The sequence below is a fragment of the Streptomyces flavofungini genome, from assembly GCF_014650815.1.
GTDB lineage: Bacteria > Actinomycetota > Actinomycetes > Streptomycetales > Streptomycetaceae > Streptomyces > Streptomyces flavofungini.
Window position 1 is genome coordinate 115,343 of sequence record NZ_BMVR01000014.1, and the last position, 56,737, is coordinate 172,079.

Consider the following 56,737-nt stretch of genomic DNA (forward strand, 5'->3'; position numbering starts at 1 on the left):
GAACGGCCTGCTGGTGATGAACTCGCGGAACTTCAGGGCTGCTTCGGACAGGTACGTGTCGCGGTTCCGCACCAGGGTGAGCACCCGGTGGCAGTCGGGCACAGCCAGGTGCACCCAGGCGACCGGGACGACCGTCTCCGTACCGGCCTGGCGGGAGATCGCCGGGATGAGGCCGATGCCGAGACCCGCGCTGATCATGTCCTGGCTGGCGCCCGGCTCGTCGCCCTCGCAGGACAGCACCGGCGTGAGCCCTTCGGACGCGAACAGCCGGTCGAGGAGGGCGCGTTGCCAGTGGCCGACGCGCGTGGTGACGAACGGCTCGTCGGCGATCTCGGGGATCGTCACGCTCTCCCGCCCGTCGAGCCAGTGCCCGCGCGGCACCGCGAGCAGCACCTCCTCGCGGGCCAGCTCGACCGACTCCAGGTCGGCGCCGGTCAGCGGCTGTGAGGCCACGCAGAAGTCGACCTCCCCGGCGCGCAGCTGGCGGTCCATCTCGTCCGCGGTCGACTGGAAGAGCCGCACGTCGGCGCGGGGGTGCGTGGCCCGGAAGCTGCCCAGGACATGCGTGATCGTCAGCAAGGTCTCGGAGGCGACGCTGACCCGGCCGAGCCCCGTGTCCCGGGCGTCCCGCAGGGCCCTGCGGCCGTCGTCGAGCTCGCTCAGGGCGCGGTCGACGTGGCGCAGGAATATCGCCCCGTACTGGTTGAGCCGGATGCGGCGGCCCTGCCGGTCGAAGAGCGGCGAGCCGAGGTCCGCCTCCAGGCGCGCGATGGTGCGGCTCAGCGAGGGCTGGGCGACGCGCAGTTCCTCGGCGGCGCGGCTGATGTGCTCGTAGCGCGCGACGACCTGGAAGTAGCGCAACTGCAGAAGATCCACGGTCCACCTTCCTTTATGCCTCTGCGGTCATCTTTACATGGCGAAACCGGTCTTGGAATGCATAAGAGATTCTCCCTACGGTCACTCGTGAGGTCACCGCACGGGTGACGGGCAACGGCGCCCGGCACCCGCACACGCGAAGCGGGGCCCCGGTCCCGTCCCCTCTCGCCCCCAGGAAGGTCGCATCATGAGCGCTGCGGAGCTGGCCCGACTCCAGTTCGCGGCCACCACCGGCATCCACTGGCTGTTCGTGATCCTCACCATGGGGCTCGTCCCCCTCGTGGCGATCATGCACACCCGGGCCGCGTTCACCCGTGATCCCGCCAAGAGAGCCGTCCGGGAGCGCATGACGCGCTTCTGGGGCCAGCTCTACGTCATCAACTACGCGGTCGGCATCGTCACCGGCCTCGTCATGGAGTTCCAGTTCGGCCTCAGCTGGAGCGGCCTCAGCAAGTTCGCGGGCAACGTCTTCGGCGCCCCGCTGGCCCTGGAGACCCTCATCGCCTTCTTCGCCGAGTCCACCTTCCTCGGCATGTGGATCTTCGGCTGGGGCCGCCTGCGCAAGGGCGTGCACGTCACGCTGATCTGGCTGGTCGCCCTCACCGCGTACGCCTCCGGGTACTGGATCCTCATCGCCAACGGCTTCATGCAGCACCCCGTCGGCTACGAAGTGCGGGACGGCGCCGCCTACTTGACCGACTTCAGCGCGCTGCTCACCAACTCGAGCGCCCTGGTCGCACTCGGCCACATCGCGCTCGCCGCGCTGACGACGGGCGGGGTCTTCGTCGCCGGGGTCAGCGCCTACCACTTCCTGCGCCGCACCCAGGAGACCGAGCTGTTCCGCGGCTCGCTGCGCCTGGGGCTCTGGGTGGCCATGGTCTCGTCCTTCTTCGTCGTCATCGTCGGCGAGCTGCAGCGGCCCGTGATCGAGCGGACGCAGCCCATGAAGGACGCGGTCCTGGAGAACAGCGGTGTAGCCGAGGTGCAGGCGCAGCTCGTCAGGGAGCACGGGCCCGGCGACTACGTGCCCTGGCAGGACACGATGCGGATCTCGATGGACGTGATGACGATCATCGGCAACACCGTGTCCACGATCACGTTCATCGCCGTCATCCTGCTCTGGAGGAACCGCCTGATGCGCTGGCGTCCCGTCCTGTGGGTGCTGGTCGCGACGGTCCCGTTCCCCTTCATCGCCTCCGCGGGCGGCTGGGTCGTCCGCGAGGTCGGCCGCCAACCCTGGCTCGTGTACGGCGAGTTGACGGTCGACGACGCGCTCTCCCACGTCAGCACGGCCTCACTGGCCGTGTCCTGCACCGTGTTCATCGCCGTCTTCCTCGCGTTGGCCGTGACGAACTGGACCCTCATCACGCAATTCGCCCGCCGGGGCCCGGACGCCACCCAGCTCGGCGTGACCGAGCCGCTCCCCGCCGAGGCCGAACCCGTGACCGTCGCCGTGATCTGACGCTCCCCCGCCCAGCACCTCCCTGCCCTTGTGCCCTTTTGCCTTTTGCCTTTTGCCTTTTGAAGAGAGTTGAGCGAGATGAGTCTGGAGACCGCCTGGCTGGCCCTCCTCGGCCTGCTTCTCGCCGGGTACTTCGTACTCGGCGGATACGACTACGGCGTACAGCTGCTGCACCCCTGGCTCGGCGAGAGAACAGGGCGAGAGGCCGACCGGAACGCCGCGCTCGACGCCATCGCCCCGTTCTTCCTCGGCAACGAGGTCTGGCTGGTCGCCTTCGCCGGGGTCCTGTTCGGCGCCTTCCCGCACCTGGAGGGCACCCTCCTGTCCGGCCTGTACCCGCTGATCGTGGCGATCCTGGTCGGCCTGGTCCTCGGCAACGCCGCGATCCAACTGCGCCGCCGCTCGCGCACCGCCCGTGGGCGCCGCCGCTGGGACGCCCTGATCGTGTTCGGCGGCGCGCTCCCCGCCGTGTGCTGGGGGCTCGTTGTGGGCCTGCTGCTGCACGGGGTGCCGCGCCGGGCCGACGGGAGTTTCCATGTCGGGTTCGGCGATGTGTTCTCGCCGTTCGTGCTGGCCTGCGGCGCGACGACGACACTGCTGTTCGCGGCACACGGGGCGGCCTTCGTCGCCCTGCGCTCTGCCCCGGAACTCGCTGCCCGAGCACGACACTCGGGGCTCGCGCTGCTGCGGGCAGTCGGCCTGGTGGGCGCCCTGCCCCTGCTGCTCACGCTCTTCGGCGCCGGTGCCTCCATGACGAACAAGGCGACCTCGGCGGTCATCACCGCCCTCTTCGCGGCGGCGCTCGGCGGCGCCTGGTGGTCCCTCTCCGGCGGGCATCACGTCCGGGCGTTCACGGCCACCTGCTGCGCGACCGCGCTGCCCGTGCTGCTCGTGGGGCTCGGCCACTACCCGTACCTCCTGATCAGCGAGGCCGGCCACGGACTGACGGTCGATCACGCCGTCACGGACGACGCCACCTTGAAGATCCTGAGTGCGTTCGGGGTCCTGGTGGTCCCGGTGATCCTCGCGTACCAGGCGTGGAGCTGGTGGGCGTTCCGGGGGCGGACGGGTCTCCGCCACCCCGGCTACTTCTGAGACCTGAGCCCTGACGCAGAACCACCACCAGCGGCCCGAGCTGGATGAGGAGAGGCACCCCAGGATGAAGCCCGTCGAACGCCGACTGATGCGGGAACTCCCGCTGCTGCGCCGTCACTTGACGTACTCCACGACACTGTCCGTCGTCGGCGCCGGGCTCGTCGTGGCCCAGGCGGTCCTCCTCGCGACGGTCCTCGCGGACGGCTTCGCCGGGCGCCCCCTCCGCGTCGGACCGCTGGCCGCGCTGGGAGCCGTGATGGCGCTCCGCGCGCTCCTGACCTGGGCCCGTGGGGTACTCGCGCAGCGCGCCGCCGCCGACGTCAAGCGCACACTGCGAGACCGGATCACCGACCGACTGCGGCACACCGGCGCCCTCCGGCTCGCGGCCAGCCGCCACGGTGAGACGGCCACGCTACTCACCCGTGGCCTCGACGCCCTGGACCCGTACGTCGTCGGCTATCTGCCCACGATGGCCGCCACCGCCGTCGTACCCCTCACGGTCGTCGGCTGGCTCGCGTGGACCGACTGGACGTCGGCACTGATCGTCGTCGTGACGCTGCCGCTGATCCCCGTGTTCGGCGCGTTGGTCGGGATGCACACCGCGCGGCGCACCGCACGGCAGTGGGGGTTGCTGGCGCGGCTCGGCGGCCACTTCCTGGACGTGGTGGCCGGGCTGCCGACGCTGCGCGCGTTCGGCCGGGAGCGGCACCAGGCCCGGGTGGTGGGCGAGATGGCGGACGCCCACCGGCGGGCCACGATGCGGACGCTGCGGGTGGCGTTCCTGTCGTCGTTCGTCCTGGAGACGGTGGCCACTCTCTCCGTGGCCCTGGTGGCTGTGCCAGTCGGACTGCGGCTGCTGCACGGGGAGGTGGATCTGCGTACGGCCTTGGTCGTCCTGTTCCTCGCCCCCGAGGCGTATCTGCCGCTGCGCGCCCTGGGCGCGGCCTTCCACGACAGCGCCGAGGGCATCGCGGTCGCCGAGCGAGTCTTCGCCGTCCTCGGCGACGAGGCCGACGCGCCTGCGGAGCGCACCGACCACGCTCCGGCCCCCGACGCCCGCACCGCCCACCTGCGCCTCGACGGCGTCACCGTCCACTACCCCGACCGCGCCACGCCCGCTCTCCGCCACGCCTCCCTCTCCGTCCACCCCGGCGAACACGTGGCCCTGGTCGGCCCGAGCGGCGCGGGCAAGTCCACGTTGCTCGCGCTGCTCCTCGGCTTCGTGGCGCCCGCGTCGGGCCGGGTCGAGGTCGGCGACACCGGCCTCGGGGACCTGGACATCGACGCGTGGCGCGCGCAGGTGGCATGGGTGCCGCAGCGACCGCACCTGTTCGCGGCGTCCGTCGCGGACAACATCCGGCTCGGACGCCCGGACGCGAGCGACGCCGAGGTGCGGGCCGCGGCCCGCGCCGCCTCGGCCGACGGGTTCATCGAGGAACTGGCCGAGGCGTACGACACCGTGCTCGGCGAGCACGGCACCGGGCTCTCCGCCGGTCAGCGCCAACGCGTCGCCCTGGCCCGCGCGTTCCTCAAGGACGCCCCCGTCCTGCTCCTCGACGAGCCGACCGCCCACCTCGACCCGGAGAGCGAGGCCGCCGTCACGCGCGCCACGGTCGACCTGATGCGCGGGCGCACCGCGATCGTGGTCGCCCACCGTACGAGCCTGCTGCCGCACGCCGACCGGATCGTCACGGTACGAGCGGGCAGCCTCGCCCCGACCCGGCCGGCGCCCGCGCCCGCCCTCACGGACGGCTTGGTGGGCTCATGAGGAGGCAGGGGGCGCGGGCTCAGGACGACGACTCCGCCCCGCTGGACGAGTACGACGCCGCCTCGACAGCGCGCCCACCCACCGACTCCGTCATGGCGGTACGGGTACGCGGGCGACGCCCTCGCACTCGCGCTGCTCCCGCAACCCCCGCCCGTGGAAAGACCGATGGCCCCATGACCACCCACACCCAGACCGCCACCCACGCCTCGCACACCACGAGCGCCTCCCGCGCAAACGCCGCCGCCCCCACTAAGGCCGCCGCGCCCAGCCACACCCACAGCGCCGCTCACACCACGAACTCCGCCCCCACCCGCCTGCACACACCCCACCCCACCCTCCGCCTCCTGCGTCACCTCCTCCCGTACTGGCGCAGACTCCTGCCCGCCGCGCTCGCCTCGGCCGGAAGCGACCTCGCCGCCGCCGCGCTGATGGCCACCGCGGCCTGGCTCATCACCCGGGCCGCCGAGCAACCGCCGCTGGCCTCGGTCAGCCTCGCGATCGTCGCCGTACGGGCGCTGGCCCTGGGACGCGGGGCGCTGCGCTACGCCGACCGGCTGCTCGGTCACGACGGCGTACTGCGGGCCGTCGCCGGCTTCCGCACCCGGGTGTACGAAGCGCTGGTGCCGCTCGCCCCCGCGGGCACCCCCGCCTTTCGCAGCGGCGACCTCCTGACCCGCCTGGTCGACGACGTAGACGCCGCCCAGAACCTGCTCCTGCGGGTGCTCATCCCGACCGCCGCCGCATGCGCGGTCGCGGCGACAGCTACCGGCCTCGCCACGGCACTGCTGCCTAAAACGAGCGTTCTACTCGGACTTCTCCTGGTCGTCGCGGGAGTCCTCGTACCGGCACTGGTGCTGACGCTGTCCCACCACGCGGGCCGCGCGGAGAAGCAGAGCCGCGCCGAACTCGCCGTGCTCACCGTGGACTTGACGCAGGGCGCGGCGGACCTCGCCGCGTACGGCGCCCGGGGCCGCGTGGACGAACGGGCCCGCAGCGTCTCCGCACGGATCGCCGCCCTGGAGCGCCGCAAAGCACTGACCACCGCACTCGCCTCGGCCGTCGTACTGCTGCTCCAGGGCGGGGCGACGGTCGGCGTGACCTGGCTCGCGGTGCGCGCGCACGCGGACGGCGCGCTGCCCGCCACGCACCTCACCGTCCTGGCGGTCCTCGCTCTGGTCTCCTTCGAGGCCCTGACGCCACTGCCCGCCGCCGCCCGCCAGCTGGCCGAAGTGCAGTCCTCCGCCCGCCGGTTGGCCGACGTGCTCGACGCCCCACCACCCGTAGCCGACCCGCCCGCCCCGACCCCGCTCCCCGCCACCGGGCCGCTCGGCGTGGACATCACCGACCTGCGCGTGCGCCACCGCCCCGACGGACCCCCGGCCCTGGACGGGGTGAGCCTGCGCGTACCGCCCGGCCGCCGGGTTGTACTCCTCGGCGCCAGCGGTTCCGGCAAGTCGACGCTGATCGCGGCACTGATGCGGTTCGTCCCGTACGAAGCGGGATCGATCCGCGTCGGCGGACGCGAGCTGAGCGACTGCGCGGGGGCCGACGCCCGCGCCGTGATCACCGGCATGGCCCAGGACGCGCACGTCTTCCACACGACGATCCGCGCCAACCTGGCCCTGGCCCGCCCCGACGCCACGGAAGCCGACCTCCTCGACGCGGCCCGCAGGGCCCGGCTCCTGGACTGGATCGCGTCCCTGCCCAACGGCTGGGACACCCTCGTCGGCGGCGACGGCGCCACCATGTCGGGCGGCCAGCGCACCCGCCTCCTCCTGGCCCGCGCCCTGCTGGCCGACCCACCCGTCCTGGTCCTGGACGAACCCACCGAGGGCCTCGACCCGCACACCGCAGCCGCCGTACTCACCGACATCCTCGACGCGACCCGGGGCCGCACCACACTCTTGGTGACCCACGCCCACTCGGGCCTCACAGCCGCAGACGAGACCGTGACACTCGACCGGGGCCGGGTCGTGCCCAACTGACGCCCGGCGGCCACCAGCGGGGCCGCACGGCGACGACAGGTCGGCTCAGCCACAAGGACCGCAACGGCTTCCCAGGGCCTACCCGGGCGAGGCCATCCCGAACTGGGGGATCCACAACGTCGCCACCGGCATCCTGCACGAGCGTTCGTGGCACTGACTGAAGATCCGCACCCTGGACCCGCCAAGTCCCGGCTCACCCAACCCTTCACGGGGCGGCCGTCACTGTCTGATCGTTCACGAGGCCGCATCGAACGCAGAGCAACCTCGCAGGGCGCCACCCCGCACGCGCGGGGACCACACCAATCCGTTCCTGGTGCTGGGCATGGTCGCGGGACCACCCCCGCACGCGCGGGGACCACGAACCGTCCGTCGTTCTCCCGACCGCCAGCCAGGGACCACCCCCGCACGCGCGGGGACCACCCGCCCGGGTCAGTGATGTCCTTCAGCCACCAGGGACCACCCCCGCACGCGCGGGGACCACGTGGTGTTGTCCCCGGTGGTGACCAGGCTGCCGGGACCACCCCCGCACGCGCGGGGACCACGTCTTTACTCCGTCCCGATGGTCTACTAGTTCGGGACCACCCCCGCACGCGCGGGGACCACTATCCGGTGTGCGAAAGTCGGCAGCGGATCGCGGGACCACCCCCGCACGCGCGGGGACCACTCGCGGGCGGTGCCCCAGACGGTGAAGGTGCCGGGACCACCCCCGCACGCGCGGGGACCACTCTCCGGCGATCTGGCTGAAGTTCTTGCCGAAGGGACCACCCCCGCACGCGCGGGGACCACGGCGCCGAACGTTCCGGCTACGGCGTTCCAGAGGGACCACCCCCGCACGCGCGGGGACCACAGGCCGCGACCTGGGACGTTACCCGGCCGCTAGCCAGTTTCCCCTCACTTCTTTAGATACCGGCATTCCGGACAGGTAACCACTAAGCGCGCGAACTCCCGCAAGGGCTTAGCCAGCGGCGCCTGCATGCAAGCGTGTGGCGCTGCGCCCTCACGCCCACCGTAGGCCCACAACAACCCTGGTGCCCCACGGAGTTGCTTACGGCGCCCTGGGGCTCATCGGCCATGCCCTCATAGACCCCCTCGCGCACGTCCAAGAGAAGGCCACGCATCACTACCGCAGCAAGTGCCCGTAGTTGGACAGCACGTGCTGGACCTCGGGCACCGCCGCGTGCTCCTGCAGCCGTGCCAGAACTACCCGGGCACGTTTGGTGGTTCGGTCCGAGGACAGATCGCAGGACAGGGCGATGACACGCTGCGCCTCGGCCGCTGCCTGCTCGGGTTCGTTGGCGTCAGCCAGGGCGACCGCGAGCCACGACCTGTAGAGCGCCAACTCTCGGCCGTGCGTGGTGTCGTAGCGGTCCAGGACATGGGTCAGCAGAGGTACCGCGCGCAGCGGCCGGTGCAGTTCGGTGAACACCCGGGCGTCCATGATTTCGAGTTCCTCGCGCGAAACCCAGTACGCCCACGCCGGAGTCTCCGCGTTCGTCTCCGCGCCGAAGGCCTCGTGCGCCTGACCGAGGGCCCGCATCGCTGCCTGTGCGTGCTGGGGCGTACCGATGCGGGTGTGCGCCCACGCCACGCGATCGCAGAACAAAGCACGTGCCGCTGGCGGCGCCGCATCCCCGGCCTCGTGCAGCGCAGCCTCAGCCAGGCCCAGACCGTCCTGCTCTCGCCCATTGTTCGACCATTGGTAGGCCAGCGAACCGGCGAGGTTGCCGACAAGGGGCATGTCGCCAGCCTGCCGTGCCGTGTCCAGGCCGATTCGATAGGCTCGCTCGGCGTCGCCCAGGCGACCGGCGTCAGCTGCGATCCACCCCGCGATCTGCCCTAGCTCACCGATCTGCACGAGGAGCCCGCGACCGGTGTCCTCGGTGAACGACGACTCCCGGTACAAGGCCAACGCGGATCCAAGTTCACGGAAGGCCGGGTTGATCAAGTCACCCCCGGCAAGAACGTCGTCGGCGAGCCGCAGCGCGTGCACCCGGCTGGCCAGTCCAGCGACTTCCTCGGCGCCGATCCTCCGTCCGGTCACATCGGTCGGCCGCAGCGGATCGCCCTCCGGCAGCAGAGCGGACAGAGACGCTGAGGGCCCGGGGAGGCTCGCCCACACATCACCACGCGCGTAAGCCGCAGCCCGTTCCATCTCTCGCACCGGCACGCCGAGCAACTGCGCGAGCCAGGGCAACCACACGTCGGGAACGCGCTTGCCCCGCTCCCACCGGGATACCTCGGTACGGGTGACGGACTGCGTGCCGGACACGTCGCACAGCAGCGCGGCCAGCTGACGCTGAGACTTCCCCGCGGCCCGTCGCAGCCCAGCCAGGTACACGCCCAGATGCCGTCTACGCTCGTCTGAATCCACCTGTGGCCCCCCTTCCGCCGACAGTGTGGCCCCCTCCTGGCCCCTCGTGTGGCTCCTTCCCTACCGCATCACCCGCGATTGCATGAAAGGCGAGAGGACCCCGGCGACCGCGCGAACGCCCCGGGGCGAGGCCGACTACGAGGAGTCGACATGGGTGAGGCTACGGCGCCCGAGCCAGGCCGGAAATGCAGCGCACTGGAGCACGCCCCGGACCGCGGAGCCATCGCCCGCTGGCTCGCGCAGGCTCACCCCGTCCCCCGCCAGGCCGAGGCCGAGTGGGCCAACCACGGCGTCGCGCTCCTCCCGCTGGGCGCCCGCTTCGACGCGATCCGCGTACCGGCGAGGCGCGTCCATGCCGCCGTCGGCAGCGACGAGCCCGACACAGTGGGCGCGGCACTGCGCGATTGGCTGCACGGCCCTGTCGTCCGCGACGTCCGGACCGGCAGCGGCCTCTACTACGTCCTCATCGCCCCCGACGCGACATGGGACGGACCGGAGAACCGCCTGGGCCAAGGCATCCACCTGGCGGTCCCCCGACCCGGCCGACAAGTCTCGCCAGTCACCTACTGGGCCGTCGAACCACAACGCCGCGGAAGCCTCTGCGACCCCGCCCACCTGACCGCACTGCTCTCCACCGCCGAAACACTGAAGGCCACCGAGTCATGACCACCACCGACCACGCCACCTCACGCGCGGACGAGCTGTACCGCATCCACCTCCGCCACCTCGACGCCTGCCCGGCGTGCGGCAGGGGCGACGGGTGCGGCCAGGGCGCCCGTCTGCGCCGTGCGGTGCGCGCGGCCCGCCTCGCCGCCGACCGGAGGACCCCGCCGTGGAGGTGACCGAGGCCGTGCGTGCCTTCCTCGTGCCCACCGCGAGCGCCCTCACCAGCGAGCAGCGCTCGGGGAACGTGTTCAGGGTCCAGGGCTGGCGGGTCCGGGGCTGGCGGGTCCAGCGGACGGGGCCGGGCGCCGGCCCAGCGCGTCGTAGATCGACACCGGACGCTACCCAGCCACCCCGCTACCCCGCACTGGGTGGCGGCAGCCTCCGCGTGACCCGGTCGAACAGCTCCGTCAGCGGCTCGCCGATCTCCCGGCCGAACTCGGTGAGGCCGTACGTGACCTGAGGTGGCGTCGTCGGTTCGACCTCCCGCCAGACCAGGTCGTCCTTGACCAGTGCGCGCAGGGTCTGGGCCAGCATCTTCTCGCTGATGCCCTGGATGCTCTCGCGCAGCTCGTAGAAGCGGAGGTTCTTGCTCCGCAAAGAGATCAGCACCCAGACGCCCCACCTGCTGGTCACGTGGTCGACCACGCTCCGGGCCGGGCAGTCGGTGTGAAACACCTCATACCGCCGGTCCGGCTCGGTCGGTGTGAGCTGTGCGCCTTCCGTCATGTGAGGAGCTTACGTCGAGGTACGTCCTTACCAATAGTTAGCCCAACTCCTAGCTTCAGGAGCGCAGAAGAGATCGAACGACGACGTTGAGCATGGAGCTAGGAGCTGTTCATGATTGTGGTTACTGGGGCTACCGGGAACATCGGCCGGCCGTTGACGCGGGCGCTCGCCGAGGCGGGCGAGCAGGTGACGGCGTTGTCGCGGCACGCGGCAGCCGTGCCGGACGGTGTCCGCCACGTGACGGCCGACCTGGCCGAACCGGCCAGCCTGGAGCCCGCGTTGGCCGGGGCCAAGGCCCTGTTCCTGCTGCTGTCGGGCGACTTGCACGCCGCCGGGGCCACCCCGGCCGACGTCATACGCCAGGCCGTGGACAGCGGGGTCCGCCGGATCGTCCTGCTCTCCTCGCTGGGCGTGGCGACCAGGCCCTTCGGCCCGACGCGGATCGCGCTGCGCGCGGTGGAGGACGTACTGCGGGAGTCCGGCGCGGACTGGGCCATCGTGCGGCCGGGCGGCTTCGCGTCCAACGCGCTGTGGTGGGCCGAGTCCGTCCGCACGCAGCGGGTCGTGGCCGCGCCGTTCGGCGACGTCGGAGTGCCGATCATCGACCCTGCGGACATCGCCGAGGTCTCGGCGGCCTGCCTGCTGGACGACCGGCACAACGGCGGTGTGTACGAACTGACAGGACCGGAGGTCATCACGCCGCGCGGGCAGACGGAGGCCATCGCTGCCGCGCTGGGCTCGCCGGTGCGGTTCCACGAGCTCACCCGCGACGAGGCCAAGGCGGGCATGGCCCGGAGCATGCCGGCGGAACTCGCCGAGGACACCCTGGCCATACTCGGCTCCCCGAACCCGGCCGAGCTGCGCGTCAGCCCGGACGTGCAGCAGGTCCTGGGCCGCGCCCCGCGCCCCTTCGCCGACTGGGCTGCCCGTAACGTCGCCGCGTTCCGCTAGGACGCGTGCACGGGCGGGGTCCCCGACGGCTGCCCCGCCCGTGCCGACGGCCCCCTCAGCTCCGGGCGTTCGTACGCATCGGCACTCACCCGGCAGCCGAGGCCCGAGGACGGGCCAGCGCGCTGTGGGCGGCGTCGAGGATGTTGCCGAAGGTGCGGGTGATGATCGGGCGTGCCACGCGGCGGGTGAGGAAGCCGCCGATCAGCGGGACGGGGATCTCCGCGCGGGTCGTCCAGCGGACCAGCGTCCCGCCCTCGACCTCCTCGAAGGTCATGCGGCCGAGTTCGTGCCGGGACGGCGGGAAGCTGCGGTCGACGACGTACTCGGTGGCGTAGGGCGGGTCGTACTGGGTGATGCGCTCGCTGAACCAGCCGATCAGCCACAGGTGGTTGCGCACCGCGCCGACGCCGTACGGCGCCGACTCGCCCGGCCGGGCCAGGCGGCAGCGCACCACCAGGGGTGAGCGCGTGTAGTTGGTGGTCGTCGTGAGCCAGTCGAAGACGGTCTCGATCGGTGCGGCGACGACGCGTTCGACGATCATGGTTTCCACGGCTGGTTGCCTCCTCTGTCGAGCGGGAGCACCGTCTCTGCGCGGTGCAGCTTGTCCGGATTGCGCATGCCGTAGAGGCCGGTGATCCGCCCCTCGCGGATCTCGAAGGCGACCAGCCAGTCGAGTTCACCGTCGGTGACGAAGCGCGCGGCGGGCATGCCGTTGTACGTGGCGTACTCGACCTGGGTCGCCGAGGTGATGCTGCGGATGACGCCGAGGACGAACCGGGCGACCTCGGTGCGGCCGACGATCGGGCGGCGGGCGGCGACGACCTTGCCGCCGCCGTCCGAGATCTGTACGACGTCGGGCGCCAACAGGTCCATCAGGGCCTGCACTTCACCGCTCGACGCCGCGAACAGGAACCGCTGGACGATCTCGCGGCCCGCGTCGGAGTCGGGCTCGAAGCGGCGGCGGCGCGCGTGCACGTGGCGGCGGGCCCGGTGGGCGATCTGCCGGACGGTGACCTCGGTCTTGCCGATCGAGGCGGCGACCTCGCCGTGCGTGTAGCCGAACACGTCGTGCAGCACGAACACCGCGCGCTCGGTCGGGTTCAGGGTCTCCAGGACGAGCATCATGGCCATCGACACCGACTCGGCGAGGATCACGTCGTCGCTCACCCCGGGCCCGGTCCGGATCGGCTCGGGCAGCCACGTGCCCACGTACTCCTCGCGCCGCGCCTTGGCCGCGCGCAGGTGGTTGAGCGACTGCCGGGTCACGACGCGGACGAGGTAGGCGCGCGGGTGCTCGACCGTGGCCGGATCGACCGCGCTCCACCGCAGATAGCTCTCCTGCAGCACGTCCTCGGCGTCGGTGGCGCTGCCCAGCATCTCGTAGGCGATGGTGAACAGCAGCGCCCGGTGCTCGGTGAAGGCGTCCTCAGCCATGGTCCACCCCCACCACGCCTACGCGTCGGCACTTGCGCATCACACCCTGCTCCTCTCGTCGGCCGCCCATCGAGACACCCCGCACCGGGAAACCGTGACAGTTCTCCGGTGTGATCCGCTTCACAGCCAGGTGGGCCTGGGTCGCCCCGTCCGCGTCGGCGGTTCCGTGCGGGCGGGACACCGCTGCTGCGCGCGGCACACAGCGCTCAGTACTCCCACCCGCAACACCCTTCACACCGGCCGTGAGGCAGGTGCGGCCAGTGGCGACAAATCGCCCAAGAGAGGGTGCGATTTCAACGAGTCGCTGCGTTGAGACGGCGGACGGGGGCATAAGGATGGCGGCGCGGTGTGGACGTTCTCCGGCCGCGGCAGCGGTGCCGGGCGTGCCCCGACCGGGCAGAGCGTCGTCCCGTGGTGACGCGGGGTGGCGTACAGCGGCCGCGGGCTGGTCGGCACCACCGCAGAACGGACCGTGCCCTGCCCGTCTCGCACCCCGCACTGGAGACGTTGATGACCGACCACCGCGCCTTGACTGCGGGTGCCGCGCTCTTCACCGTGAGCGCCGTGTACGCCGCCCAGTCCCACGCCTGGCTGCCCGCCATCGGCCTCGTCCACGGCGCCGGGCTGCTGGCCGCGCGCGCCCGGCGCGAGCGCGCCGCCCAGCGCTGCGCCCGGGCCTTGGCGCAGCGCGCCGAACTCGCCGCCCGCCCCAGCCCCGAGCCCCCCTTCGCGCCGTCCCTGCTCAAGGAGGTGGGCCGCGCCTGGACCGAGCTGAACGCGGCCTGCTGCCTGCACGCGTGGCTGTCGCGGGGCACCGAGCACGACCCCGCCCACTGCCACCGGGAAGCCCCGGCCACCTGAGTCGGCCGTTCGCCTCACCCCCAGGTCCAGGTCCAGGTCGGCGAGCCGCACGTCTCACCCCAGGAACGCCGACGCCGTTGCCACGAAGCGGTCCGCGTCGTCCAGCCAGGGGAAGTGCGACGCACCCGGCTGTACGACGTACGTGGCATCGGGGAACAGGCTGGCGAATACCGCCGTCGGCGCGGGCGGACTGTTCAGGTCGAATTCTCCGGCGAGGAGGAGGACGGGCGCCGGGAACGCGGCGAGCGCCTTGCGCGTGGTTTCCGGGGTGAAGACGCCCTCGGAGCCGAAGAGCGCGACGGCCTCGTCGTTGCGCGGGCGGCTGTCCGCGTGGTGCTTGGCGGCCGCCTCGTCCCATCGGCCGTAGAAGAAGGGGGTGAGGGCGTCGCTGTCGGCGTCCGCGCCCCGGGTGAGCGCCTCCAGGGCGGCGTACGCGGCCGGGAACCACGGCTCGTCCTTCCGGGCCTGCGCCAGCGCACGGCGCTCCTCCCCCGTGACCGCGATGCCGACGGCCCGGGAGCCGGGGGTGATCAGGACGAGCTTGCTGACGCGGGCGGGATGGCGGGCCGCGTACTGCGTCACGACGTTCGCACCGGCGGAGTGGCCCAGGAGGTCGATCGCAGGCAGGGCGAGGTGCGCTCGGAGCGCCTCGATGTCGTCGGTGAGCCGGTCGCAGCGGTACGTGGACGTGTCCTCGGGGGCGTCGGACCCGCCGGTGCCGCGCAGGTCCAGGAGGATCAGTCTGCGGTGCGCGGACAGGCCGCCGAGGTCACCGAGATAGCTGGCGTCCGCCGGGCCGCCGGGGACACAGACGAGCGGGGCGCCGGTTCCGGTCTCGCGGTAGGCGAGCCTGGTTCCGTCAGGTGCGGAGAAGGTGGGCATGGCCTGGATACTGCCAGCCATAACCAGGTTATACAACCTGGTTATGACGGCGCGGCCGATTCGGTGTATAACCGGGTTGTGGCTGCTGAAGAGAGTGCGCGGCGGAGCCCCGAGTCCCTGACCGAGGAGCAGGCCGAGCGGATGCTCGCCTCCATGAACGAGGTCATCCGCGCGGGCGAGGAGATGCGCGGGCTCCGCGCCGAGATGATCAAGGTCTTCGTCCGGTTCGGCTGGACCCAGGACAGGATCGCCCGGCTCACCGAGATGAGTCAGCCCGCGGTGTCCAAGCAGGTCGCGAAGTACAGGCAGGAGGACGACGCGCCGCCCCCGCTGGACCTCGCCCTGGACCAGCACGACATCCCGTGGCTCGAAGGGCGCCTGTGGGGTCTGGCCGAGGAGATCGTCGAGACGACCGGGGGTGTTGCCCGCTGCGCCGGTTACGTCCACGCCATCGCCCGGGGCAAGAAGCGCTTCACGCCGCAGAACGTCGACGCGTTGCGGCGCCTCGTCGAGGAGGACCTGCGCACGGCCGGGCTGCCCGGCGGCCACCGGGACGCGTACGACAGGATCAGCCGCGGCCTCGACGTTCCCGTGCGCGCCGCGCCCACCACCGCACCGGCCTCCGTGCGCCGCGCCCTCGCGTGCCAGATCCAGCGCGACCACCTGCGCCACGCCCCCTGACGATCCGCGAGCAGGGCACCGCGTGTACAACTTGTGATGACACGTCAAGTGATCAACACACGCAGGCCACCTGGGCGTAACCGGCGCTGCCTTGGATTACGGCGCCGGTGTCGCCCTCGCGGCCCGGTCCCCCACCCCCACAGGGAGAACCCTCATGCCCCACTCCACGCCGCGCACCCGCACGGTCGGCGCCATCACCGTGGCACTGGCCGCGACGGCGACGCTGGTGGCCACCGCCCCCACCGCGTCGGCGGCGAGCACCCCGCACCTGAAGGTGCTCACGTACAACGCTTTCCTGTTCAGCAAGACGCTGTACCCGAACTGGGGCCAGGACCACCGCGCCGAGGCGATACCGGCCGCCGGGTTCTTCCGGGGCAATGACGTCGTCGTCCTCCAGGAGGCCTTCGACAACTCCTCCTCCGCCGCGCTCCAGGCGAACGCCAAGGCCGCGTACCCGCACCAGACTCCCGTCATGGGCCGGTCGAAGAGCGGCTGGGACGCCACCGGCGGCGCCTACTCCGCGACCACCCCGGAGGACGGCGGGGTGACCGTCCTCAGCAAGTGGCCGATCGTGCGCAAGGAGCAGTACGTCTACAAGGACGCCTGCGGCGGGGACTCCTACTCCAACAAGGGCTTCGTCTACACCGTTCTGGACGTGAACGGCACCAAGGTCCACGTCGTGGGCACCCACACCCAGTCCACCGACCCCGGGTGCGCCGCGGGCCAGGCGGCCCGGACCCGCGCCGAGCAGTTCAAGGAAATGGACGCCTTCCTCGACGCCAAGAACATCCCGGCGGACGAACAGGTCATGGTGGCGGGCGACTTCAACGTCGACCGGCACAGCGGCGAGTACGCCTCGATGCTCACCGACGCCGGGCTCGCGCCTGCGGACGCCCGCACCGGCCACCCGTACTCCTTCGACACGCAGGACAACTCCATCGCCTCCGAGCGCTACCCGGACGACCCCCGCGAGGACCTCGACCACGTCCTGCACCGCACGGGCCACGCCCGCCCCGCCGACTGGCGCAACGACGTGGTGAAGGAGACCACCACGCCCTGGACCGTGTCGAGCTGGGGCAAGGAGTACACGTACGACAACCTGTCCGACCACTACCCGGTGATCGGCGGCTAGCAGGGCACAGCCAGGGACGACAGCGGGGCGGGGACGGAACGCACGGCGGGTGCCGTGCGTTCCGTCCCCGCCCCCGAGCCATCGGCCCGCGTACGCCGGATCAGCGCAGCGCGCTGCCGAACAGCGCCGCGACGGACGGCGCCGCCAGGTCCTTGGGACCGAAGGCCACGGAGTTCGTGGGGGTCAGGCCCGTGGCGGTGCCGCGCAGGGACCACAGGGCGCCCGCGTCCGCGTTCTCGTGGACGGAGGCGGCCGCGAGGTCGCTGCGGCCGTCGCCGGTGACGTCGAGCAGGGCGGTGGCCGCGCCGAACTGGTCGTTCTTCTCGGCGACCCCGGGGACGCCCGCGGTGTTCTGGTGGAAGGCCTGCGCGCCGGTGCCGGTCACGCCGCCCGCGGTGCCGCGGACGAGGACGACGGAGCCCGCGTCGGTGACGCTGCCCACGTCCTCGCCGGGGACGCCGAGGGCGATGTCGGCGTAGCCGTCGCCCGTGACGTCGCCGACGGCGAGGGCGTCGCCGAAGCGGTCGCCCTCCTCCTCGGCGCCGGGGACGCCGGGCGTGTCCTGGTCGAAGGTCTGGACGTTGTCCTTGAGGCCGTTCGCGGAGCCGAAGGCGACCGTGACCTTGCCCTCCTCGTCATAGCCGCCGCCGGCCACCACGTCGTCGTAGTGGTCACCGTTGATGTCGCCGACGGCCAGGGCGCCGCGCGATCCGAAGGCGTCGCCCCGCGTGAAGCCCTTGGCGCTGCCGTAGAGGACCTTGTTGCCCCACGAGCCGTCGCCGTAGTAGTCGTTGACAGCGATGTCGGCGCGGCCGTCGCCGTTGATGTCACCGACGGCCTGGGGGATGGTCGGGCCCTTCACGGAGCGGGGGCCGTCGACGCAGACGTCGGGGTTCTGGATGCAGGCCGGGCTGGGGATCTCGTCGTCGTCATAGCTCGACCACTGCGACTTCTCCATGAAGTCGAGGGTGGCGGCGGGGGTGCCGGTGCGGGTGAGCGGGCCCTTCCAGAGGTTCGCCTTCTGGCCGACCGGGTCGTCGCCGTGCGAGCCGACGCCCGCGAACAGGGCCAGGTCGGTCTTGCCGTCGCCGTCGAAGTCACCGGCCTGCGGGGCGAACCCGTAGGCGGCGATCTTCGTGCCGCCGGTGAGGCCGGACTTGGCGCCCCACAGGACCACCGCGCCGGCGCTCCCGGCCTGGCCGCCGGAGCCGATGACCAGGTCGGTGAAGCCGTCGTGGTCGAGGTCGCCCTTGGTGAAGGTCCTGCCGAACTCCTGCTTGGTGGCGGCGGCACCGGGGACGCCGCTGGTCGAGCGGCTGATGATCTTCTTCTGGGCGGGGTCGAGGCCGTTCTTCGAGCCGTACGTCACCGCGACGTACCCGGCCTGCTTCTTGCCGGAGACGGTGGCACCGGGGGCGCCGACCACCAGGTCGGCGAACCCGTCGCCGTTGAAGTCGTCACCGGCCTCGGCGGCGGCCTTCTTGGCGGCGGGGGTGGCGGCCTCGGCCTGGCCGTGCCCGAGGGACCAGGCGGTGAACCCGCCCGTCAGCAGGAACGTGGCGATCAGAGGTGCGGTGAGACGTACTCGACGGCTTGCTCGCGACATAGGGCTTCCTGTGGTTCCTTCGCTCGGAGGTCGACTGGGCGAATGTCCCGACGGACGGAGTCCGATGGCGGAACGTCCGGAGGAATTCACCCGCACTTCATGTCACTTGACCCTCATCGATGGCCAATGGTTGTGCTCCACGGCAGGACGCACAGCCTTCCCCCGCCGGTTTTGGGGCGCCGCGGCGGAGCGCGGCTCAGCCGAGCCGCCGGGCCTCCTCCTCGGAGACCGGCTCCCCGGCCGCCACCCCGTGCAGCACCTGGGCGAGCACCTCCGCGCCGCGCACGACGCGCGGGCCGGGGCGGTTGAAGTACGCCGGTCCGTCCAGGACCCAGACGCGCCCGTCGCGTACGGCGGGCAGGTCCGCCCAGCCCGGCAGCGCCTCCAGGAGCCCGCGTTCGCGCAGGGTGCGGTCCGGGCTGAAGCCGCAGGGCAGCACCAGGAGGACCTCCGGCCGGGCGGCCCGCACGGCCGCCCAGTCCATGGGTCCGGTGTGCTCGCCCGGAGCCGCGAGGAGCGGCTCGCCCCCGGCGCAGTCGATCTGCTCGGGCACCCAGTGCCCGGCGGGCCACAGCGGGTCCAGCCACTCGATCGCGACGGTACGCGGCCGGGGGCGCCCCCGCGTCAGCTCACGCACGGTCGCGAGCCGCCGCAGCAGCTCCTCCCGGCGTTCGCGCGCGACCGCGCCGACGCCCAGCAGGTCGCCGACGCGCACGAGACAGTCCAGCACGTCGTCAAGCAGCTTCGGCTCCAGGCTGAGCACCCGCGGGCCGTCGCCCTCAAGCACCCGGACGGCGTCCCGCACGCTCGCGTACGACACCGCGCACACGTCGCACAGGTCCTGGGTGAGCACCACATCGGGGGCGAGGCGGGACAGGGCTTCGACGTCGAGGGTGTAGAGCGAGGACCCGTGGTGCGGGCCGCCGCCGACGGCCGCGGAGATCTCCCGGCTGCCGAGCGCGTCCGAGGAGAACCCGGCCGAGGTGACCACGGGCACGGCGGACACGCGGGCGGGCGGCCAGTCGCACTCGTGCGTGCGGCCCACGAGGTCCTCGATCAGGCCGAGTTCGGCGACGATGTCGGTGGCCGCGGGGAGCAGGGAGACGATGCGCATGCCCCGACGGTACGTTCAGGGGCTGCCGGGCGCCTCGTCCACCCCGTCCGCCGCCGGGCGCGCCGCCGGTGCGAACCGCACCGGCGCCTGGAAGCGGGCCTTGCGCGCGGCGCGCCTGAAGACGGTGAGCACGGCCGGTCCCGCGAGCAGCACACAGACGAAGTTCGTGACCGCCCGGCCCGTGTCCCAGCCCAGGGACGTCGCGAGGTCGAAGGCGATGTAGCGCTGCCACTGCTCGGTGAAGGGCAGGCCGGGCAGATAGGCGATGGAGCTGTTCGGATCGAGGGAGAAGGGCCAGAAGGACAGGTTCAGGAGGAACCCGAAGAGGTAGCCGGACACGGACCCGTACACCGCGAGCAGCAGCACTTCGAGCCGCCCGGTGGCCCGGGGCAGCAGCCCCGCGAGCATCCCCACGAAGGCACAGCCGAACATCTGGTACGGCATCCACGGCCCGACCCCGCCCGTGATGAGCGCCGAGGCGAACAGCGAGGTGCAGCCGAGGGTGAAACCGAAGCCGGGTCCGTACACGCGTCCGGCGAGCACGAGGATGAAGAAGACGGTCTCGATCCCGGCCGTGCCCGCGCCGAGGGGCCGGATCGCGGCGTTCACGGCGGAGAGCACGCCGAGCATCGCGAGGGCCTTGGAGTTGATGCCGCCCTCGGCGATCTCCGAGATCACCACGCACAGGACGAGGACGAGCAGCACGCCGAAGATGAGCAGCGGCGCGTACGTCGAGCCGAAGGTTCCGGGGGCGACGACGAACGGCCAGAAGAAGGCGACGACGCCGAGGAACGCGGCCATCGCGATGACGACTCCGGCGCGGGGGGTGATGCGGATCGCGGTGGTACGGGGGTGCGCGCGCTCGCTCACCGGGCTCCCGCCTCCGCCGTCGTGAGCGCCGCCGACGCCTGTTCCACCGTCAGGTACGGCAGCGGGGCGAGGACCTTGGCCACCTGCGGCGCGAACACCGGTGAGGCCACGATCACATCGGCGGCCGGGCCGTCCGCGACGATCTCGCCCTCGGCCATCACGACCACCCGGTCGGCGGTGCGGGCGACGAACTCCACGTCGTGCGTGGACACCACGACCGCGCGCCCCTCGGCCGCCAACTCGTCCAGGATCGACGTCAGTTGGGCCTTGGCGCGGTAGTCGAGGCCGCGGGTCGGCTCGTCCAGGAGGACCACGCCGGGCGCGGCGGAGAGCTGGATCGCGAGGACCAGGGCGAGTTTCTGGCCCTCGGACAGGTCGCGGGGGTGGGTGGCGCCGTCGATGCCGGGGGCGAGGCGGTCCAGGATCGCGCGGGCCGGTGGCCCGTCCGCCACCGCCGACTCGGCCTCGGCCTGGTCGAGTTCCTGTCGCACGCTCTCCAGGTAGAGGAGGTCCGTGGGGGTCTGGGGGACGAGCCCGACGAGGCGCCGGGCCTCGGTGGCGGGTACGGCGCCCGGGTCGCGGGAGCCACCGGACTTGCCGGTCCCGGGGGCGCGGGAGTTCCCCGCCCTGCCGGTCCCCGGATCGCGGGCACCCCGGCCCGTACCGGCCGCCGCGCCCCGCGCGCCCGGCGTACCCGCCGCCCCCCACGGCACCACCCGCACCGACCCCTCCGTCCGCGTCCCCGACCCCTGCAGCGCCCACAGCAACGACGACTTCCCGGAGCCGTTGCGGCCCATCAGCGCGGTGGTCTCGCCGCCGCGCAGCTCCACGTCGGCCTCGCGGACGGCGGGCAGGGCCTGGCCCCGGTAGCGGACGCTCACGCCCCGGGCGTCGAGCAGGCGGGGCTGTCCGGCCGCCGGGGCCGGGGGCCGGGCGGCGGGGACGGGCGCCCCGGCGAGGCGGGCGCGCAACGGGGCGGCGGCGCGGCGCGCGTCGCGGACCGACAGGGGCAGCGGCGTCCAGTCGGCGCGGCGGCCCAGTTCCACCACCGGCGGGGCGATGGTGGTCGTACGGAAGACGTCGGCGGGCGGGCCGGAGACGACGCGGCCGTCGCCCGGCAGGTGCAGTACGCGGTCGGCATACTGGACGACCCGCTCCAGGCGGTGTTCGGCGAGCAGTACGGTGACGCCGAGGTCGTGGACGAGCCGGGTGATCGCGGCGAGGACCTCCTCGGCGGCGGTCGGGTCGAGGGCGGAGGTGGGTTCGTCCAGGACCAGGACGCGCGGGTGGGCGGTCAGGACGGACCCGATCGCGACGCGCTGCTGCTGGCCGCCGGACAGTTCGTGCAGCGCGCGGTGGCGCAGGTCGGCCAGGCCGAGCAGGTCCAGGGTCTCCTCGACGCGCTTGCGCATGGTGGCGGGCGGGACCGCCAACTGTTCCATGGCGTAGGCGAGTTCCTCCTCGACGGTGTCGGTGACGAAGCCGTCGAGGGGGTCCTGGCCGACGACGCCGACGACGTCGGCGAGTTCCCGGGGCGGATGCCCGGCGGTGTCGCGGCCGTCCACGGTCACGGTCCCGTACAGAGTGCCGCCGGTGAAGTGCGGGACGAGGCCGTTGACCGCACCGAGGAGGGTGGACTTGCCGACGCCGGTGTGGCCGACGACGAGGCAGAGTTCGCCCTCCTCGACGGTGAGGTCGACGTCGCTGAGGACGGGTTCGACGGTGTCGTCGTACTGGACGCTGACGTGGTCGAAGGTGATCACTTGGCGGTGGCTTTCTCGGTTCGCCGGGCGGGGACGCGCGGGGCGGCCTGCGGGGCGGTGGTGGGCAGCGGCGGGGGCGCGAGGAATCCGGCGGCGCCCGCGAGGAGGATCGCGACGGCGGGGACCAACGGGAGCGTGGGCCAGCTCAACGGGTAGAGGGACGGGTTGAGTTCGGCCGCGTCGAAGCCCACGTTGGTGAACAGGAGCACGGCGGACAGCACGCCGCAGCCCGCCACGGCCCACTCCTCGAACCACCACGGGTCGGGCCGGTACGCGGTCCGGGTGACGCGCCGCCCGCCGAGCCGCAGCCCCGCCACGCACAGCAGCGCCCCGGCCCCGAGCGCGGGCAGCCCGAGGAACGTGGGCGTGGAGGCGTCGAGCAGTCCGTACGCACCGGCGCAGAGGCCGCACATGCCGAGCAGCATCAGCGCGCCGGTCAGCCGCCGGGAGGCCTTCGTGGCGCTCCCGGCCCGGCCGTAGCCGCGCGAGTCCATGGCGGCGGCGAGGCGCAGCGAGCGTTCCAGGGCGTCCTCCAGTACCGGGACGACGATGCCGCGCAGGGCCCGCAGCCCCTTGCTCCGGCCCGCGCGCAGCCGCCGGGCGCGGTGCACGCGCTGCACGCTCTGCACGAGTTGCGGGGCGACGCTGATCGACACGGTGACGGCGACCCCGAGTTCGTACAGCGCGCCGGGCAGGACGCGCAGGGCGCGCTTGGGGTTGGCGAGGGTGTTCGCGGCGCCGATGCAGCACAGCATGCAGGCGAGCCGCAGCCCGTCGACGGCGGCCGACAGCACGGCCTCCAGCGAGACGGGGCCGCCGAGTTGGATGCCCGCGTACCAGTCGGGGGTGGGGATGTGCGGCAGGGAGAACAGGAAGTGGTCATGGGGGGTGATGCCGGTGGCGAAGACCGCCCGGAACAGGACGCGGATCGCGACGACGGTGAGCGCGAGGTACAGGTAGTACTTGAAGCCGCGCGCCCAGGGCGCCTCGGTGCGGCGCATGCCGATGACGTAGCCGAGGACGGCGAGGACGAGCAACAGCAGCAGCGGGTTGTTGGTGCGGCTGACGGCGGTGGCGAGGGCGAGCGCCCACACCCACCAGGCCAGCGGGTGCAGGGTGCGCGGCAGTCGGCGCTCGTCCGCGCCCGGCAGGACACCGGACACGGACGGCCGTGCTGCGGCGGTACGGTGCGGCACCCCTACTCCGTACGGCGGCGGCGCCTGGCCGCGTACGCGCCGGCGCCGCCGACCAGCAGGACCAGGGCGCCGGTGAGGGCGGCCGGTACGTACGAGCCCGTGTCGTGGGCGGCGTCGGCGGCCGGGGCGGCGTTGACGACCTTGGCGGACGGACCGGGTGCGGCCTTGGCCTCGCCCGCGCCGGAACTCGCGGCGGGCGAGGGCTTCTTGGTGGCGGAAGGCGACGGTGACGTGCTGTGTCTCGGCTTCGGCTCCGCCTTCGGCTTCTTCGGCTTGGGCGCGGGCTTCTCCGTCACGGGCCGTTCGGGGGCGGGTCCGGTGTCGACGCCGGGCGGCAGCGGCTTCGCGGTCTTCGTCTCCTGCGGGGTGCGGGCCTTGCCGCCGGTGGGGCGGGTGTTGCGGGCGCGCAGTTGGTCGGGGCTGACCGTGGGGCGGCCCTTGGTGCCCTCGATGTTGGTGCCGCCGAAGATCCACAGGTCGACGCTGCCCGGCTTGGGTTTGTAGAGCATGGCGCCGAGCTGGCTGTACTGCCAGGTGTTCGAGCCCGCGTCGGCGTGCCAGTACGACCAGTAGGCGGTGGCGGGCGGGGTGAGGACGCAGTCGTCCTGGGCGGGCGTCGGGAACTGCTTGCCGCCCTTGTAGCCGCTGTAGCCGATGCGGCAGATGAACGCGGGGCCGTCGTGGCCGGTGCCGGTGGTGCGCCAGCCGCCCTGGTTGAGCAGTTCGTAGCCGGTGGTGGGCGTGGTGCCGCAGGAGCGCAGGATCGGCCCGCCCCAGTCGCTGAAGTCGACGGCGAGCACCGCACCCGACCTGGTGGTGCACTGCCCGATGGGCCGGGGTGCGGCGGCGGCCTGCCCGGTGGTGGCGGCGAGCGCGCCCATGGCCAGGGCGAGGGCGCCCGCCGCGCTCAGGAGGCGGCGGATCACCGGTCGCCTGCCACGAGGCCGCGGCGGCGGGCGACGACGAGGGTGCGCCAGCCGCCGAGGCACAGGGCGAGCGCGGCGAGGGCAAGTCCCGTCACCTGGGCGCCCGTTGAGGCGAGCGGGCCGGTCGGGGTGTCCCCGGCGGCGGAACCGCCCGCGCCGCCCGCTGCCCCGCCCGGCGTGACGATGTCGGCGTTGCCGTCACCCGCACCGCCCGGCCCGCCCGGAGGACCGTCGGAGGACGCGCCCGGCGGCTGCGGACGGGTGCCGTCCAGGTCGCGGACGAGCGTGCCGAACGAGGTGCCGATGGCGCCGCCGAGCGCCTGCGTCGAGGCGCGGACGTCGGAGCCGCGCTGCCCGCCGGCCGCCACGTTGAAGCCGCCGTCCCGGTTCTGCTGCTTGGCCAGGAACTTCCGGGCCTTCTTGATCTGGGACTTGTATGTGGGGGCGTCCAGGGACAGGCCCTGGATCGCGAGGGCCGCGGAGTTCACGGAGTCACCGGACGCGCCGGGGAAACCGCCGCCGCGGAGCTGCTGGGACGCGATCCACTTCAGGCCCTTGGTGACGGCCTTCTTGGCGCGGGTGTCCCCCACCAGGTCCAGGGCCATGGTGGCCATCGCGGTGGAGTCCACCTCGGAGTCGCCGGTCGGCGGGATGAGGCTCGGCCAGGCGCCCGAGGTCTTCTGCAGGCTCCGCAGGTACGCGACCGGGGCCGCGGCCGCGCGCTTCTCCCCCGCACGCAGTTGCGCGATGACGCCGAGGGACTGCGAGAACACCGAAGGGGCGTACCGGTAGGCGCCCTTGGCCGCGCAGCTGCGGTCGGCGCCCTGGCTCTTCTTCTTGCACACTGCCTTGCCGAGTGCCTTGATCAGGTCGTGCCCGGCGAAGTGGCGCGGGTCGCGGCCGACGGCCTGGGCGAGCACCGCGACCTTGCCGATGGAGCCTCCGGCCGCGTGCGACGTCCCCACGCCGGTCCAGTCGTTGACGGTACGCCCGGTGGTGCTGGCGTCCTTCCCCTTGCCGTCGAGGAAGTCGACGATGCCGCGCAGGGTGTTGTTGCCCGTGCCCGTGGCGGCCAGCGCGTAGGCGCCGTCGATGGTCAGGCCGAAGTCGGCGAAGCCGGTCCCGGCGACGTTCTCGTAGTAGTGGCCCTGCTTCAGCCGCGAGCCCGCCGTGAGGTAGGTGGTGCCCTTCTTCAGGTCGGGGCCGTCACCGGGGCGCCACGGCGGCTTGACGCCGGCGGTCGGGGGCTTCGACGGGTCGGGGTCAGCGGGGCCGGTCGGGTCGGTCGGCGGCTTCGTCGGGTCGACGGGCGGCTTCGGCTGGTCCGGGCGCTTCGTGGTGAGCGCGGCCAGGCTGGTGCGCGCACCGGCGAAGGCGGCGGGCCAGGTCGGGAAGATCTCCGGGTCGGTGGCGCCCTCGTCGGAGCCGAAGCCGCCGGACTCGGTCTGCTGCCGCGACAGCCAGGACACGGCGGCGTCCGCGCGCACCGTGTCGCCGAGGAGCCGCATCGCCTGGGCGGAGCGGGCCGTGGTGGTGACGTCGCCGGTGGTCACGCCCGGGTAGGCGGCGACGGCGCCGGTCGGGAGCTGGGCGCCACGGAGGTTCTTGCGGGCCTTCGCCACGGCGTCGGCGTGCCCGCCCGCCTGCTGGAGGGCGATGGTCGCGTAGGGCGTGGTGGCGGGGTCGCTGTACGAGCAGGCGTCGCCGGCGCGCAGCAGCGTCGGGCTGAAGCCGCCGTCCTTGCACTGGTGGGCGGCCACGCGCGCGACGGCGTCGGCGGGGATCTTCCGGCCCGCGCGGTGCAGCGCGAGCACGGCGAGCGCCTGGGTCTCCACGTCGCCCACGCCGGGGAAGTCGCCCTTGGCGACGCAGTCGGCGGTGCCGCCCGCGGTGCACACGCTGCTGCCGAGGTCACGGGCCAGGTTGTGGCCGCCGAAGGAGTGCGGGTCGCCCTCGGTGCTCTCGGCGAGCAGCGCGAGCAGGGCCGCGCCCAGCGGGCTCGGGGCCTTGTCGGCGCCCTGCGGGTAGGCGAACTCCTCGGTGCGCGCGGCGAGGTAGGACTTCATTCGGTCGAGGGTGCCGCCGCGGCCGCCGGCGGCGGCGAGCGCGAGGGCGGTGTGCGCCGTCTGGTAGAGGTTGGCGTTCTCGGCGCCCTCGTCACGGATGTGGTCGCCCTCGGTGAGGCGGCCCTTGAGCCAGGTCCGCGCGGCCTTCAGGTCGACCTTGCCGGGCTTGACGTTCGGCGGCTTGTCGCCGGGGTCGCTCTGGCCGCCCGCGCGCACCTGGGCGGGGGTGAACGTGGGTCCGCCGCTGGTGCCGTCCACGTCGGTGGCGCCGAACACCCAGGCCTCGACGGAGCCGTTCTTCGGCTTCTGGCTCATGGCGCCGAGCGGGCTGTACGTCCAGTAGTCCTGGCCGGGCGGGGCGATCCAGTACGACCAGTAGGCGGTGGCGGGCGGAGTGAGCCTGCACTTCTCCTGGCCCGACGTCGGGTACTGCTTGCCGGAGTTGAACTTCTTGTGCCCGAGGCGGCAGATGAACGCGGGGCCGTCGTGCTCGGTGCCCTCGGTGCTGAATCCGGCCTCGTGCAGCAGGTCGTAGCCGGTGGTCGGGGTGGCGTCGCAGCCACGGACGACGCCGCCGCCCCAGTCCGCGAAGTCCACCGCGACGACGGCGCCCTTGGTGCGGGTGCAGGAGCCGATCGGATCGGCCGCCGCGGGGGTGGCCGGGCCGAGCAGCAGTGCCCCGCCGCCCAGCGCCGTGGCGGCCGCGCAGAGCAGCGCGAGACCTCTTGTACGTATGCTCCGGACCCGTCCGGTTCCCTGCCCCACCACTGCCCCCTGGGCGTCAGCCGCAGCGGAGTTCACGTGGTGGCAGGCCCGGGGCCGGGGCCCGCGTGGAGAAACCGTCCGAACCACGCCGTAGTCCGCGACGGCGTCAATCGCTAGCCCTCAGTCCAGGTAATCCGGCTCGCCCGCCGGGCACTTGCGGTGCTCGGCGAACCTACGGTTGCGGGTCAGCGCCGGACTTCGACCGGCTTCCCCTGATGACTGAGCTTGGAATCGGCCGAATTAGAGCACAGTTGCGAATGAGGTGGCAAGGGTGTGCGGGTTCTGTGTGGTTCGAGTACCGTCCTGTGCTGCCGATCGGGGGAATCTGGTGCGAACCCAGAGCTGACGCGCAACGGTGTGGACCGGCAGGGAGCCGGGCCGAGCCCGAATGCCCGAACGGCCAGCGTCAACGGACGTCGAACCCACGCGCTCGGGCGACGGCCGCGTGTCGTCGGGCTCGGGTGCACACACAAGTGGACCGGCCGCGGGGGGGACGTGAGGCCGCCGCCCCCTCTCTCCGGGAGCTCCCGACATGACCTCCACCCGTGCCGCCCGCCGCACCCTGCTCGCCGTACCCACCGCACTCGGCGCCGTGAGCGCCCTCGTCCTCACCGCCGTGCCCGCGGCCGCCACGGCCTCGCCCGGCCAGATAGCCACGTCCAAGACCAACGGCGTGACCTACCTCAGATCCCTGCAGGGCGCCGACGGCTCCTACGCGGGCGCGGGCCTGTCCAACGAGTGGGCGTTCTCCGCGTTCGCCTCGGCGGGCACGGCCGCCGCCGACGTCAGCCCGGGCGGCGACACCTCGAAGAACGCCCGCACCGTGTACCGCGCGCACCTCGCGGCGGCGGGCTGGCCGGGCACCTCGCCGGTCGTCACCGACTACGAGCGCGGCATCATCAACGCCTACTCGGCGGGCATCGACCCGGCCCGCGTCTCGGCGAGCCGCAACCTGGTCGCCGACACCTACGGGCACTGGCAGAACTCCGCGCCGGGCTACTGGGGTTCGCCGTCCAACTTCAACGGCACGGTCTTCGCGCTGATCTCGCTCGGCGGCGCCAAGACCCGGTCCGGGGCCCAGCGGGTGCCGCAGGCGCTGCTCGACAGGTCCGTGGCCACGGTCCGCGCCAACCAGCACAACGACGGCGGCTGGAACTTCGGCAAGGCCGAGGGCGACCCCGACGCGCTCGCCGCGCCCGGCGACATCGACATGACCGGCGCCGCGATGGCCTCGCTGTGCGTGTCCGGGGTGCCCGCGACCGACCCCGCCATCACCAAGGCCAAGGCCTTCCTGAAGGCGAAGCTCATCAACAACTCCGGCGCCTTCGACGCCATGTTCGGCGCCAACACCGACTCCAACGGCTGGGCCGTGTCGGGCCTCGACGCCTGCGGCATCAACCCGCAGACCGGCGACTTCCTGACCCGCGCGGGCAAGACCCCGGTGGACTTCCTCATCGCCCAGCAGTTCAAGCCGGGCGGCGGCTTCAAGTACCTGCCGACCGACACCACGCCGTCCGCGTACGCCTCCATCGACGGCCTGCGCGCGGTCGCCGGGGGCGGCTTCATGGCGGCCCCGCCGACCCCGGCGACGGCGGGCGCGTCCCGCTGGGCCGCCACGACCGGCTTCACACCGGGCACCGCGACCAGCCTCGCCCTGACCGTCGACGACGGCACCTCGCTGAAGGTCTGCTCCGTGGCCTTCACGCCGACCGCCAAGACCACCACGCTCGGCGCGGTCCTGGACGCGGCGGCCACCTCGGCCACCCCGGCGGGCTGTGTCACGTCCGTCACGCCGGACAGCGGCACGGGCCCGGTCACGGCCCTCAACGGCAAGGCGAACAGCGGTGGTTCGACGTGGAAGGCGAGCGTCGACGGCGCGACGGCGGCGGCCGCCGCACGGAACAAGGAGATCAAGGCCGGGGACACGATCTCGCTGCGGTACGGCAGCTGACGTCTGGTGGTGCGGGCGGCCGACGGCCGCCCGCACCACCGCACGCGGGCCTACGCCTTGCGTCGCAGCTGGGCCCGGAGGTGGTGCTGCAGCGGCCGGCCGACGGCCGCCAGGTCGTGGACGAACGTGAGCGTGTCGGCGGCCAGGGTGTAGCGGCGGCGGGTGGCGTCGACCTCCTTGGCGGTGGGGGTGCGGGCCACCTGGTGGGTGCTGAGGTCGACGGTGCCGTCGGCCGCGTGGCCCACCGAGATCTCCGCGATGCCCGTCGGCTGGGTGATCAGCGCCTCCACCCGGCCGTCGGGCTGCAGCCGCCACCAGCCGCTCTCGCGCGCCGATGGACGCAGTGGCGCGGCGTCGCCGTCGAGGAGCCAGGCCCGGGCCTCGTAGCGGAGGAAGGGGCGGCCGTCGTGGCTGAAGGTGACCTCCTGCGCGTACGTGAAGTCGGCGGCGAGGGTGGGGTATTCGCCCTGTCCCCGGCCGTGCCAGGTGCCGAGGAGTCCGAGCACCGGCGCGAGCAGCGCGTGCGGGGCGGGTGCCCGGTCGGGCCGCAGGCCGTCGGGGTAGGGGTTCTCCGGTACGGCGTCGAACACGGTGCGCGCTCCTGGGTCGAGGTCGGGGCAGGGCCGGGTGGCAGCCTAGAGCGCCGCGGCCTACGCGGGCGTCCGCCCCGCCCCGGCCCGCCCGCTGTCGGCGAGAAAGGCCCGTACCGAGTCGATGAACGCGCCCCGCTCCTCGTCGAACCCGGTGCGGGGCCGCAGCCAGCGGTCCTCGGCGGCCAGGTAGTTCCAGGACACGGGGTTGCCTGCGACGGCGAGCAGCCGCCGCAGGTCGTCCTCCGTCAGGACGCCGCTCTCCGCCGGCGCCCCGTCGTCCGCGAGGACACCGCTCTGCCTGATCAGGTACTCCAGGAAGTCGAGGTCCTCGGGGCGCTCGTCCTCGTCCCGCTCGCCCCACCCCTCGAGCATGTCGTGCGCGACGAAGGCGCAGCCGTGGGCGTCGTCCTCGCACCACTCGGCGTTGCCCGGACACCAGCGGCACTCCAGGGCGCGCAGCGCGGACCGGACCACGGCGCGCCGGGCGGCGTACCGCTCCATGCGCGCGCACCGCTCCCGCACCGCCTCCGCGTGCCGCACCACGCACTCCGGCCCGAGCACCCGCAGCCCCGAGCACGCCTGGGTCAACGCCTCGCTCCTGGTCCGCAGCGCCTCCGGCCGGGACCGCGCGTCCAACTCCCCCAGCCGCCACACCACGTCGGCGAACGCGTCCGAGGTGCGCAGGAACGCCGTCCACGCCTCGCACCGCTGCGCCTCCAGACGCAACTCCCGTTCCACGGCCGCATGCGAGCCCAACGACTCCAGGGCGACGCGCCGCCCGAACTCCGGCTGCCAGCGCGCCACCACGACGGCGGCGAGCGCCGCCACTCCCGAGAACACCGCTCCCAGCGCCGTGAGAGCCGTGTGCACATTCTGTACGCCCATCCCGCGCACGATGCCGTCCGGCGGCCGCGCGCTCCGGCATATGACAGCAACAGCACGCACCTTGTGCCCATCGGGGCGGAACGGTGTCGCCCGGTGTCCGGGACCGACCGAAGCCGAGGACACGCACCGCCGAGGGCGGGAGCACGCCGAGGGCGGGTGCACGCCGCCTACCCTCCTGCCTTCCGCGCCGCCGTCGGCCGTGCCTACCGTGGGGGTCATGGAGAGCGAGAACCCGCTCGGGCAGTTCCTGCGCGCCCGCCGGACCTTGCTGCGGCCCGAGGACATCGGCCTGAAGGTGTCGGACCGACGGCGTGTCCCGGGGCTGCGCCGGGAGGAGGTCGCGGCGCTCGCCGACGTCAGCTTCGACTACTACGTGCGGCTTGAGCAGGGCCGGGCGCGGCACCCGTCGGCGCAGGTCGTCGAGGCCCTCGCGCGCGCCCTGGAGCTGGGCCCGGATGCCGCCGAGCAGCTGCGGCAGCTGGTCCGCCCGCACGCCGCGCCGACCCGGACACACTCCTCGTACCGGAGCGAGTACGAGGCGGTCAGCCCGACGCTGCTGCGCATGCCGGCGGACTGGCACCGCACCCCGGCCGTGGGCCTCGGCCACGGCCTGTTGGTGCTGGCCCACAACGCGCTGGGCCGGGCGCTGTTCGCAGGGCACGCCCACAGCGGGGATCTGCTGCGGATGGTGTTCTTCGACCGGGGCGCGCGGGACTTCTACCCGGACCGGGAGCGGGTGGCGGAGAACGCCGTGGCCGCGCTGCGCCCGGCGGCCGGGAGCGGCAGACCGGACCCCGTGCTGGTCCGGACGATCGGGGAACTGTCCGTGCGGAGCCCGGAGTTCCGCCGCCTGTGGGCGCGCCACGACGTGCGCCGCAAAACCTGCGAGCGCAAACGCTTCCGGCACCCGCTGGTCGGTGAGCTGACGCTGGACTACGAGTCGATGACGGTCAACAGCGCGCCCGGCCAGCAGTTGGTCGTCTACCAGGCCGCGCCGGACAGCGCCTCCGCGCAGGCGCTCACGCTGCTCGGCGCGCTCGCCGCCGGCGCGGGCCCCGCCGGGTCCGTGGCGCCCGCCGCCGGGCCGGTTGTCGTACCGTCGCAAGTGTGACGTAGCGTGTCGGCATGTCCACGCCGCCACCGCCTCCCCCGCAGGGGTTCGGCCCCGCCCAGGCCCCCTACGGGCAGCAGCCCCCGCCGTCGCCGTACGCCCCGCCGCAGTTCCCTCAACAGGCCCCGCCCTACGGCCAGCACGCGCCCTACCCTGCTGCTCCCGGGCCCGCTCCGTGGGGCGCGCCGTACGGCGGACCGCCGCAGGGCGGGCGTCGCACCGGCAAGATCCTGGGCATCGTCGGCGGCGTCGTGGGTGCCCTCATCCTGATCGTCATCGCGCTCGCCGTGATCGGCAACACCACGGACGTCGGGTTCCCGGAGGCAAAGTACCGGCTGCGCATGCCGAGCGAGCTGCTCGACGGGAAGTACAAGCTCGCGCAGGACATGTCGGACACCGCGGGCCGGGAAGTGGTCGAGGAGAACAAGAACCGCTCCAACATCCGGGACCCCAAGGCGGTCGTGGGCCAGTTCACCGGCCAGGGCGCGAACTCCACGGACGCCCTCGTGGTCTCCGGGATGTACGGGCGCTTCAAGAACCCCGGCAAGGCGCGCTCCGACCTGATGAAGGGCTCCGCCGACGCGGAGGGCGCCTCGGTCGCCGTCCCCGCGCGGGACATCACCCCCAAGGGCTCGGACCTCACCCTGCGCTGCCAGGTCCTGAAGTCCTCGCAGAACGGCGTCACGAGCAACGTCCCGCTGTGCGCCTGGGCCGACGACAACACCGGCGCGGCCGTGGGCGTGGTCACCCCCACGAGCGCGACCCAGGACCCCGAGGACATCGACCTCGACGAGCTCGCGGAGACGACGCTGAAGGTGCGCGAGGAGATGCGCGAGCCGATCGGCTGACGCATCGGCACGCAGTGGCGGGCGGCCCCCGGGCCGCCCGTCTCTCGTTTCCCGGTGACCTGTCCGGCCCGCCGCCCCCCTCCCCCGCACTGGCCCCGCGCGACCGCCGCAACCTCCTCGCAACGTCCCGCCGCGTTGACTGGACCGGCCGCCCCGGCAGGGTGCGGCGTCCGCCGTCCGGAGGAGAGCGATCGCCCATGGCCGACACCCCGCGCGTGGAACTGACCGCTGCCGCCGCCGACCTGCTGCGGCGGCTGCGGGCGGCCCACGGCCCGCTGATGTTCCATCAGTCCGGCGGCTGCTGCGACGGCAGCGCGCCGATGTGCTACCCGGACGGTGAGTTCCGCACGGGTGACTCCGACGTGTTGCTCGCGTCGCTCGACGTGGCGGGCGTGGCGGAGCCAGTACGGTTCTGGATGTCCCAGAGCCAGTTCGAGGTGTGGAGCCACACCCGGCTCATCGTCGACGTCGTGGCGGGCCGGGGCAGCGGCTTCTCCCTGGAGGCACCCGAAGGGGTGCGTTTCCTCATCCGTTCCCGGCTCGTCGGGACGTAGCCACCGCCGTCTGGTCAACTCCTCGTGACGCTGGGACAGTTGACAGCCCGTCCGAGACGAGGGGGACCTGTGACACGGTGTACGAGACCTGGCAGCCGGCGCAGAACCGGCACCCGGCGGTGGGCGGCCCGCAGAGGCCCCCTCGCCGTTCGCGCCGTTCTTGTCGTCCTGACCACCCTGGCCGGTGCCGCCCTCATGGGGGCGGCACCGGCCAGCGGCGTTCCGGGCGCCGGGAGGGACGCGAGCACGCAGCTCGCGCCCGGAGTGGAGTACCGGGACTTCGACATCCCGACCCCGCGCGGCACGGCCCACGCGCACGTCCTCGACGTGAACCTGCGCGACCCGCGGGTCCGCCTCGGCCTGCTCCACCCCGGCGCGGTCGGCGCCCGCCAGGCCGTGTCGACGATGGCGGACCAGTCCGGGGCCGTCGGGGGCGTCAACGGCGACTTCTTCAACATCACGGAGACCCAGCACCCCGGCGTCGAGGCGACCGGCGCTCCCGTCGGCCCCGCCATCGCGTCCGGCCGCGCCCTGAAGGCCGCGGTGCCCAACGGCCAGCGCTTCGGCCCCGCCCTGCCGCCCGGCACGACCACCGAGGACGTCCTCGGCGTGGGCATCGACCGCAGGGCGCGCCTCGACCGCATGGCCCTGGACGGCCGGATCCACACCCGGTCGGGCCGCCTGCCGCTGCGCGGCCTCAACCAGTACGCGCTCGCGGAGGGTTCCATCGGCGCGTTCACCAGCGCCTGGGGCGAGACCTCGCGGGTGCGGGCCACCTGCGGCACCGACACCGACCGGGGCGCCCCGTGCAGCACCGACACCTACGAGGTGACCGTGCGGCACGGCCGGGTCGTCGGCCGGGCGGACACGCCGGGCCGCGGCCCCATCGCCGAGGGCACCACGGTGCTCGTCGGCCGGGAGGCGGGCGCGCAGGAGCTGCGCAAGCTGTCGGCCGGCGAGCCGGTGCGGGTGCGCCACCGCCTGGTCGCGGCCGCCTCGCGTGTCCCGTACAGCTTCGCGCTCGGCGGCTACCCGCTCCTGCGCGACGGCGCGCCGCTGCCGGGACTCGACGACCGGGTCGCGGCGGTGCGCACCTCGGCGGGCATCTCCGCCGACGGCAGGCGCCTGTACCTCGTCGCCCTGGACGGCGCCCCCGAGTTCCGCGCCGGTCTGACGATCGCCGAGGTCGCCGCCTCCTTGCGCGCGCTCGGCGCCGCCGACGGCTTCAGCCTGGACGGCGGCGGCTCCAGCACGCTGGCCGCGCGGGAGCCGGGCGCGCCCGCGGTCTCGGTGCGCAACCATCCGAGCGGCGGCGCGGAACGCCCGGTCCCCAACGGCATCGCGGTGTTCTCCCGCGCGTAGTCCGCGCAGAGGTGCGGGGCGCCCTCCTACTGGGTCCCGTCCCGCACCGCCACCAGGCCGTTGAACACCCCGACGTACGCCGTCCCGTCCGGGCCGAGCGTCACGGGCGCCCAGTTGTTGTCGTACGCGACGCCCGTGCCGGTGAGCCGCTTCCAGCGGGGCTCGCCGGTGCGGAAGTCGACGGCGGTCAGGTACCAGGCGTCGATGCCGAGGCGGTTGGGCTCCTTCGTGTAGAAGTACAGCAGCCCGTTCGTGGTCGACAGCTTGGGGACGGTGGAGGGCGAGCGCACGGGGCTCTCCCACACGGTGTCGCAGCCGCTGCCGTCCGCGCGCACGTCGATGCGGCTGACGCCGCCGACGACGCTGCGGCCGAAGGTGAGGGACGCGATGCTCTCGTAGCCGTAGTTGTTCTCGACGACGAGGCTGTTGCCGTGGCTGACCAGGGAGTTGTCGGTCGTGGACGCCCCGGCGCCGAACACCGGGACCTCGCAGACCAGGCGACGGCTCTCGGGCACGGCCGGGTCGCGGCGGTAGACGAGGACGTGCATGCGGTCGTCGGCGTTGTCGGTGATGGCGACGTACTTCTCGGCAGCACCGAAGAGGTCCGGTGTGGTGCCCGAACCCTGGTTCACCGACCCGGGCTTGGTGCCGGTGCCTCGGTCGTAGGTGCGGCGCCAGCGGACCTCAGGGGTGCCGTCGGCGGCGGCCGCGAAGCTGTACAGGGCGTGGTCGGAGACGATCGAGACGCCGTCCTCGGCGACGGAGAACGAGTTCTGGATCTCCTCGCCGCCGAGCCGCACGGAGCGGATCGCGCCGCTGTCCGGGTCGACGGTGCCGACGCGGCCCTGCCGGGTCACCCACCAGATCCGCCCGTCCCAGTCGGGCATGACGGAGGTGACCGGGTCGCAGGTGCCGCTGGGGTACAGGTTCGTCCACGACACGCAGTCGTGCGGGACGTGCGCGGTCAGGTCCCACTCGTCCTCGACGACGAAGCGCCAGCCGCCGTCGGGGGTCCGCTCGTGCGCGAGCCGCACGATGTGCTGGCGGGAGTCGGCGAGGACGAGCCGGTCCTTGTCGTCGAGGTAGGAATAGGCGCCGCCCGACGTGTCCTTGAAGATCTTCGAGAAGTCGAGCCGGGTGATGGCCTCGATGGTGGAGGGGCGCTGCGGCAGCTTGTACTCGGCGAGGGTGCGCAGGGACCCCGGGTCGAGCAGCTTCACGAGGAAGCCCGAGAACATGCCGCAGACGGTGACGATCCGCCCGTCCCTGTCGAAGGTGACGGTCGCGCACTCCCCGCCGAGCGCCGCCATCTTCTCGCTGCTCACCCGCGGCTTCCGGCCGAGCGGCCCGTTCCAGGGGTACGTGCCGCTGCCCGCCGCGTCGGCGTGCATGCCGCTGCGGCCGTTGGCGGCGAGGTGGGGGTGCTGCGGGGGCGGGTCGCCGGGGACCGGGCGGGCCGGGGCGGGCTGCCCGGTGTACTGGTCGACGAGCCGGTGGCCAGGGGCGTTGGGGATCTCGTCGGCGTGCGCCGGGGCGGCGAGGACCGGCAGGACGGCCGCCGTCAGGGCGAGGCACAGGGCGAGGGCCCGGCCGCGGTTACTTCGGGTAAGGCGTGGCATGGCCCGAAGCTAGGGCCGACCCCTTGAAGTGTCCATGAACGTACGGGAGTTGTTCACGCGGCCGTAATGATCATGGCCGGAACGAGGCCGGGCGCAACAAGGGCGGGTGCGGCGAGGGCGGACACGACGACAACGGACGTGGTCACGGCGCGGCGGCCGGGACCTCAGGGGTGGATGCCGCTGACGATGTCCGCCGTCGCCGTCATCCCGTTGTGGATCGTGGGTGCCACGCTCGTGCTCGCCAGATAGAAGCCGAGCAGACCGCAGATCACGGCGTGCGACACCTTCATGCGGCCGTGGCGCAGCACGACCACCGCCAGGATCAGGAGCAGCAGCCCCACAGAAATCGAAACGGCCATCACGGACCTCCTCCGCCACGCCGGAATCACGACTTTCGGCGGCAAGTGTGGCGTAGCGGAGGGTTTGTCCGAGTGCGATGTGTGTCCGCCGGACGGGTGGTTCCGCGGGCAAGCGGGTGCGGGGCCGTTACCTTCCGTGCGCGTCCAGGAACCGCTGCAGCCCCGCGAGGTCGTCGGTGTTGAGGTGGTCGACACCGGCGGCGAGCAGTTCGCCCCACACCGCGTCGCGCTGCGGGCCCGCCAGGTCGGGCGTGGCCCAGAAGCGCACGCGCTGCCCGCGCTTGTGCGCGGCGGAGACGATGCCCCGCAGCTTCTGGCGCTCGGCGGGCGGGATCGGTCCCACGCCCTGCCAGCTGAAGTTGAGCGACCAGTTGTCGCTGATGAGCGGGATGAAGGAGGCGGGCGCCGCGGTGCCGAGGTCGGCCAGGCGGCCGTCGTAGAAGGCGCGCCGGACCCGCTGGGCCTCCATCGGCACGCGGGCCGCGCGGTCGCCGGAGACCACGGCGGTGACGGCGGAGCGGCGGACCTTGCCGTGGGTGTACGTGGTGAACAGGTGCCGGTAGCGGCGCAGTCGGCGGTCCAGTTCGAGGTACGTCGAGGAGCCCTCGGTCTTGATGTCGATCAGGAGCTGGAACTGCCCGTGCCAGCGCCGGTACACCGAGCCGTGGTGCGCGCGGACGCGGGCCGCCAGCGGTTCGAGGTAGAGCGATTCGAGGGTCCGGGCCGGGTCCAGGTCCGTCGGGTCGTGCGCGACCAGGAGCTGGCCGTCGACGAGGAAGATGTCGGCCTCGACGCTGGTGAAGCGGTGGTCGAGGGCGTCCAGGAGGGGGCGGGGGTGCTCGTAGTCGTTGTGCGCGTGGGCCTGGGCCAGGGGGCGCGGGCGGGGGTGGCGGGCCGCTCCGGCGGGCCGGGCGGCCGGGGCGGCGCCGGTCGGGGACCGGTCGGCGGCGTGGGCGAGTTGGGGCGCGGCGACGGCGGTCGCGAAGGCGGCGCCGAGGGTGCCCAGGGCTCTGCGACGGGTGAAGGGGGCCATGCGGGTTCTCCCAGGGTGACGAGGGAACGGGGGGACGGGCCCGGCGGCGGCCGGAGCCTCCCTGAGTATGTGGCTCCGGGCGCGCCAGGAAACCCCCTTGGCCTGGGAGTTGGCGCTATCGCCCCCGTGCGTTCACCGCGTGCGCCGCGCTGCCGGTCCCCCGGCCCGCAGCGGGAACCCCGTCTCGTACCGTCGCCCCGAGCCCCGCACCGGGAGCCCTGTCTCGTGCCGTCGCCCCCGAGCCCCGCTCCGGGAGCCACGCCCGTACGGCAGGCCCCTCAGCCCCGTGCCGTCACCTCCGGGTTGGCGCAGTGGGCCAGCGGCTCGCCGCGCAGGTAGCGGCCGACTTCCGCCGCGACGATGCGGGCCGCCTTGTGGGCGACCTCCTGGCTGGCGCCCGCGATGTGCGGGGTCATGACGATGCCGGGGGTGGACAGGAGGCGGGATCCGGCGGGGACGGGCTCCTGCGGGTAGACGTCGAAGCCCGCCCCCGCGAGCTGCCCGCTGTCCAGGGCGTCGCACACGGCGTCGTAGTCGAGGAGCGCGCCCCGGGCGCAGTTCACCAGGACCGAGCCGCGCGGCATCCGGGCGAGCTGCTCGGCGCCGATCATCCCGGTGGTCTCTTCGGTCACACGAGCGTGCAGCGAGACGATGCGGGAGCGGGTCAACAGGTCGTCGAGGGTGACCTGTTCGGCGACACCGGCGAGCGCGTCCGGGGCCACGTACGGGTCGTGGACGAGCACCTCGGCCCCCATGGCGGCGAGGATCCGGGCGACCCGGCTGCCGATCGCGCCGTACCCGACCAGGCCGACCGTCGCGCCCTCGATCTCGATGCCGCAGTTGTCGTAGTCGTAGTAGTCGCCGCGCCAGACGCCCCGGCGCAGGTCGGTGTGCGTGTCGCCGACGCCGCGCGCCGCCGCGAGGAGCAGCGTGAGGGTGTGCTCGGCGGTGGCGACGGCGTTGCGGCCCGGGGCGTAGCAGACGGCGACGCCGTGCCGGGTCGCCGCCTCCAGGTTGGCGTTGACGGGGCCGCCCCGGCTGACGCACATCAGCTTCAGGTCGGGGCAGGCCGCGAGGACGCGTTCGGTCAGCGGCGCCATCTGCGTCACGCACACCTCGGCGCCGCGCAGCGCCTCGATCAGCTCGTCCTCGGTGCCGGAGGCCTCGATGACCTCGCCGACGGGGCCGAAGGGGGTGTGCGGCCAGGGCAGGGTGAGTTCACGGACGGCCACGGCGCCGCCGGTGGCCCTGCGGACCTCCTCGCCGAGCAGGCGCGGCAGGACGAAGTGGTCGCCCGCGGCCAGGACGGTGACGGCGGTGGCGCCCGTGGGGCCGGTGGTGCTCATGAGGGACTTCTTTCTGTGCGTACGGGATCTGGCGTACGGGATCTGCGTGTACGGAATCTGTGCGTGCGGGCGGGGAACGGGTGCCCCCGGGTCAGTGCGCGGGGTGCGCGGGCGCGTTGAAGCGCAGAAGCGACGACTGGCCTTCGCGCAGGCGCAGTTCGGTGAGGGTGCCGTTGTCCATGTGCGGGAACACCCTGCGGTACTCGCTCAGCGGGATGCCGAGCTGGTCGCAGAGGGTCAGGCGCAGCAGCGTCGAGTGGGCGACGACGAGCACGCGGCCGTCGGGGAAGGCGGCCGCGATGTCGGCGAGGCAGGCGCTCGCGCGCGCGGCGGCCTCGCGCGGGTCCTCGCCGTCGGGCAGGTGGTGCGCGACGGGGTCGTCGAGGAACGCCTCCAGGTCGCCGGGGAAGCGGGCGCGCATCTCCTCCCGGGTGAGGCCCTCGCCGCGGCCGAAGTCGACCTCGCTGAGGCGCTCGTCGACGCGCGGCGTCAGGCCGAGCGCCTCCCCCGCGGGCGCCGCCGTCAGGCGCGCCCGCGACAGCGGCGAGCTGAACACCGCGTCGATGCGCTGCCCCGCCGCCCAGGCGGCGAGTTCGGCGGCCTGCAGCCGGCCGCGCGGGGTGAGCGCGACGTCGGTGCGGCCCGCGTAGCGGTTGCCGTCGTGCCAGACGGTCTCGCCGTGGCGTACGAGAATTACGTGGGTCACTGCGCAGTCCCTCTTGCTGATCGATGTGCTGTCCCGGGTGCTGACCGGTGTTCCGTCGCCCGTGCTGAGCGGCGTGCCGTCCCCCGTGCTGATCGGTGTTCCGTCCCCCGTGCTGACCGGCGTTCCGCCACCTCGCCCGACCGCCTCATCGCCGCGGCCCCGGCCGGTGTGCTCGCGCGCGGGCGTGGGCGGCGACCTCCGGGGCGAGCCAGCCGCGGGCGGCGAGCGCGTCGACGAAGCCGAGGTGGACGGGCGTCCAGCGGGCCGTCCGCACCGGGTCCGGGCGGATCTCCGCGCCCGTACGCACCATCGCGGCGGCCGCGTCCCGCACGGTCACGCCGCTCGACGTCGCCGCGAGGACGGCCATGCCGACGGCTCCTTCGGCCTGTTCGGGCAGGCGCACCGGCCGCCCCAGGACGTCCGCGCGCAACTGATTCCAGTAGCCGTTCCGCGCGCCGCCCCCGGTGAAGGTCAGCGGCCCGTCGACGGGTGCGCCGATGCGGTCCAGGTAGTCGAGGCACAGCCGCTCCACGCAGGCCACCCCGAGCAGGTGGGCGTGGAAGCGCCCGGCCTCCCCGCTCGGTTCGCCGAGGACGAAGGGCGTGGCGTCCGCCGCCCGGAACGGGAAGCGTTCGCCGCCGCTCGACACCAGCGGGTACACGACCGCGTCACCGTCGAGCGCGGCCCCCGCCGCCGTGAGCCGCGCGAGGTCCGCCCCCGGGAACTCCCGCGCGAGCACGCCCGCCCCGCTGCTGGACGCCCCGCCCGGCAGCCAGGTGCCGCCGGGGCCGCGGTGGCAGTAGACGACCCCGCCCGGGTCGCGGACGAGGTGCGGGCTCGTGCCCTTGAGGACGAGCGTCGTCCCGAGCACCGAGTTCCACGCGCCGGGCGCCAGCGCGCCCGCGCCGATCTGCGCGGCGCAGCCGTCCGTCATCCCGGCGACGATCGCGGTGCCCTCGGGGATGCCGGTGGCCTCGGCGGCCGCCGCGCACACGGTGCCGAGCACGCTGCCGGGGCGCACCACGTCGGGCAACAGCCGTGCGGGGACGTCGAGTTGATCGAACTCCTTCGTCGGCCAGCGCTCGTCGACGAGGTGGTAGCCGGTCTTCAGGGCGTGGCTGGCGTCGCTCGCGACCTGGTGCCCGGCCAGGCGCCAGGTGATGAGGTCGGGCTGGTGCAGCAGCCGGACGTCCGGGCGCGCCGCCACCTGTGTGCGCTCCAGGAGCCACAGCAGTTTGGGCAGGGCCCAGGACGCCTGCATGGAGCGGTAGCCGAGTTCACCCCAGAGGGCGCCGCCGACCGCGTTGACGCGGACGGCCTGGTCGGTGGCGCGCCCGTCGTCGTACATGAGGCCCGGCGTGAGCGGGACGCCCCGGCCGTCGGCGAGCAGGAGGGTGCCGGAGGTGGCGTCGAGGGCGAGGCCCCGGACGCGGGCGGGGTCGTCGAGCGCGGCCGTGGCCTCCCGGCAGGCGGCGGTGAGGGCCGTCCACCACTCCTCGGGGTCCTGTTCGTGGCGGGTTCCGTCGCGGTGGCTGGTCAACGGCCGGGACGCGGCGGCGAGGACGGTGCCCGCGGAGTCGACGGCGACGCAGCGGGCGCTCTGGGTGCCGAGGTCGAGGCCGAGCCAGACGGCTTCGGGCGGCAGTCCGGCGGGCTCCCGGGGCGGCCGGGGTGCGGGGTCAGGCACGGGGGGCTCCTTGCGGTGCGGTGCGGGATCCGGGTGGGGCGGCAAGGGATCCGGTCGTACGGGATCCGGGGGGCGCCGCCGTCCACCCGGCCTCGCGCGCGAGCGTCCGCCACCGCAGGAACTCCTCGTACAGCCCGGCGTAGAACTGGGCGCGCTCCGGGTCGGGCTCCCAACTGGTGCGCATCCGAACGTACTTGGCGGCCGCGCTGTGCATGCTGGACTCGGCGCCGGTGAGGACGAGGCCGGTGAGGAAGGCGCCTTTGGCGCCGAGTTCGGTGTCTCCCGAGCGGGCCGTGGGCACGCCGGTGGCGTCCGCGATGAGGCGGCACCAGTCGTCGTTGTTGGCGCCGCCGCCGCACAGCCGTAGCTCCGTCACGGTCGTACGGGACGCGGCGAGCGAATCGCGGACGACGAGGGAGAGGCCGTCGAAGACGGCGCGGGCGAGGTCGGCCGGGGTGTGCTCCAGGGACAGGCCCCAGAAGGCGCCGCGGGCGCGCGGGTCGAGGAACGGCGCGCGCTCACCGGCCGGGGACAGATACGGCAGGAACATCAGGCCGTGCGCCCCCGGCGGCGCCGAGAACGCCAACTCGCCCAGCTCCGGCGGCCCTTCGAGCTGGAGTGTGCGCGCCGCCCAGGACAGCACCTCGACGCCGCTCAGGGTCGGGAAGGCGCGCAGGACGCGCTCGCGGCCCCGGTAGGCGATGTTGATGCCGGACGGCTCCCCGGTGGCGTCGACGTCCTTGCGGACGATCTCCGTGCACAGCGTCGTGCCGAGGATGCCGCACGCCTGCCCGGGGTTGACGACGCCGACGCCGCGCGCGGTGGAGGCGATGTCGTACGGAGCCATCACCACCGGCAGGCCCGGCTGCACGCCGAGCTGGGCCGCCGCGTCACCGGTGATCTCGGCGATCCGCTCGTCCTCGCCGAGGACCTTCGGCAGCAGCCGCGCGTAGTCGGTGAGGCCGAAGAGGTCCACGATCCCCGGGTCGTAGTCGCCGGTCGCGTGGTCGAGGAACGGCGCCGACGCGTCGGACTCGTCGATCGCCGTCACGCCGGTGAGCTTGAGGAACAGCCAGCCCGCCGCCGTCAGCGAGGCGCTGGAGCGGGCCAGGCGGTCCGGGTCGTGGGCGCCGAGCCAGCTGAACACGGCGTTCGGCATGCCGCTGCAGGTCAGTGAGCCGTTGCGGCGGAACGCCTCCCGCAGGACGCCTTCGCGTTCCCAGCGCGTGAGGATGTCGCCCGCGCGCCCGTCGGACCACAGGATCGCGGGCCCGGTGGGCCGCCCCGCCGCGTCCACCAGCCAGGCGCCGTCGCCCTGCGCGGTGAACGTCACCAGCCAGACGGGGTCGGCTGCGCCGGGCCGTTCGGCGAGGGCGGACAGGGCGGTGCGGACGGTGTAGACGACGGCGTTCCACACGGTGTCCATGTCCTGCTCGGCCCAGCCGGGGTGGCGGCGCTGCACTTCGGTGGCGAGCCGGGAGACGGCGAGTTCGCCGCCCTGGTCGTCGAAGACGACCGACTTGATCATGGTGGTGCCGACGTCGATGGCGAGTACCGACATGGTGGTCACAGACCCTTCGTGGCAGGGGTGGCGACGGCGTGCGCGACGGTGCCGGGTGCGGGGCCGCTGTCCGCGGCCGTGGTCCTCAGTACGAGGGTGAGGGCGGCGCTCACCGCGTGGAACCCCGCGAAGATCCAGACGACGCCGCCCACGCCGAGCGGCCCCCGGAAGAGGCTGACGACCAGCGGCCCGACGAACGTGGAGGCACCGGCCCCGAGGTTCAGGGCGGCCATGGCCTGACCCTTGTGGGCGGGCGCGATGGCGGTCATGAGGGCGGACAGGGGCACGTATCCGGAGAGGGTGGCGCCGTAGAGCACGGCGACCAGGACGCACAGCGCGTACTGCGCGCCGGCCGCCGCCGGGACGTAGTACAGGAGCAGCGTCGAGACCGTGCAGCCGACGCCGCCGCACCACGCGACCGTCGTACGCCAGCCGACCTTGTCCCCGACGACGCCGAACAGCAGGTTCGTGACGATGTTCGTGGCGAACATGATGGCAAGGAGTCTGAGCCACTGGGCGCCTGACAGCCCGACCTCGTGCATGAACCACGCCGGAAGCATCACCAGAAAGCCGAACTGCGAGGCGGTGTTGAGCATCCGCACCACGGCCCCGGCACCCACCCGCGGCTCCCGGACGAGGATCGTGAGGCTGCCGACCAGCCCGGCCAGCGGGCGCTCCCCCGCCGGGGCGAGCCGCGCGGCCCCGGTGGGCTCCCGGACCAGGAGCAGCGCGAGCAGTCCGCCGACGACGACCACGCCGAGCGCGGCCCACAGCGTCCCCCGCTCCCCCACCCCCGGGATGAGCAGGCTCGCGGTGAGCGAGCCGAGCGTCGGCAGGCCCGCGGAGAACGCCGACCAGAACCAGCCCATGGCGCTGCCCATCTGCTTCGGCGGCGCGACCGCGGCGATCCACACGAGGAACGCGTACGCGAACAGCGGATAGGCGAGGCCGCGCAGGCCGTAGCCGAGCAGGAGCAGGGGATACGCCTTGCTGGGGACGGCGACCGCGAGGAAGAAGACGTGCGTGACCACGAAGGCGCCGAGGCCGAGCCACATCACACGGCGCGGACCCCACAGGTCGGACAGCGCGGCGGACAGCCATCCGGCGACGGCGCCGGTGACGCCGTACACGGTGAACACCATCGCGACCTGCGACGAGGGGATGCCGAGGTCTTCCAGGTACGGCGAGAGGAACCCGGCCTCGATGCCGACGCCCGTCATGAAGACCAGCAGGCCGAGGTAGCCCCAGGAGAGGGGCTCCGGGACACCGGCGCGTGTGAAGAGTGAACGCGGCACGGGGCTGTTCGTCATCGAAGCTCCCCCTGGGGGCGGTGGTGTCGGCGGACCTGTTCGGTGCCGGTCCGGTCCGGCGGCGGCCGGGCTGGGGAGAGCAAACAACTGGCCGAAAAGGCACGTCAAACAGTTCGCGAATCCTCACGTGGGGTGGGCTGCGGGCCGCGTGAGAAGGGCCGTGTGCGCTGCTGCCGTACTGGGGAAGGGCCTCGCGCCCCGAGTGAAGTACATGAGATCATCACTCGGAGACTTCACACATGAGTGCCGCACACGAGGTGGCCCCGGGAGGCGCAGTGATGACCGACGCCGAGGACTCCGGAGCCGACCGTGCCCGCCCCGGCGACCGCGTCGAGCGTGTCGAGCCCACCGGGCCCGCCGAACCCGCCGACCGTGTCGAGGCCCGTGAGCGGCGGCGGCGTCGGATCCGGGACCTGGTCGTCGCGGGTGGCTTCGTGCGGGCCGCGGACCTCGCCGACGAGTTCGGCGTCAGCCTGATGACCGTCCACCGCGACCTGGACTTCCTCCAGTCGCAGGGCTGGCTGCGGAAGGTGCGCGGCGGGGCGACGGCGCTGCCCTCGGCGCAGTTCCACGGCAGCGTCGCCGAGCGCATGACGACGATGGCCCAGACGAAACAACACCTCGCCCGCGCCGCCGCCCGCCTCCTCGTCCCCGGCCAGACGGTCCTCCTCGACGACAGCACGACGTGCCTGCACCTGACCCGCGAACTGACCGAGCACACCCCGCTCACGGTCCTCACGAACTCGCTGCCCGCGATCACGGCGCTCGCCAAGGAGCCCGGCGTCTCCCTCATCGCGCTCGGCGGCGCCTACTTCCCCGCGTACGACGCGTTCATGGGCCTGCACACCGCCGACAGCGTGGCGGCGTTCCGCGCGGACGTCCTCTTCATGTCGACGACGGCGGTGACCCGCGGCCGCTGCTATCACACGTCACCGGAGACGGTGCAGGTCAAGCGGGCGATGATGGCGGCGGCCACCCGTCGCGTGCTCCTCGCCGACCACACCAAGTTCACCCGCGACGGCCTGTACGCCCTCGCGCCGCTCACGGACTTCGACGTGGTGGTCGTGGACGACGGGCTGGCGCGGGACGAGGTGCGGGGGATGCGGGAGCGGGGGGTGGAGGTGCTGGTGGTGGAGCGGGGCTGAGGGCACCGGGGGCAGCGGGTGGAGCGGGGCTGCGGCTGGGGCTCAGCGGCTGCCCACGAAGGCGGGCGGTGTCCGGCTCCGCCAGGGCAGGGCTTCCTCGAGCCGGGCGCCGAGGCGGACCAGCAGGTCTTCCCTGCCGTACGGGGCGACGAACTGCACCCCGATCGGCAGTCCGCCCCGGCTCCACCCCAGCGGCAGACTGAGGGCGGGCTGCCCGGCGAGGTTGAACACCACCGTGAAGGGGCCGACGTCGAACAGCTTGCGCAGCCAGCTCACCGCGGTGTGGCCGGGCTCGTCGGACGACAGCGTGCCGTGCGGCGGGGGCAGTTGCCCGAGCGTCGGGGTGACGAGCAGGTCGTGGTCGGCAAAGAACGCGCCCACCGACCGGCTCACCCGGTTCTGCGCGTCGAGCATGGCCATCAGGCCGAGCGCGCCGAGCCGGTCGGCCTCCGCCAGGACCTGTCGCGACACGGCTTCCATCCTGGCCGGGTCGGGCCGCCGGGGTGCGGTGAGGAAGGGTGCGGCGACGGCGAACACCTCCGCCTCCGCACCCCGCACGACGTCCTCCCAGTCCAGTGCGGGGCTCGTCTCGGTGACGTCGTGGCCCATCTCCGCGAGGAGCCCGGCCACGCGGAGCGTCACGGCGGCCACCTCGGTGTCCACGCCCGCTCCGGACCAGGCCCGGGTGGTGACGGCGACCCGCAACCGGCCGGGAGCTGCGGGCAGTTCGTCGGCGTAGGGGCGCGGGGGCGGCGGCGCCGTGTACTTGTCGCCGCGCCCCGGACCCCGGACGGCGTCCAGGACGTGCGCGGCGTCACGCACCGTGCGGGTCAGCACGAACTCGGACGCCGCGCCGAAGGCCGGGTCTCCGCTGTCGGGTCCGCACGGGGTACGGCCCCGGCTCGGCTTCAGGCCCACGAGGCCGCAGCAGGACGCGGGGATGCGGAGGGAGCCCGCCGCGTCGTTGGCGTGCGCGAGCGGCACCGCCCCGGCGGCGACCATCGCGGCGGCGCCGCCGCTGGACCCGCCCACACCCCGGCCGGGATCCCAGGGATTGCGTGTCGGCCCGGTACGCAGCGGCTCGGTGGCGAAGCTCAGCCCCAGCTCCGGGGCCGTCGTCAGCCCCAGCGTGACAAGGCCCGCGGCCCGGAACCGCCCCATCAGGTCGTGATCGTGCCGGGCGCGCACCCCGGAGAGGCTACGGCTCCCGGCGAAGAACTCCACGCCCTCGGCCATCGGCCCGCCGTCCTTGATCAGGAACGGCACCCCGGCGAGCGCCCCCTGCCCGGCGTGGTCGAGGGCCGGCGAGAACACCGGCGCCGCCAGGCCGTTCACCTCCGCGTCCGCCCGCTCGACAGCGTGCCGCGCGACGGTCTCCACCTCAGCCGCGGTGACCTCCCCGGCCACCATCAGCTCACGCAGCCCGACGGCGTCGCACCGCGCGTACTCGTGGAGTTCCACGGCCGCTCCTCCTGGTCGCTGCGGGCCCCCACCGACGGTCCCGTGGTGGTCGCGGGTGCGCGACCGCCCCGGCCACGCCCCTCCCCGGAACCGGACCTCGCTCCAGCCCCACCGAAGGCTCCCAGAGACGGACCGCGCCGGTCCAACGCAATACGCGAGCTCACGGCCCGATGGGCGGGGCGCACCAGGGTGGACGGATGCCGGAGGTTCGGGGGGGGACACCGCAGGCCCCGGGAGGGAAGCCGCAGGTCCGGGGGGCGCTGGTGGTCTGGACAGACGCCAGTGGTCTGAACGGACGCCAGTGGTCCGGACGGACGCCAGTGGTCTGGACAGACGCCGGTGGCCCGGACGGACGCCGGTGGTCTGGACAGGCGCCGGTGGTCTGAACGGACGCCGGTGGCCCGGACGAACGCCGGTGGTCCGGCTGAACGCCGGTGGCCCGAAGGGACATCGGCGCTCGGGGCCCCCGCAGTCCCGCGCCCCGCCTACGACCGCGCCAGCTCGTCCCAGTGGACCGTCCGGTCGCACCACCGCTCGAGCAGCACCTTGTCGTGGCCCACGGCGAGCAGCCCGGCGCCGCTGTCGGCGCGGTAGGTCTCGACGGCGGAAACCAGGGCCGCCGTCGTGGACGCGTCCAGCATGGCCGTCATCTCGTCGCAGATCAGCCAGCGCGGGCGCAGGACCAGGGCGCGGGCGAGGCAGGCACGCTGGAGCTGGCCGTCGCTGACCTCGTGCGGGCGGCGGCCGAGCAGGTCCTCGCCGAGGCCGACGGTGCGGGCCAACTCCCGTATCCGGTCCGGGACTTCGACGGCTCGGCCGGTCGCCCGCAGGGGCTCCGCGACGAGTTGGGTGAGGGTGAGGCGCGGGTCGGCGGAGAGGCGGGGCTGCTGGAAGACGACGCCGAAGGCGGTGCGCTGGGCGCGCGGGGCCCGGTGGCGCCAGCCGCGCGCCGGTTCGCCGTCGATGACGACCTGGCCCCGGTCGGGCTGGTGCAGCAGCGCGGCGACCCGGGCGAGGGTCGACTTGCCGCAGCCGCTGGGGCCGAGCAGGCCGACGGACTCGCCGGCGGCGACGGTGAGGCTCACGTCGCGGACGACGGGGTCGCGGCGGTCGTAACCGGCGGTCAGGGAACGCAGTTCAAGCACGGGACGCCTCCAGGGCGGCGGCGACCGGGTGGTGGCAGGCGGCACCGGCGGCACCGAGCGCGGGTACGGACCGGCAGGCGTCGTCGGCCCGGTCGCAGCGCGCGGCGAAGGCACAGCCCGCGGGCAGCGCGGACAGCTCGGGCGGCAGGCCCGGGATGGGCGTGAACTCCCGGTCGGGCAGGGCGTTCAGGAGCCCGCGCGCATAGGGGTGCCGGGGTCCCGGAGCACCGAAGAAGTCCGCCGCGTCGGCGATCTCGACGATGCGGCTCGCGTACATGACGGCGACGCGGTCGGCGATGCGTTCGGCGGCCGCCAGGTCGTGGGTGATGAGGAGCAGCGCGCGGGCGTCGCCGACGTGCCGTCGCAGTTCGTCGACGGTGCGGTCGACGAGCTGGCGGTCGAGGCCGGTGGTGGGCTCGTCCGCGAGGAGCAGCGGGGCGTCGCCGATGAGCGCGAGGGCGGTGGCGGCGCGTTGGGCGAGCCCGCCGGACAGCTCGTGCGGGTAGCGGTCGAGGTGCCCGCGGGGGAAGGCGGCGCGCTCGGCGGCTGCCTCCCCGGCCTGCCGCAGCCCGGGCCGCCGGACGCCCGTCAACTCCCGCAGGGTCTCCTCCAGTTGGGAGCGTACGGTGCGGACGGGGGTGAGGTGCGCGGCCGGGCTCTGCGGTACGAGGCCGACGCGCCGCCCGCGCACGGTGCGGGCGAGGGTGCGCTCGTCGGCGGTGAGCAGGTCGGTGCCGTCGCCGAGCAGCGCGGCACCGGCCGTCTGCGCGTTCTCGGGCAGCAGCCCGAGCAGCGCGGACGCCAGCACGGACTTGCCGCACCCGCTCTCCCCGACGAGCGCCAGGCACTCGCCCGCGGCGAGGTCGAAGCGGGCGTCGGTGACGGCGGCGACGTGGGCGCCGCCGCGCATGCGGAAGCGGACGGAGAGGCCGCGTACGGAGAGGACGGTCGGCGGCGCCGAGGCGCTGTCGGCGCAGGCGCGGCCCGACGGCTCCACCACGTCGTCGGGCGTGGTGGAGTGCCCGGCCTCGGCGGGGGCCCCGGGCGCGGCTTCGGCACCGGCGGGCGGCTCGGCTGCGGCGCCAGCTCCGGCCGACGGCTCGGCTGCGGCCCCGGCGGACCCCTCGGCCCCGGTCTCAGCCGCAGCGGACGGCCCAGGTGCGGCTACCGCTTCAGCAAGCCGCTCGACGTCGGCGCCAGCTCCAGCCGACAGCTCGGGCGCGGCTTCGGCCGACGGCCCGGCCTCGGCCCCAGCGGACCCCTCGGCCCCGGCCGACGCCCCGGCCGCGGCACCGGCCCGCGCCCCATTCGACGCCCCACTCACAACATCAGCTCCGATCGGCGGCGCGGGTTGATCCGGTCGCGCCAGGCGCCCGCGAGGCCCGCGATGGCGAGGGTCGGCACGATGATGAAGAGGCCGGGGAACAGCGTGGGCCACCAGTCACCGGCGAGGAGGGAGCTGCGGGCCCCCTGGACGAGGGTGCCGAGGCTGGCCTGGTGGGTGGGGAGGCCGAGGCCGAGGAAGGACAGGGCGGACTCGTGCCAGATGGCGTGCGGGACCATGAGGACGGCGGCGAGCCCCGCCTGGGGCAGGACGCCGGGGAGCAGGTGGCGCAGGGTCACCCGCCAGCGGGACGCGCCGCCGGAGATGGCGGCGTCGATGTACGGGCGCGAGCGCAGCGACAGGACCTCGGCGCGCACGATGCGGGCCGTCGACAGCCAGTGCGTGAGCGCCACGGAGATCACGACCGGCCATACACCGGGCCGGAACATCGCCACGATGAAGATGCCGAGCAGCAGGTGCGGCACGGAGGAGAAGACGTCCACGAGGCGCATCACGACGCGGTCCACCCAGCCGCCGGACGCGGCGGCGAGGGCGCCGACCGCGGTGCCGATGACGGTGGCCACGACGGCGGCGACCACACCGACGAGCAGGGAGACGCGGAGCCCGTACACGCAGCGAAGGAGCAGGTCGCGGCCGACGTCGTCGGTGCCGAACGGGTGGGACAGGGACGGCGGCAGGAGCTTGTCGGCGAGGTGGACGGCCTGTTCGTCGAGGTCGACGAGCGGCGGCACGATCAGCACGGCGAGGACGACGGCGGCGACGATCGCGGCGGAGCTCCAGACCCGCCAGGCGCGGGTGGAGCGGGACGACCTGCGGGTGCCCGCGGCGGCGCGGCCGGTCGCGGAACGCCAGGTGACCTGGGTGGCGGGGTCGGTCTGCGACGCCTCGGCCTGCGGACTGCGGGTGTCAGCCATCGAATCCCACCCTCGGGTCGGCGAGCCCGTACAGCAGGTCCGCGAGGAGGTTGCCGAGCAGCACGGCCACCGTGGCGAGCGCGGTCAGCGCGGCGAGCAGGGGGAAGTCCACGGAGGTGGCGGCCTGCACGGTCGCGGCGGCGATGCCGGGCCAGCTGAAGACGGTCTCGACGAGGAGCGCGCCGGTGATGAGTTCGGGCACGCGGGAGCCGACGAGGGTGAGCACGGGCAGCATGCCGGAGCGGAAGGCGTGCTTGAGGAGCACGGTCCGCTCGGCGAGGCCCCGCGCGCGGGCGCCCCGGACGGGGTCGTCGCCGAGCGCGTCGCCGACGCCCTGGCGTACGTACAGGACGAACCAGGGGAGTTGGGAGACGGCGAGGACGGCGGCGGGCAGCACGAGGTGGTTGGTCACCTGTCCGGCCGTCACCACCGTGCTGGAAGTGTCGGTGAGTCCGCCCGCGGGCAGCACGCCCAGCTTGAGGGCGAAGAACCACACGGCGAGCAGGCCGAGCCAGAACGGCGGCGCTGCCTCCAGGGTGTACGCGAGCGACGTCACGCAGCGGTCGATCCAGCCGCCGGGGCGGCGCGCGGCGAGCACGCCGAGGGCCGAGCCGAGCAGGATCGCGAGGACGAAGGCGGTCGCGGCGAGCAGCACGGACCAGCCGATGCGCTCGCCGATGGCGTCGGCGACGGGCTGGCGCAGCGTGTGGGAGTCCCCGAGGTCCCCGCGGAGGGCGGCGGTCAGCCAGTCCCACCAGCGCGCGACCAGCGGCTTGTCGACGCCGAGGTTGGCGCGGAGCTGGTCGAGGTTCTCCTGGGACGCGGTGAGCCCGGCCGTGCCCGCGTACGCCTTGACGGGGTCGAAGGGCGAGGCCTCGGCGACGGCGAAGACGCCGAAGGTGACGGCGATGAGGACGGGGACGGCGAACACCGCCCGGCGCCCCACGAGCCGCGCCATCGGGCCCCAGGGCAGCGCCCGCCGCCCCCACCCGGCCGCCGGGGCCGCCTCGGCGGGCCCGGCGGACTTGCTGGAAGCCGACGTCACTTGCTCGGCTGCCAGTCCTCGACGTTCCACCACGGGCCGGACGCGAGGCCGTGGTCGTGCGGCTCGACCTGCGTGGAGAGGTCACCGAAGGACTTGTTCACCACGTACAGGTGGTCGATGTGCGTGAGGAAGGTGTAGCCGGGGTTCTTGACCAGCTCGCGCTGGATCGTGTCGTACGCGGCCTGGCGCTTCGCGTGGTCGCCGCTCCTGCGGGCGTCCTCCAGGGCCTTGTCGACCTTGGGGTTGTCGTAGTGCGCCATGTTGTTGAAGCCGTCACCGGCGAGCGCGGAGTTCAGGAGCGTGTACTGGTCGAAGTCCGGGTCGGCCGGGGAGCCGCCGCCCGCGAGGACGGCGTCCTTGGCCATGCGCGGCTCGATGACCTCCCAGGTGCCGGACTGCACCTCGGCCTTGATGCCGAGCTTCTTGGCGTCGGAGGCGTAGGCGAGGGCGTGGTCCTGGCGGAGCTTGTCGCCGGTGAGGTACCAGAGGGGGAACTTCGCCTGGACGCCGTCCTTCTCGCGGATGCCGTCCTTGCCGGGCTTCCAGCCGGCGTCGTCGAGGATCTTCTTGGCCTTCTCGACGTCGAACTTCCGCTCGGTGCCCTTGGTGAACCAGGGGCTGTCCGTCGGCACCGGGCCGTAGGCCTCCTTGCCCGCGCCCTCCAGGATCTGGTCGACCATCGTCTTGCGGTCCACGCCGATGTCGAGGGCGCGCCGTACGGCGGTGTCGCCCGCGACCTTGTTGCCGGTCGGCAGGGTCACCACGCGGTAGTCGAAGGTCTTGGCGGCGTACGTCTTCTTGTCGCCGTCGGACTCGAAGGTCTTGGCGAGGTTGGGCGGCAGGATGGCGCCGTCGAGGTCGCCGGTGCGCAGCCGGGTGGCGCGCAGGTCGTCGTCCTTGACGATGGCCATGGTGAAGTTCTTGATCTTCGGCGCGCCGCCCCAGTAGCCGGGGTTGGCCTTGAAGACGAGCTTCTCGCCCTTGGACCACTTCACCAGCTCGTACGGTCCCGTGCCGACGGGCCTGGTGGTGAAGGCGCCGGTGTTCACGTCCTGCTTGCCCGCGACGTGCTGGGGCGCGATGGGCAGGACGGTGCGCTCGGCGAACGGCGCGTAGGGGTACTTGAGGTGGAAGACGACGGCGTCGTCGCCCTTGGCCTCGACGCTCTTGACGGCGTCCAGCTCGGTCTTGGAGGCGTTGTTCGTCTTCTTGTCGAGGATCGTCTCGTACGTGAAGACGACGTCCTTGGCCGTGAACGGCTTGCCGTCGCTGAACTTGACGCCCTTGCGCAGCTCGAAGGTGTAGGTCTTGCCGTCGCCGCTGACCTTGGGCAGCTTCGCGGCGAGCGCGGGCTTGAGCTTCATCTCCGCGTCGTGCGTGAGCAGACCGTCGAAGATCTTGGAGTTGCCGTCCTTGCCGTAGCCGAGGAGCGGGCTCAGGGTCTCGGGCTCGTACGCGATGCCGACGACCGCCGACGTCTTGGCGCCGCCGCTGCCCTTGCCGTCGTCCGGCGCCGAGCAGGCCGTGGCGGCGACCGCCAGTGCGGCCGCCGCCGCGACGGCACCGGTGCCACGTATCGATCCGGCCCTCATGCTCCACACCCCTACACAAGATCAAGTGTTATTGCGAACGACTCGCAATTATGCCTTATGTAATGGGCGGGTAATGGCCGGGTCCTATACGACCTTGGGCCTACGACCAGGTCAGGGCGTTGCGGGCGCCTGGAGGTCGACCAGGTCGGCCAGTTCCTCGCGGTGCCGTCCGGCCGTGCCCAGGGCGATCGAGTCGGCCTTGGCCCGCTTCAGGTACAGATGGACGGGGTGCTCCCACGTCATGCCGATACCGCCGTGCAGTTGGAGCGCCTCCTCGGCGGCACGCACCGCCACGGGGGCCGCGTAGGCCTGCGCGAGGGCCGCCGCGAGGTTCGGCTCGTCGCTGCCGGTGGCGAGGGCGTCGGCGGCGTGCCGGGCGGCGGCGCGGGTGTTGACCACGTCCAGCCAGAGCCCGGCGAGGCGGTGCTTGAGCGCCTGGAAGGAGCCGACGGGCCGGTTGAACTGGTGGCGCTCCTTCGTGTAGCGGACGGTTTCCGTCAAGCACCATTCGGCGAGGCCGAGTTGCTCGGAGGCGAGCAGCCCGGCTCCGGAGCGCAGGCCGAGGCGGACGGCCGCTTCCGCTTCCGCCGCGTCGGCGAGCAGGCGCGCGGGGGCCGCGTCGAAGGTGACGACGGCGAGCGGGCGGGTGCGGTCGAGCGAGGTCCGCGGAGTGACGGTGACGCCGTTGCGGCCGGTGTCGACGGCGAACAGACCGGCCTCGGACAGGACGAGGAGGACGTCGGCGGCGGCCGCGTCGGCGACGCCGGTCACCTCGCCGTGCAGGGCACCCCCCTCGTACCGCACCCGCGCGAGCGCGGCGCCCGGCGCGGTGGCGAACGGCACGGCGAGCGCGCCGACGGTGCGGCCCGACGCGAGCGCGGCGAGGAGTTCCGCTGCCGCCTCGCCGGTGCAGGCGAGCAGCGTCTCGGTGGCGACGACAGCGCTCGTCAGATACGGCACCGGCGCCACCGCGCGGCCCAACTCCTCCAGGACCACGGCCGCTTCGCGGTGCGTGGCGCCCTGCCCGCCCCGGTCCTCGGGCACCAGGAGACCGGCGAGGCCCATGCCGTCGGCGAGGGCCTTCCACAGCTCGCGGTCGTGCGGCTGCTCCGACTCGGTGCGGGCGAGGACGGTGGCCGCGTCGCAGCGGTCGGCGAGGAGGGAGCGGACGGCGGAGCGGAGCGCCTCCTCTTCCTCCGTGTACAGCAGGTCACTCATCGGGAAAGGTCCTTCCAGGCGACGTCCTTGTCGGTACGCGGTTCCGGCGGCAGGCCGAGGACGCGCTCGGCGACGATGTTGAGCAGCACCTCGCTGGTCCCGCCCTCGATGCTGTTGCCCTTGGAGCGCAGATAGCGGTAGCCCGCCTCGCGCCCGGTGAAGTCGACCTGGTCGGGCCGCCGCATCGTCCAGTCGTCGTACAACAGGCCTTCGTCGCCGAGGAGTTCCACCTCCAGACCGCTGATCTCCTGGTTGAGGCGGGCGAAGCCGAGCTTCATGCCGGAGCCCTCGGGTCCTGGCTGGCCCGCGACGAGCTGCTGGCGCAGGCGGTCGCCGGTGAGCCGGGCGACCTCCGCCCGCACCCAGAGGGTGAGCAGGCGCTGGTGCAGGTCGTGGGTGCGCAGTCCGGGGCGTTCGCGCCAGGCCGCGGCGACGGGGCCGATCATGCCGCCCTCGCGGGGGATGCGCATGCCGCCGATGGAGACGCGCTCGTTCATGAGGGTGGTCTGCGCGACCTTCCAGCCGTCGCCGACCGCGCCGAGGCGGCGGCTGTCGGGGATGCGCACGCCGGTGAGGAAGACCTCGTTGAACTCGGCCTCGCCGGTGATCTGGCGCAACGGCCGCACCTCGACGCCGGGGTCGGTCATGTCGCAGATGAAGTACGTGATGCCGCGGTGCTTGGGCACGTCCGGGTCGGTGCGGGCGATGAGGATGCCCCAGCGGGCGACGTGCGCGCTGGACGTCCACACCTTCTGCCCGTCCACGGCCCAGCTCTCGCCGTCACGGACGGCGCGGGTACCGAGCGCCGCGAGGTCGGATCCGGCGCCGGGCTCGCTGAACAGCTGGCACCACACCTCCTCGCCGACCCACAGCGGCCGCAGGAAGCGGCGCTTCTGCTCGTCCGTGCCGAAGCCGAGGATGGTGGGCGCGGCCATGCCGAGGCCGATGCCGATGCGGCGCGGGTCGTTGTCGGGCGCGCCCGCGGCCTCCAACTCGGCGCCCACCACGGCCTGGAGGGAGCGCGGGGCGCCCACGCCGCCGAGGCCCTCGGGGTAGTGCACCCAGGCGAGTCCGGCGTCGAAGCGGGCTTTCAGGAAGTCGGTGCGGTCCGTGGCCGCGGGCGGGTGCTCGGCGAGCAGGGCCCGGGTGCGGCGGCGGAGTTCGGCGGCGTCGATCGCGGAGCCGGTCATGCGGTGGCCTCCTCGGGGAGTGTCGGCAGGACGACGACGCGGCCGGTGGTGGTGCCGTCGGCGACGCGCTGGACGGCCGCAGCGGCTCCGCCGAGCGGCACGCGTGCGCTGACGAGCGGCTTGACGGCGCCCTTCGCGGCCAGCTCGGTGAGGCGTTCGTGGCACTCCAGGACGGCGCGCGGGTCCTTGGTGTTGTACAGGCCCCAGTGCAGGCCGACGATCGAGTAGTTCTTCACCAGGGCGTGGTTGAGGGCGGGCGTGGGGATGGCACCGCTCGCGAAGCCGACGACGAGGATGCGGCCCTCGAAGGCCACGCACTTGGTGGACTTGGCGTAGGCGTCGCCGCCCACGGGGTCGTACACGACGTCGGCGCCCCGGCCGCCGGTGGCTTCCTTCACGGCGCCCACGATGTCGTCCGCGCGCCGGTCGACGACCAGGTCGCAGCCGAGCCCGCGGGCGACCTCGGCCTTGTCCGCGCCGCCGACGACGCCGATGACGCGGGCGCCCGCCGCCTTGCCGAGCTGCACGGCCGCGCTGCCGACACCCCCCGCGGCCGCGTGCACGAGCAGCGTCTCGCCCTCCTTGAGGTGCGCGCGCCGGTGCAGGCCGAACCAGCCGGTCTGGTAGCCGATGTGCAGGGCGGCGGCCTCCGCGTCGTCGAGGGCGTCCGGCGCGGGCAGCAGGGCGGCGGCGTCCGCGACGGCGTACTCGGCGAGGCCGCCGTGCGGCAGCGCCGGGTTGGCGATCACGCGCCGCCCGTCCTCGGTCTCGCCGCAGATCTCCACCCCCGGCGTGAACGGCAGCGGCGGGGTGATCTGGTACTGGCCCCGGCACAGCAGCGCGTCGGGGAAGTTGATGTTCGCGGCACGGACCTTCAGGAGCACCTGCCCCGCGCCGGGCACGGGCCGCTCCGCCTCTTCGAGCCGCATCACCTCGCCCGGCTCGCCGTTGCGGTGTACGTGCCATGCGCGCATGCGGGGCCTCCACGCTGTAGTCGACCGTGCTCCGAAGGCATACTAAGCGGTCGCTTGCCCGAAAGGGAACAGGGCGGCACCCGCGCGACCCCTCCCGGCGCGGCCGCTCCCCCACCGGGGCGGCTACTCCTCCTTGGCGCCCTTCGCGGCGGGCCGCGCCCGTACGTGCATCCGCTCCCCCTGCGGACCGAAGAGGCTCAGGAACTCCACCGGCCCCTCCCCCGTGGACCCGAACCAGTGCGGCACCCGCGTGTCGAACTCCGCCGCCTCGCCGGGGCCGAGCACCACGTCGTGCTCGGCGAGGATCAGGCGCAGCCGCCCCGACAGGACGTACAGCCACTCGTAGCCCTCGTGGGTCCGCGGATCCGGCTGGGTGGAGCGCGCGGGCTCGATGACCTTGTACGCCTGCAGCCCGCCGGGCTGCCGGGTCAGCGGCACCATCGTCCGCCCGTGCCGCACGATCGGCTTGGCCCGCACCCTCGGGTCGCCCACCGGTGGGGCGCCGACGAGTTCGTCGAGGGGCACCTGGTGGGCGCGGGCGATGGGCAGGAGCAGTTCGAGGCTCGGCCTGCGACCGCCCGACTCGA

Annotated in this window: 49 protein-coding genes and 1 CRISPR repeat array (2 of these 50 cut by a window edge); of the genes, 16 read left to right on the top strand and 33 right to left on the bottom strand. The window is 73.5% G+C overall.

From position 1 onward, the window contains the following. Positions 1 to 876 carry the 5' portion of a LysR family transcriptional regulator gene (locus IE274_RS30735; RefSeq protein WP_190119198.1) on the bottom strand. The gene continues 54 nt to the left of window position 1, outside the view, so the window shows 876 of its 930 coding nt (coding positions 1-876); the start codon lies at positions 874 to 876; its stop codon lies beyond the left edge, outside the window. Positions 877 to 1,063: 187 nt separating this feature from the next. Here IE274_RS30735 and IE274_RS30740 point away from each other — a divergent pair, with 187 nt between their 5' ends. The 4 genes from IE274_RS30740 to cydC all read left to right on the top strand — a co-directional run bounded on the left by IE274_RS30740 (position 1,064) and on the right by cydC (position 7,186). Then, positions 1,064 to 2,338, top strand: a complete 1,275-nt coding sequence (locus IE274_RS30740) for a cytochrome ubiquinol oxidase subunit I (RefSeq protein ID WP_190119199.1) — start codon at positions 1,064 to 1,066, stop codon at positions 2,336 to 2,338. Positions 2,339 to 2,416: 78 nt separating this feature from the next. Further along, complete coding sequence (gene cydB / locus IE274_RS30745) at positions 2,417 to 3,433, top strand: cytochrome d ubiquinol oxidase subunit II (RefSeq protein ID WP_190119200.1); 1,017 nt, start codon at positions 2,417 to 2,419, stop codon at positions 3,431 to 3,433. Positions 3,434 to 3,497: 64 nt separating this feature from the next. Continuing rightward, the gene (cydD, locus tag IE274_RS30750) at positions 3,498 to 5,201 is read left to right on the top strand and encodes a thiol reductant ABC exporter subunit CydD (protein WP_190119201.1); all 1,704 of its coding nucleotides are present in this window, start codon (positions 3,498 to 3,500) and stop codon (positions 5,199 to 5,201) included. Positions 5,202 to 5,374: 173 nt separating this feature from the next. Then, positions 5,375 to 7,186, top strand: coding sequence for a thiol reductant ABC exporter subunit CydC (gene cydC, locus IE274_RS30755; protein WP_190119202.1), 1,812 nt, complete (start codon positions 5,375 to 5,377; stop codon positions 7,184 to 7,186). Between the two features lie 269 nt (positions 7,187 to 7,455). Further along, positions 7,456 to 8,033: direct repeats of the CRISPR family, unit length 29 nt; unit sequence GGGACCACCCCCGCACGCGCGGGGACCAC. Positions 8,034 to 8,306: 273 nt separating this feature from the next. Here the strand turns inward: cydC and IE274_RS30760 are convergent. After that, the gene (locus IE274_RS30760; RefSeq protein ID WP_190119203.1) at positions 8,307 to 9,557 is read right to left on the bottom strand and encodes a helix-turn-helix domain-containing protein; all 1,251 of its coding nucleotides are present in this window, start codon (positions 9,555 to 9,557) and stop codon (positions 8,307 to 8,309) included. Between the two features lie 150 nt (positions 9,558 to 9,707). Between IE274_RS30760 and IE274_RS30765 the strand changes: the two genes are divergently transcribed. Together IE274_RS30765 and IE274_RS30770 are read left to right on the top strand one after the other, a co-directional pair. Continuing rightward, positions 9,708 to 10,223 (top strand): hypothetical protein, encoded by a 516-nt coding sequence (locus IE274_RS30765; RefSeq protein WP_229909916.1) that lies wholly within the window; start codon positions 9,708 to 9,710, stop codon positions 10,221 to 10,223. Then, on the top strand, positions 10,220 to 10,399 hold the full coding sequence (locus IE274_RS30770; RefSeq protein ID WP_190119204.1) for a hypothetical protein: 180 nt from the start codon (positions 10,220 to 10,222) through the stop codon (positions 10,397 to 10,399). The genes IE274_RS30765 and IE274_RS30770 overlap by 4 nt, the downstream gene beginning before the upstream one ends. A 178-nt stretch (positions 10,400 to 10,577) precedes the next feature. Here IE274_RS30770 and IE274_RS30775 read toward each other — a convergent pair whose 3' ends face one another. After that, positions 10,578 to 10,949 carry a winged helix-turn-helix transcriptional regulator gene (locus IE274_RS30775; protein ID WP_190119205.1) on the bottom strand — a complete coding sequence of 124 codons (372 nt, stop codon included), beginning with the start codon at positions 10,947 to 10,949 and terminating at the stop codon, positions 10,578 to 10,580. Positions 10,950 to 11,060: 111 nt separating this feature from the next. On the opposite strand from IE274_RS30775, the gene IE274_RS30780 reads away from it, so the two are divergent. Further along, entirely contained in the window at positions 11,061 to 11,900 is an 840-nt protein-coding gene (locus IE274_RS30780; RefSeq protein ID WP_190119206.1) for an SDR family oxidoreductase, read from the top strand. A gap of 85 nt (positions 11,901 to 11,985) precedes the next feature. Here the strand turns inward: IE274_RS30780 and IE274_RS30785 are convergent, their stop codons facing one another. Continuing rightward, positions 11,986 to 12,450, bottom strand: a complete 465-nt coding sequence (locus IE274_RS30785) for an SRPBCC family protein (RefSeq protein WP_190119207.1) — start codon at positions 12,448 to 12,450, stop codon at positions 11,986 to 11,988. After that, positions 12,438 to 13,334, bottom strand: a complete 897-nt coding sequence (locus tag IE274_RS30790) for an RNA polymerase sigma-70 factor (RefSeq protein WP_190119208.1) — start codon at positions 13,332 to 13,334, stop codon at positions 12,438 to 12,440. Before IE274_RS30790 ends, IE274_RS30785 begins: the two co-directional genes overlap by 13 nt. A gap of 510 nt (positions 13,335 to 13,844) precedes the next feature. On the opposite strand from IE274_RS30790, the gene IE274_RS30795 reads away from it, so the two are divergent. Then, on the top strand, positions 13,845 to 14,195 hold the full coding sequence (locus IE274_RS30795) for a hypothetical protein (protein ID WP_190119209.1): 351 nt from the start codon (positions 13,845 to 13,847) through the stop codon (positions 14,193 to 14,195). A 54-nt stretch (positions 14,196 to 14,249) separates the two neighbouring features. Here IE274_RS30795 and IE274_RS30800 read toward each other — a convergent pair whose 3' ends face one another. Continuing rightward, the gene (locus IE274_RS30800) at positions 14,250 to 15,077 is read right to left on the bottom strand and encodes an alpha/beta fold hydrolase (protein WP_190119310.1); all 828 of its coding nucleotides are present in this window, start codon (positions 15,075 to 15,077) and stop codon (positions 14,250 to 14,252) included. Between the two features lie 78 nt (positions 15,078 to 15,155). Between IE274_RS30800 and IE274_RS30805 the strand changes: the two genes are divergently transcribed. Together IE274_RS30805 and sph are read left to right on the top strand one after the other, a co-directional pair. Continuing rightward, complete coding sequence (locus tag IE274_RS30805) at positions 15,156 to 15,758, top strand: sigma-70 family RNA polymerase sigma factor (protein ID WP_229909917.1); 603 nt, start codon at positions 15,156 to 15,158, stop codon at positions 15,756 to 15,758. A gap of 154 nt (positions 15,759 to 15,912) precedes the next feature. After that, the gene (gene sph, locus IE274_RS30810; RefSeq protein WP_190119211.1) at positions 15,913 to 16,890 is read left to right on the top strand and encodes a sphingomyelin phosphodiesterase; all 978 of its coding nucleotides are present in this window, start codon (positions 15,913 to 15,915) and stop codon (positions 16,888 to 16,890) included. 100 nt (positions 16,891 to 16,990) lie between these two features. Here sph and IE274_RS30815 read toward each other — a convergent pair whose 3' ends face one another. The 7 genes from IE274_RS30815 to IE274_RS30845 all read right to left on the bottom strand — a co-directional run bounded on the left by IE274_RS30815 (position 16,991) and on the right by IE274_RS30845 (position 27,196). Then, positions 16,991 to 18,496, bottom strand: coding sequence for an FG-GAP-like repeat-containing protein (locus IE274_RS30815; protein WP_190119212.1), 1,506 nt, complete (start codon positions 18,494 to 18,496; stop codon positions 16,991 to 16,993). A 196-nt stretch (positions 18,497 to 18,692) separates the two neighbouring features. Continuing rightward, complete coding sequence (locus IE274_RS30820) at positions 18,693 to 19,610, bottom strand: cobalamin-binding protein (RefSeq protein WP_190119213.1); 918 nt, start codon at positions 19,608 to 19,610, stop codon at positions 18,693 to 18,695. 15 nt (positions 19,611 to 19,625) lie between these two features. Beyond that, positions 19,626 to 20,411: an ECF transporter S component gene (locus IE274_RS30825; RefSeq protein WP_190119311.1), complete on the bottom strand. Its 786-nt coding sequence runs from the start codon at positions 20,409 to 20,411 to the stop codon at positions 19,626 to 19,628. Positions 20,412 to 20,476: 65 nt separating this feature from the next. Further along, positions 20,477 to 22,243 carry an ABC transporter ATP-binding protein gene (locus tag IE274_RS30830; protein ID WP_190119214.1) on the bottom strand — a complete coding sequence of 589 codons (1,767 nt, stop codon included), beginning with the start codon at positions 22,241 to 22,243 and terminating at the stop codon, positions 20,477 to 20,479. Further along, the gene (locus IE274_RS30835; protein WP_190119215.1) at positions 22,240 to 23,439 is read right to left on the bottom strand and encodes an energy-coupling factor transporter transmembrane component T; all 1,200 of its coding nucleotides are present in this window, start codon (positions 23,437 to 23,439) and stop codon (positions 22,240 to 22,242) included. Before IE274_RS30835 ends, IE274_RS30830 begins: the two co-directional genes overlap by 4 nt. Positions 23,440 to 23,441: 2 nt before the next feature. Continuing rightward, positions 23,442 to 24,320 (bottom strand): hypothetical protein, encoded by an 879-nt coding sequence (locus IE274_RS30840; protein WP_190119312.1) that lies wholly within the window; start codon positions 24,318 to 24,320, stop codon positions 23,442 to 23,444. A gap of 41 nt (positions 24,321 to 24,361) precedes the next feature. Then, a complete protein-coding gene (locus tag IE274_RS30845; RefSeq protein WP_229909918.1) occupies positions 24,362 to 27,196 on the bottom strand; it encodes a prenyltransferase/squalene oxidase repeat-containing protein in 2,835 nt (944 codons plus the stop codon). Positions 27,197 to 27,728: 532 nt separating this feature from the next. On the opposite strand from IE274_RS30845, the gene IE274_RS30850 reads away from it, so the two are divergent. Next, entirely contained in the window at positions 27,729 to 29,147 is a 1,419-nt protein-coding gene (locus IE274_RS30850) for a prenyltransferase/squalene oxidase repeat-containing protein (RefSeq protein ID WP_190119216.1), read from the top strand. 50 nt (positions 29,148 to 29,197) lie between these two features. Here IE274_RS30850 and IE274_RS30855 read toward each other — a convergent pair whose 3' ends face one another. Beyond that, positions 29,198 to 29,737, bottom strand: a complete 540-nt coding sequence (locus IE274_RS30855; RefSeq protein ID WP_190119217.1) for a heme-binding beta-barrel domain-containing protein — start codon at positions 29,735 to 29,737, stop codon at positions 29,198 to 29,200. 60 nt (positions 29,738 to 29,797) lie between these two features. Beyond that, positions 29,798 to 30,625, bottom strand: a complete 828-nt coding sequence (locus IE274_RS30860; RefSeq protein ID WP_190119218.1) for a hypothetical protein — start codon at positions 30,623 to 30,625, stop codon at positions 29,798 to 29,800. Positions 30,626 to 30,842: 217 nt separating this feature from the next. Between IE274_RS30860 and IE274_RS30865 the strand changes: the two genes are divergently transcribed. From IE274_RS30865 to IE274_RS30880, 4 genes are all read left to right on the top strand, one after another. Then, positions 30,843 to 31,736: a helix-turn-helix domain-containing protein gene (locus IE274_RS30865; protein WP_190119219.1), complete on the top strand. Its 894-nt coding sequence runs from the start codon at positions 30,843 to 30,845 to the stop codon at positions 31,734 to 31,736. A gap of 14 nt (positions 31,737 to 31,750) precedes the next feature. After that, positions 31,751 to 32,584, top strand: a complete 834-nt coding sequence (locus tag IE274_RS30870) for a hypothetical protein (protein ID WP_190119220.1) — start codon at positions 31,751 to 31,753, stop codon at positions 32,582 to 32,584. A gap of 197 nt (positions 32,585 to 32,781) precedes the next feature. Then, the gene (locus tag IE274_RS30875; protein WP_190119221.1) at positions 32,782 to 33,138 is read left to right on the top strand and encodes a DUF779 domain-containing protein; all 357 of its coding nucleotides are present in this window, start codon (positions 32,782 to 32,784) and stop codon (positions 33,136 to 33,138) included. 195 nt (positions 33,139 to 33,333) lie between these two features. After that, positions 33,334 to 34,500, top strand: coding sequence for a phosphodiester glycosidase family protein (locus IE274_RS30880; RefSeq protein ID WP_190119222.1), 1,167 nt, complete (start codon positions 33,334 to 33,336; stop codon positions 34,498 to 34,500). Positions 34,501 to 34,526: 26 nt separating this feature from the next. On the opposite strand, the gene IE274_RS30885 is transcribed toward IE274_RS30880, so the two are convergent. The 8 genes from IE274_RS30885 to IE274_RS30920 form a co-directional block, all read right to left on the bottom strand. Then, the gene (locus tag IE274_RS30885) at positions 34,527 to 36,119 is read right to left on the bottom strand and encodes a hypothetical protein (protein ID WP_190119223.1); all 1,593 of its coding nucleotides are present in this window, start codon (positions 36,117 to 36,119) and stop codon (positions 34,527 to 34,529) included. Positions 36,120 to 36,283: 164 nt separating this feature from the next. Next, entirely contained in the window at positions 36,284 to 36,478 is a 195-nt protein-coding gene (locus tag IE274_RS30890) for a hypothetical protein (RefSeq protein WP_190119224.1), read from the bottom strand. A 127-nt stretch (positions 36,479 to 36,605) separates the two neighbouring features. Next, a complete protein-coding gene (locus IE274_RS30895) occupies positions 36,606 to 37,511 on the bottom strand; it encodes a phosphatidylinositol-specific phospholipase C/glycerophosphodiester phosphodiesterase family protein (RefSeq protein ID WP_190119225.1) in 906 nt (301 codons plus the stop codon). Positions 37,512 to 37,789: 278 nt separating this feature from the next. After that, the gene (locus IE274_RS30900; RefSeq protein WP_190119226.1) at positions 37,790 to 38,857 is read right to left on the bottom strand and encodes a 2-hydroxyacid dehydrogenase; all 1,068 of its coding nucleotides are present in this window, start codon (positions 38,855 to 38,857) and stop codon (positions 37,790 to 37,792) included. Between the two features lie 91 nt (positions 38,858 to 38,948). After that, complete coding sequence (locus tag IE274_RS30905; RefSeq protein WP_190119227.1) at positions 38,949 to 39,563, bottom strand: histidine phosphatase family protein; 615 nt, start codon at positions 39,561 to 39,563, stop codon at positions 38,949 to 38,951. Between the two features lie 145 nt (positions 39,564 to 39,708). Further along, entirely contained in the window at positions 39,709 to 41,250 is a 1,542-nt protein-coding gene (locus IE274_RS30910; RefSeq protein ID WP_229909919.1) for an FGGY-family carbohydrate kinase, read from the bottom strand. Further along, complete coding sequence (locus tag IE274_RS30915) at positions 41,243 to 42,811, bottom strand: FGGY-family carbohydrate kinase (protein ID WP_229909937.1); 1,569 nt, start codon at positions 42,809 to 42,811, stop codon at positions 41,243 to 41,245. The genes IE274_RS30910 and IE274_RS30915 overlap by 8 nt, the downstream gene beginning before the upstream one ends. A gap of 5 nt (positions 42,812 to 42,816) precedes the next feature. Then, complete coding sequence (locus tag IE274_RS30920; RefSeq protein WP_190119228.1) at positions 42,817 to 44,121, bottom strand: MFS transporter; 1,305 nt, start codon at positions 44,119 to 44,121, stop codon at positions 42,817 to 42,819. A gap of 239 nt (positions 44,122 to 44,360) precedes the next feature. On the opposite strand from IE274_RS30920, the gene IE274_RS30925 reads away from it, so the two are divergent. Next, complete coding sequence (locus tag IE274_RS30925; protein ID WP_229909920.1) at positions 44,361 to 45,266, top strand: DeoR/GlpR family DNA-binding transcription regulator; 906 nt, start codon at positions 44,361 to 44,363, stop codon at positions 45,264 to 45,266. Between the two features lie 42 nt (positions 45,267 to 45,308). Here the strand turns inward: IE274_RS30925 and IE274_RS30930 are convergent, their stop codons facing one another. From IE274_RS30930 to IE274_RS30975, 10 genes are all read right to left on the bottom strand, one after another. Then, positions 45,309 to 46,727: an amidase gene (locus tag IE274_RS30930; protein ID WP_190119229.1), complete on the bottom strand. Its 1,419-nt coding sequence runs from the start codon at positions 46,725 to 46,727 to the stop codon at positions 45,309 to 45,311. 485 nt (positions 46,728 to 47,212) lie between these two features. Beyond that, positions 47,213 to 47,872, bottom strand: a complete 660-nt coding sequence (locus tag IE274_RS30935; protein WP_190119230.1) for an ABC transporter ATP-binding protein — start codon at positions 47,870 to 47,872, stop codon at positions 47,213 to 47,215. Continuing rightward, a complete protein-coding gene (locus IE274_RS30940; RefSeq protein ID WP_190119316.1) occupies positions 47,865 to 48,782 on the bottom strand; it encodes an ABC transporter ATP-binding protein in 918 nt (305 codons plus the stop codon). The genes IE274_RS30935 and IE274_RS30940 overlap by 8 nt, the downstream gene beginning before the upstream one ends. 410 nt (positions 48,783 to 49,192) lie before the next feature. Next, on the bottom strand, positions 49,193 to 50,131 hold the full coding sequence (locus IE274_RS30945; protein ID WP_190119231.1) for an ABC transporter permease: 939 nt from the start codon (positions 50,129 to 50,131) through the stop codon (positions 49,193 to 49,195). Continuing rightward, positions 50,124 to 51,089, bottom strand: a complete 966-nt coding sequence (locus tag IE274_RS30950; protein ID WP_190119317.1) for an ABC transporter permease — start codon at positions 51,087 to 51,089, stop codon at positions 50,124 to 50,126. The genes IE274_RS30945 and IE274_RS30950 overlap by 8 nt, the downstream gene beginning before the upstream one ends. An 83-nt stretch (positions 51,090 to 51,172) precedes the next feature. Next, a complete protein-coding gene (locus tag IE274_RS30955) occupies positions 51,173 to 52,768 on the bottom strand; it encodes an ABC transporter substrate-binding protein (protein WP_190119232.1) in 1,596 nt (531 codons plus the stop codon). 111 nt (positions 52,769 to 52,879) lie between these two features. Next, positions 52,880 to 53,986: an acyl-CoA dehydrogenase family protein gene (locus tag IE274_RS30960; protein ID WP_190119233.1), complete on the bottom strand. Its 1,107-nt coding sequence runs from the start codon at positions 53,984 to 53,986 to the stop codon at positions 52,880 to 52,882. Beyond that, the gene (locus IE274_RS30965) at positions 53,983 to 55,176 is read right to left on the bottom strand and encodes an acyl-CoA dehydrogenase family protein (protein WP_190119234.1); all 1,194 of its coding nucleotides are present in this window, start codon (positions 55,174 to 55,176) and stop codon (positions 53,983 to 53,985) included. The genes IE274_RS30960 and IE274_RS30965 overlap by 4 nt, the downstream gene beginning before the upstream one ends. Further along, the gene (locus tag IE274_RS30970) at positions 55,173 to 56,150 is read right to left on the bottom strand and encodes an NADPH:quinone oxidoreductase family protein (protein WP_190119235.1); all 978 of its coding nucleotides are present in this window, start codon (positions 56,148 to 56,150) and stop codon (positions 55,173 to 55,175) included. Before IE274_RS30970 ends, IE274_RS30965 begins: the two co-directional genes overlap by 4 nt. Positions 56,151 to 56,273: 123 nt before the next feature. After that, positions 56,274 to 56,737, bottom strand: the 3' portion of a protein-coding gene (locus IE274_RS30975) for a helix-turn-helix domain-containing protein (protein ID WP_229909921.1). 226 nt of this gene lie beyond the right edge of the window; only the last 464 of its 690 coding nucleotides appear in the window; its start codon lies beyond the right edge, outside the window; it ends in the stop codon at positions 56,274 to 56,276.

Excerpts from the sequence above, each read along its gene's own strand:
- IE274_RS30740 (WP_190119199.1), top strand. The coding sequence starts at position 1,064 with ATGAGCGCTGCGGAGCTGGCCCGACTCCAGTTCGCGGCCACCACCGGC.
- cydB (WP_190119200.1), top strand. The coding sequence starts at position 2,417 with ATGAGTCTGGAGACCGCCTGGCTGGCCCTCCTCGGCCTGCTTCTCGCC.
- cydD (WP_190119201.1), top strand. The coding sequence starts at position 3,498 with ATGAAGCCCGTCGAACGCCGACTGATGCGGGAACTCCCGCTGCTGCGC.
- cydC (WP_190119202.1), top strand. The coding sequence starts at position 5,375 with ATGACCACCCACACCCAGACCGCCACCCACGCCTCGCACACCACGAGC.
- IE274_RS30765 (WP_229909916.1), top strand. The coding sequence starts at position 9,708 with ATGGGTGAGGCTACGGCGCCCGAGCCAGGCCGGAAATGCAGCGCACTG.
- IE274_RS30770 (WP_190119204.1), top strand. The coding sequence starts at position 10,220 with ATGACCACCACCGACCACGCCACCTCACGCGCGGACGAGCTGTACCGC.
- IE274_RS30775 (WP_190119205.1), bottom strand. The coding sequence starts at position 10,949 with ATGACGGAAGGCGCACAGCTCACACCGACCGAGCCGGACCGGCGGTAT.
- IE274_RS30780 (WP_190119206.1), top strand. The coding sequence starts at position 11,061 with ATGATTGTGGTTACTGGGGCTACCGGGAACATCGGCCGGCCGTTGACG.
- IE274_RS30790 (WP_190119208.1), bottom strand. The coding sequence starts at position 13,334 with ATGGCTGAGGACGCCTTCACCGAGCACCGGGCGCTGCTGTTCACCATC.
- IE274_RS30795 (WP_190119209.1), top strand. The coding sequence starts at position 13,845 with ATGACCGACCACCGCGCCTTGACTGCGGGTGCCGCGCTCTTCACCGTG.
- IE274_RS30800 (WP_190119310.1), bottom strand. The coding sequence starts at position 15,077 with ATGCCCACCTTCTCCGCACCTGACGGAACCAGGCTCGCCTACCGCGAG.
- sph (WP_190119211.1), top strand. The coding sequence starts at position 15,913 with ATGCCCCACTCCACGCCGCGCACCCGCACGGTCGGCGCCATCACCGTG.
- IE274_RS30815 (WP_190119212.1), bottom strand. The coding sequence starts at position 18,496 with ATGTCGCGAGCAAGCCGTCGAGTACGTCTCACCGCACCTCTGATCGCC.
- IE274_RS30820 (WP_190119213.1), bottom strand. The coding sequence starts at position 19,610 with ATGCGCATCGTCTCCCTGCTCCCCGCGGCCACCGACATCGTCGCCGAA.
- IE274_RS30825 (WP_190119311.1), bottom strand. The coding sequence starts at position 20,411 with ATGGCCGCGTTCCTCGGCGTCGTCGCCTTCTTCTGGCCGTTCGTCGTC.
- IE274_RS30840 (WP_190119312.1), bottom strand. The coding sequence starts at position 24,320 with ATGGGCGCGCTCGCCGCCACCACCGGGCAGGCCGCCGCCGCACCCCGG.
- IE274_RS30850 (WP_190119216.1), top strand. The coding sequence starts at position 27,729 with ATGACCTCCACCCGTGCCGCCCGCCGCACCCTGCTCGCCGTACCCACC.
- IE274_RS30860 (WP_190119218.1), bottom strand. The coding sequence starts at position 30,625 with ATGGGCGTACAGAATGTGCACACGGCTCTCACGGCGCTGGGAGCGGTG.
- IE274_RS30865 (WP_190119219.1), top strand. The coding sequence starts at position 30,843 with ATGGAGAGCGAGAACCCGCTCGGGCAGTTCCTGCGCGCCCGCCGGACC.
- IE274_RS30870 (WP_190119220.1), top strand. The coding sequence starts at position 31,751 with ATGTCCACGCCGCCACCGCCTCCCCCGCAGGGGTTCGGCCCCGCCCAG.
- IE274_RS30875 (WP_190119221.1), top strand. The coding sequence starts at position 32,782 with ATGGCCGACACCCCGCGCGTGGAACTGACCGCTGCCGCCGCCGACCTG.
- IE274_RS30880 (WP_190119222.1), top strand. The coding sequence starts at position 33,334 with ATGGGGGCGGCACCGGCCAGCGGCGTTCCGGGCGCCGGGAGGGACGCG.
- IE274_RS30885 (WP_190119223.1), bottom strand. The coding sequence starts at position 36,119 with ATGCCACGCCTTACCCGAAGTAACCGCGGCCGGGCCCTCGCCCTGTGC.
- IE274_RS30890 (WP_190119224.1), bottom strand. The coding sequence starts at position 36,478 with ATGGCCGTTTCGATTTCTGTGGGGCTGCTGCTCCTGATCCTGGCGGTG.
- IE274_RS30895 (WP_190119225.1), bottom strand. The coding sequence starts at position 37,511 with ATGGCCCCCTTCACCCGTCGCAGAGCCCTGGGCACCCTCGGCGCCGCC.
- IE274_RS30900 (WP_190119226.1), bottom strand. The coding sequence starts at position 38,857 with ATGAGCACCACCGGCCCCACGGGCGCCACCGCCGTCACCGTCCTGGCC.
- IE274_RS30915 (WP_229909937.1), bottom strand. The coding sequence starts at position 42,811 with ATGTCGGTACTCGCCATCGACGTCGGCACCACCATGATCAAGTCGGTC.
- IE274_RS30920 (WP_190119228.1), bottom strand. The coding sequence starts at position 44,121 with ATGACGAACAGCCCCGTGCCGCGTTCACTCTTCACACGCGCCGGTGTC.
- IE274_RS30925 (WP_229909920.1), top strand. The coding sequence starts at position 44,361 with ATGAGTGCCGCACACGAGGTGGCCCCGGGAGGCGCAGTGATGACCGAC.
- IE274_RS30940 (WP_190119316.1), bottom strand. The coding sequence starts at position 48,782 with ATGCGCGGCGGCGCCCACGTCGCCGCCGTCACCGACGCCCGCTTCGAC.
- IE274_RS30945 (WP_190119231.1), bottom strand. The coding sequence starts at position 50,131 with ATGGCTGACACCCGCAGTCCGCAGGCCGAGGCGTCGCAGACCGACCCC.
- IE274_RS30950 (WP_190119317.1), bottom strand. The coding sequence starts at position 51,089 with ATGGCGCGGCTCGTGGGGCGCCGGGCGGTGTTCGCCGTCCCCGTCCTC.
- IE274_RS30955 (WP_190119232.1), bottom strand. The coding sequence starts at position 52,768 with ATGAGGGCCGGATCGATACGTGGCACCGGTGCCGTCGCGGCGGCGGCC.
- IE274_RS30960 (WP_190119233.1), bottom strand. The coding sequence starts at position 53,986 with ATGAGTGACCTGCTGTACACGGAGGAAGAGGAGGCGCTCCGCTCCGCC.
- IE274_RS30965 (WP_190119234.1), bottom strand. The coding sequence starts at position 55,176 with ATGACCGGCTCCGCGATCGACGCCGCCGAACTCCGCCGCCGCACCCGG.
- IE274_RS30970 (WP_190119235.1), bottom strand. The coding sequence starts at position 56,150 with ATGCGCGCATGGCACGTACACCGCAACGGCGAGCCGGGCGAGGTGATG.